Origin of the sequence: Actinokineospora terrae, from assembly GCF_900111175.1 — a bacterium.
GTDB classification, from domain to species: Bacteria; Actinomycetota; Actinomycetes; order Mycobacteriales; family Pseudonocardiaceae; genus Actinokineospora; species Actinokineospora terrae.
Genome location: NZ_FOGI01000004.1, coordinates 114,494 through 171,464, shown reverse-complemented (window position 1 = coordinate 171,464; position 56,971 = coordinate 114,494). Strand labels below are relative to the sequence as shown.

58 protein-coding genes (2 of these 58 cut by a window edge) are annotated in these 56,971 nt (G+C 71.7%); 47 read left to right on the top strand and 11 right to left on the bottom strand.

All coding sequences use genetic code 11. The features are described 5' to 3' along the window. The 6 genes from BMY07_RS09330 to BMY07_RS09305 all read left to right on the top strand — a co-directional run. Positions 1-1,336 carry the 3' portion of a glycosyltransferase family 2 protein gene (locus BMY07_RS09330; RefSeq protein WP_143073415.1) on the top strand. The gene continues 965 nt to the left of window position 1, outside the view, so the window shows 1,336 of its 2,301 coding nt (coding positions 966-2,301); its start codon lies beyond the left edge, outside the window; the stop codon is at positions 1,334-1,336. Between the two features lie 13 nt (positions 1,337-1,349). Continuing rightward, complete coding sequence (locus BMY07_RS09325; RefSeq protein ID WP_092776573.1) at positions 1,350-2,150, top strand: DUF4397 domain-containing protein; 801 nt, start codon at positions 1,350-1,352, stop codon at positions 2,148-2,150. Further along, complete coding sequence (locus tag BMY07_RS09320; RefSeq protein ID WP_092776571.1) at positions 2,147-2,755, top strand: class F sortase; 609 nt, start codon at positions 2,147-2,149, stop codon at positions 2,753-2,755. Before BMY07_RS09325 ends, BMY07_RS09320 begins: the two co-directional genes overlap by 4 nt. A gap of 142 nt (positions 2,756-2,897) precedes the next feature. After that, complete coding sequence (locus tag BMY07_RS09315; protein WP_092776569.1) at positions 2,898-3,542, top strand: sensor histidine kinase; 645 nt, start codon at positions 2,898-2,900, stop codon at positions 3,540-3,542. Beyond that, positions 3,539-4,195, top strand: a complete 657-nt coding sequence (locus BMY07_RS09310) for a response regulator (RefSeq protein ID WP_092776567.1) — start codon at positions 3,539-3,541, stop codon at positions 4,193-4,195. The genes BMY07_RS09315 and BMY07_RS09310 overlap by 4 nt, the downstream gene beginning before the upstream one ends. Before the next feature lie 55 nt (positions 4,196-4,250). Next, positions 4,251-5,291, top strand: coding sequence for a DUF6986 family protein (locus tag BMY07_RS09305; protein WP_092776565.1), 1,041 nt, complete (start codon positions 4,251-4,253; stop codon positions 5,289-5,291). Here the strand turns inward: BMY07_RS09305 and BMY07_RS09300 are convergent. After that, on the bottom strand, positions 5,249-5,911 hold the full coding sequence (locus BMY07_RS09300) for a (2Fe-2S)-binding protein (protein WP_143073414.1): 663 nt from the start codon (positions 5,909-5,911) through the stop codon (positions 5,249-5,251). The genes BMY07_RS09305 and BMY07_RS09300 overlap by 43 nt on opposite strands. Before the next feature lie 210 nt (positions 5,912-6,121). Between BMY07_RS09300 and BMY07_RS09295 the strand changes: the two genes are divergently transcribed. Genes BMY07_RS09295 through BMY07_RS09285 form a run of 3 tightly spaced genes read left to right on the top strand, consistent with a single transcriptional unit; the run spans position 6,122 to position 10,161 of the window. Next, positions 6,122-7,447 carry an ammonium transporter gene (locus BMY07_RS09295; protein ID WP_218150648.1) on the top strand — a complete coding sequence of 442 codons (1,326 nt, stop codon included), beginning with the start codon at positions 6,122-6,124 and terminating at the stop codon, positions 7,445-7,447. 5 nt (positions 7,448-7,452) lie between these two features. Further along, positions 7,453-7,791: a P-II family nitrogen regulator gene (locus BMY07_RS09290; RefSeq protein WP_092776563.1), complete on the top strand. Its 339-nt coding sequence runs from the start codon at positions 7,453-7,455 to the stop codon at positions 7,789-7,791. A gap of 3 nt (positions 7,792-7,794) precedes the next feature. Next, positions 7,795-10,161: a [protein-PII] uridylyltransferase gene (locus BMY07_RS09285; protein ID WP_092776561.1), complete on the top strand. Its 2,367-nt coding sequence runs from the start codon at positions 7,795-7,797 to the stop codon at positions 10,159-10,161. A gap of 475 nt (positions 10,162-10,636) precedes the next feature. Here the strand turns inward: BMY07_RS09285 and BMY07_RS09280 are convergent, their stop codons facing one another. Then, positions 10,637-12,502 (bottom strand): hypothetical protein, encoded by a 1,866-nt coding sequence (locus tag BMY07_RS09280; protein WP_092776559.1) that lies wholly within the window; start codon positions 12,500-12,502, stop codon positions 10,637-10,639. Between the two features lie 246 nt (positions 12,503-12,748). Between BMY07_RS09280 and ffh the strand changes: the two genes are divergently transcribed. From ffh to BMY07_RS09185, 19 genes are all read left to right on the top strand, one after another. Next, positions 12,749-14,287: a signal recognition particle protein gene (gene ffh, locus BMY07_RS09275; protein ID WP_092776557.1), complete on the top strand. Its 1,539-nt coding sequence runs from the start codon at positions 12,749-12,751 to the stop codon at positions 14,285-14,287. Beyond that, on the top strand, positions 14,284-15,357 hold the full coding sequence (locus tag BMY07_RS09270; protein WP_177215506.1) for an amidohydrolase family protein: 1,074 nt from the start codon (positions 14,284-14,286) through the stop codon (positions 15,355-15,357). The genes ffh and BMY07_RS09270 overlap by 4 nt, the downstream gene beginning before the upstream one ends. Before the next feature lie 76 nt (positions 15,358-15,433). Further along, positions 15,434-16,210: a CPBP family intramembrane glutamic endopeptidase gene (locus BMY07_RS09265; RefSeq protein WP_092776555.1), complete on the top strand. Its 777-nt coding sequence runs from the start codon at positions 15,434-15,436 to the stop codon at positions 16,208-16,210. Continuing rightward, the gene (locus tag BMY07_RS09260; RefSeq protein WP_092776553.1) at positions 16,207-16,956 is read left to right on the top strand and encodes a LamB/YcsF family protein; all 750 of its coding nucleotides are present in this window, start codon (positions 16,207-16,209) and stop codon (positions 16,954-16,956) included. The genes BMY07_RS09265 and BMY07_RS09260 overlap by 4 nt, the downstream gene beginning before the upstream one ends. 175 nt (positions 16,957-17,131) lie before the next feature. After that, positions 17,132-17,572 (top strand): 30S ribosomal protein S16, encoded by a 441-nt coding sequence (rpsP, locus tag BMY07_RS09255; protein ID WP_092776551.1) that lies wholly within the window; start codon positions 17,132-17,134, stop codon positions 17,570-17,572. Continuing rightward, a complete protein-coding gene (locus BMY07_RS09250; protein WP_092776549.1) occupies positions 17,569-17,808 on the top strand; it encodes an RNA-binding protein in 240 nt (79 codons plus the stop codon). The genes rpsP and BMY07_RS09250 overlap by 4 nt, the downstream gene beginning before the upstream one ends. 11 nt (positions 17,809-17,819) lie before the next feature. After that, on the top strand, positions 17,820-18,341 hold the full coding sequence (gene rimM, locus BMY07_RS09245; RefSeq protein WP_092777290.1) for a ribosome maturation factor RimM: 522 nt from the start codon (positions 17,820-17,822) through the stop codon (positions 18,339-18,341). Next, positions 18,341-19,111, top strand: coding sequence for a tRNA (guanosine(37)-N1)-methyltransferase TrmD (gene trmD, locus BMY07_RS09240; protein WP_092776547.1), 771 nt, complete (start codon positions 18,341-18,343; stop codon positions 19,109-19,111). The genes rimM and trmD overlap by 1 nt, the downstream gene beginning before the upstream one ends. A 124-nt stretch (positions 19,112-19,235) precedes the next feature. Beyond that, a complete protein-coding gene (rplS, locus tag BMY07_RS09235) occupies positions 19,236-19,595 on the top strand; it encodes a 50S ribosomal protein L19 (protein WP_018682038.1) in 360 nt (119 codons plus the stop codon). 1,089 nt (positions 19,596-20,684) lie between these two features. Next, positions 20,685-21,533 (top strand): signal peptidase I, encoded by an 849-nt coding sequence (gene lepB / locus BMY07_RS09230; RefSeq protein WP_245782319.1) that lies wholly within the window; start codon positions 20,685-20,687, stop codon positions 21,531-21,533. Positions 21,534-21,555: 22 nt separating this feature from the next. Continuing rightward, a complete protein-coding gene (lepB, locus tag BMY07_RS09225; RefSeq protein ID WP_425426253.1) occupies positions 21,556-22,509 on the top strand; it encodes a signal peptidase I in 954 nt (317 codons plus the stop codon). Positions 22,510-22,518: 9 nt separating this feature from the next. Continuing rightward, positions 22,519-23,391: a signal peptidase I gene (gene lepB / locus BMY07_RS09220; RefSeq protein ID WP_092776543.1), complete on the top strand. Its 873-nt coding sequence runs from the start codon at positions 22,519-22,521 to the stop codon at positions 23,389-23,391. Further along, on the top strand, positions 23,388-24,137 hold the full coding sequence (locus BMY07_RS09215; RefSeq protein ID WP_092776541.1) for a ribonuclease HII: 750 nt from the start codon (positions 23,388-23,390) through the stop codon (positions 24,135-24,137). Before lepB (BMY07_RS09220) ends, BMY07_RS09215 begins: the two co-directional genes overlap by 4 nt. A gap of 39 nt (positions 24,138-24,176) precedes the next feature. Then, the gene (locus BMY07_RS09210; protein ID WP_075976606.1) at positions 24,177-24,500 is read left to right on the top strand and encodes a DUF2469 domain-containing protein; all 324 of its coding nucleotides are present in this window, start codon (positions 24,177-24,179) and stop codon (positions 24,498-24,500) included. A 178-nt stretch (positions 24,501-24,678) separates the two neighbouring features. Beyond that, the gene (locus BMY07_RS09205; RefSeq protein ID WP_092776538.1) at positions 24,679-25,035 is read left to right on the top strand and encodes a YraN family protein; all 357 of its coding nucleotides are present in this window, start codon (positions 24,679-24,681) and stop codon (positions 25,033-25,035) included. Positions 25,036-25,384: 349 nt separating this feature from the next. After that, positions 25,385-26,899, top strand: a complete 1,515-nt coding sequence (locus tag BMY07_RS09200) for a YifB family Mg chelatase-like AAA ATPase (RefSeq protein WP_092776536.1) — start codon at positions 25,385-25,387, stop codon at positions 26,897-26,899. A 153-nt stretch (positions 26,900-27,052) separates the two neighbouring features. After that, on the top strand, positions 27,053-28,177 hold the full coding sequence (gene dprA / locus BMY07_RS09195) for a DNA-processing protein DprA (RefSeq protein ID WP_092776534.1): 1,125 nt from the start codon (positions 27,053-27,055) through the stop codon (positions 28,175-28,177). 757 nt (positions 28,178-28,934) lie between these two features. Next, complete coding sequence (locus tag BMY07_RS35290) at positions 28,935-29,993, top strand: tyrosine recombinase XerC (RefSeq protein ID WP_425426262.1); 1,059 nt, start codon at positions 28,935-28,937, stop codon at positions 29,991-29,993. A gap of 70 nt (positions 29,994-30,063) precedes the next feature. Next, positions 30,064-30,900 (top strand): FliA/WhiG family RNA polymerase sigma factor, encoded by an 837-nt coding sequence (locus tag BMY07_RS09185; RefSeq protein ID WP_092776532.1) that lies wholly within the window; start codon positions 30,064-30,066, stop codon positions 30,898-30,900. Between the two features lie 78 nt (positions 30,901-30,978). On the opposite strand, the gene BMY07_RS09180 is transcribed toward BMY07_RS09185, so the two are convergent. Beyond that, positions 30,979-31,482: a M23 family metallopeptidase gene (locus BMY07_RS09180; protein WP_092776530.1), complete on the bottom strand. Its 504-nt coding sequence runs from the start codon at positions 31,480-31,482 to the stop codon at positions 30,979-30,981. 358 nt (positions 31,483-31,840) lie between these two features. Here BMY07_RS09180 and rpsB point away from each other — a divergent pair, with 358 nt between their 5' ends. The 5 genes from rpsB to BMY07_RS09155 all read left to right on the top strand — a co-directional run bounded on the left by rpsB (position 31,841) and on the right by BMY07_RS09155 (position 35,938). Beyond that, positions 31,841-32,698, top strand: coding sequence for a 30S ribosomal protein S2 (rpsB, locus tag BMY07_RS09175; protein WP_092776528.1), 858 nt, complete (start codon positions 31,841-31,843; stop codon positions 32,696-32,698). Between the two features lie 79 nt (positions 32,699-32,777). Continuing rightward, on the top strand, positions 32,778-33,593 hold the full coding sequence (gene tsf / locus BMY07_RS09170; RefSeq protein ID WP_092776526.1) for a translation elongation factor Ts: 816 nt from the start codon (positions 32,778-32,780) through the stop codon (positions 33,591-33,593). 85 nt (positions 33,594-33,678) lie between these two features. Beyond that, entirely contained in the window at positions 33,679-34,404 is a 726-nt protein-coding gene (pyrH, locus tag BMY07_RS09165) for a UMP kinase (protein ID WP_092776524.1), read from the top strand. Between the two features lie 43 nt (positions 34,405-34,447). Then, complete coding sequence (gene frr, locus BMY07_RS09160) at positions 34,448-35,005, top strand: ribosome recycling factor (RefSeq protein WP_092776521.1); 558 nt, start codon at positions 34,448-34,450, stop codon at positions 35,003-35,005. 81 nt (positions 35,006-35,086) lie between these two features. Further along, a complete protein-coding gene (locus BMY07_RS09155) occupies positions 35,087-35,938 on the top strand; it encodes a phosphatidate cytidylyltransferase (RefSeq protein ID WP_092777284.1) in 852 nt (283 codons plus the stop codon). Between the two features lie 90 nt (positions 35,939-36,028). Here the strand turns inward: BMY07_RS09155 and BMY07_RS09150 are convergent, their stop codons facing one another. After that, positions 36,029-36,880, bottom strand: coding sequence for a VOC family protein (locus BMY07_RS09150; RefSeq protein WP_245782290.1), 852 nt, complete (start codon positions 36,878-36,880; stop codon positions 36,029-36,031). Between the two features lie 128 nt (positions 36,881-37,008). Here BMY07_RS09150 and BMY07_RS09145 point away from each other — a divergent pair, with 128 nt between their 5' ends. Both BMY07_RS09145 and BMY07_RS09140 read left to right on the top strand, forming a co-directional pair. After that, on the top strand, positions 37,009-37,776 hold the full coding sequence (locus BMY07_RS09145; RefSeq protein ID WP_092776517.1) for a class I SAM-dependent methyltransferase: 768 nt from the start codon (positions 37,009-37,011) through the stop codon (positions 37,774-37,776). Positions 37,777-38,033: 257 nt separating this feature from the next. Continuing rightward, on the top strand, positions 38,034-39,419 hold the full coding sequence (locus tag BMY07_RS09140; protein WP_177215505.1) for a S8 family serine peptidase: 1,386 nt from the start codon (positions 38,034-38,036) through the stop codon (positions 39,417-39,419). A 4-nt stretch (positions 39,420-39,423) separates the two neighbouring features. On the opposite strand, the gene BMY07_RS09135 is transcribed toward BMY07_RS09140, so the two are convergent. Further along, complete coding sequence (locus BMY07_RS09135) at positions 39,424-40,098, bottom strand: PadR family transcriptional regulator (RefSeq protein WP_092776511.1); 675 nt, start codon at positions 40,096-40,098, stop codon at positions 39,424-39,426. A 108-nt stretch (positions 40,099-40,206) separates the two neighbouring features. On the opposite strand from BMY07_RS09135, the gene BMY07_RS09130 reads away from it, so the two are divergent. Genes BMY07_RS09130 through BMY07_RS09115 form a run of 4 tightly spaced genes read left to right on the top strand, consistent with a single transcriptional unit; the run spans position 40,207 to position 42,516 of the window. Then, on the top strand, positions 40,207-40,758 hold the full coding sequence (locus BMY07_RS09130; RefSeq protein WP_092776508.1) for a hypothetical protein: 552 nt from the start codon (positions 40,207-40,209) through the stop codon (positions 40,756-40,758). A 24-nt stretch (positions 40,759-40,782) separates the two neighbouring features. Next, on the top strand, positions 40,783-41,889 hold the full coding sequence (gene rlmN, locus BMY07_RS09125; RefSeq protein WP_092776505.1) for a dual-specificity RNA methyltransferase RlmN: 1,107 nt from the start codon (positions 40,783-40,785) through the stop codon (positions 41,887-41,889). Positions 41,890-41,929: 40 nt separating this feature from the next. After that, positions 41,930-42,178 (top strand): CopG family transcriptional regulator, encoded by a 249-nt coding sequence (locus tag BMY07_RS09120; protein WP_092776502.1) that lies wholly within the window; start codon positions 41,930-41,932, stop codon positions 42,176-42,178. After that, positions 42,172-42,516, top strand: coding sequence for a type II toxin-antitoxin system PemK/MazF family toxin (locus tag BMY07_RS09115; RefSeq protein ID WP_092776499.1), 345 nt, complete (start codon positions 42,172-42,174; stop codon positions 42,514-42,516). The genes BMY07_RS09120 and BMY07_RS09115 overlap by 7 nt, the downstream gene beginning before the upstream one ends. Before the next feature lie 45 nt (positions 42,517-42,561). Here the strand turns inward: BMY07_RS09115 and BMY07_RS09110 are convergent, their stop codons facing one another. From BMY07_RS09110 to BMY07_RS09100, 3 genes are all read right to left on the bottom strand, one after another. Continuing rightward, positions 42,562-43,050 (bottom strand): beta-class carbonic anhydrase, encoded by a 489-nt coding sequence (locus BMY07_RS09110; protein WP_092777280.1) that lies wholly within the window; start codon positions 43,048-43,050, stop codon positions 42,562-42,564. Positions 43,051-43,321: 271 nt separating this feature from the next. After that, positions 43,322-43,591, bottom strand: a complete 270-nt coding sequence (locus BMY07_RS09105; RefSeq protein ID WP_092776496.1) for a DUF2631 domain-containing protein — start codon at positions 43,589-43,591, stop codon at positions 43,322-43,324. A 109-nt stretch (positions 43,592-43,700) separates the two neighbouring features. Next, complete coding sequence (locus BMY07_RS09100) at positions 43,701-43,970, bottom strand: GlsB/YeaQ/YmgE family stress response membrane protein (RefSeq protein WP_092776493.1); 270 nt, start codon at positions 43,968-43,970, stop codon at positions 43,701-43,703. Between the two features lie 211 nt (positions 43,971-44,181). Between BMY07_RS09100 and dxr the strand changes: the two genes are divergently transcribed. The 6 genes from dxr (at position 44,182) to map (ending at position 51,544) form a co-directional block, all read left to right on the top strand. Continuing rightward, positions 44,182-45,450 (top strand): 1-deoxy-D-xylulose-5-phosphate reductoisomerase, encoded by a 1,269-nt coding sequence (gene dxr, locus BMY07_RS09095; RefSeq protein WP_092776490.1) that lies wholly within the window; start codon positions 44,182-44,184, stop codon positions 45,448-45,450. A 3-nt stretch (positions 45,451-45,453) separates the two neighbouring features. Continuing rightward, positions 45,454-46,671: a M50 family metallopeptidase gene (locus BMY07_RS09090; RefSeq protein ID WP_092776487.1), complete on the top strand. Its 1,218-nt coding sequence runs from the start codon at positions 45,454-45,456 to the stop codon at positions 46,669-46,671. 39 nt (positions 46,672-46,710) lie between these two features. Beyond that, complete coding sequence (gene ispG / locus BMY07_RS09085; protein ID WP_092776484.1) at positions 46,711-47,874, top strand: flavodoxin-dependent (E)-4-hydroxy-3-methylbut-2-enyl-diphosphate synthase; 1,164 nt, start codon at positions 46,711-46,713, stop codon at positions 47,872-47,874. 49 nt (positions 47,875-47,923) lie between these two features. Further along, the gene (locus BMY07_RS09080) at positions 47,924-48,781 is read left to right on the top strand and encodes a GNAT family N-acetyltransferase (RefSeq protein ID WP_092776481.1); all 858 of its coding nucleotides are present in this window, start codon (positions 47,924-47,926) and stop codon (positions 48,779-48,781) included. Positions 48,782-48,859: 78 nt separating this feature from the next. Then, complete coding sequence (locus BMY07_RS09075) at positions 48,860-50,662, top strand: penicillin-binding transpeptidase domain-containing protein (RefSeq protein ID WP_092776478.1); 1,803 nt, start codon at positions 48,860-48,862, stop codon at positions 50,660-50,662. A gap of 24 nt (positions 50,663-50,686) precedes the next feature. Continuing rightward, positions 50,687-51,544 (top strand): type I methionyl aminopeptidase, encoded by an 858-nt coding sequence (gene map / locus BMY07_RS09070; RefSeq protein ID WP_092776475.1) that lies wholly within the window; start codon positions 50,687-50,689, stop codon positions 51,542-51,544. On the opposite strand, the gene BMY07_RS09065 is transcribed toward map, so the two are convergent. Next, complete coding sequence (locus BMY07_RS09065) at positions 51,531-52,232, bottom strand: hypothetical protein (protein WP_092776472.1); 702 nt, start codon at positions 52,230-52,232, stop codon at positions 51,531-51,533. The genes map and BMY07_RS09065 overlap by 14 nt on opposite strands. A 53-nt stretch (positions 52,233-52,285) precedes the next feature. On the opposite strand from BMY07_RS09065, the gene BMY07_RS09060 reads away from it, so the two are divergent. Continuing rightward, positions 52,286-53,803 carry a cobyric acid synthase gene (locus tag BMY07_RS09060; RefSeq protein ID WP_092777278.1) on the top strand — a complete coding sequence of 506 codons (1,518 nt, stop codon included), beginning with the start codon at positions 52,286-52,288 and terminating at the stop codon, positions 53,801-53,803. Between the two features lie 233 nt (positions 53,804-54,036). Here BMY07_RS09060 and BMY07_RS09055 read toward each other — a convergent pair whose 3' ends face one another. Further along, positions 54,037-54,711, bottom strand: a complete 675-nt coding sequence (locus tag BMY07_RS09055) for a FadR/GntR family transcriptional regulator (RefSeq protein WP_177215504.1) — start codon at positions 54,709-54,711, stop codon at positions 54,037-54,039. Positions 54,712-54,758: 47 nt separating this feature from the next. Here BMY07_RS09055 and BMY07_RS09050 point away from each other — a divergent pair, with 47 nt between their 5' ends. Next, a complete protein-coding gene (locus tag BMY07_RS09050) occupies positions 54,759-56,030 on the top strand; it encodes a CynX/NimT family MFS transporter (RefSeq protein WP_092776469.1) in 1,272 nt (423 codons plus the stop codon). Positions 56,031-56,434: 404 nt separating this feature from the next. On the opposite strand, the gene BMY07_RS09045 is transcribed toward BMY07_RS09050, so the two are convergent. Next, a protein-coding gene (locus tag BMY07_RS09045) for a mycothione reductase (protein ID WP_092777274.1) crosses the window boundary here: on the bottom strand, positions 56,435-56,971 show its 3' end. It continues 861 nt past the right edge of the window; 537 of the gene's 1,398 nt are visible here — the last part of the coding sequence; the start codon falls outside the window, past its right edge; the stop codon is at positions 56,435-56,437.

Sequence of the window (56,971 nt, the reverse complement as noted above, 5' to 3'; positions counted from 1 at the left end):
CGTGTTCCTCGCGCTCTTGCCGCGCCGCTCGGTGGCCGTGGCCGGTTGGCTGGTCGCGGTCGCCTCCGCTGTGGTGTTCGTGTTCCGCGTGCACGTCATGGCCGCTCGACTGCCCGTCACGTCACTCGAACCAGGCCTGGTGGACGCGGCCTACTCGCGCGTGGCGGGACTACAGGGCATCCCGGTCGCCTTCGACATGTGGGCGACCACCCTCCAACTCGTGCTCTACGGCGGAGTCAGCGGATCCTTCAACCGTTACGACACAGTCCTGACCGGTGCCCGTGAGGCCTCTGTCGCTGCCGCCGCGGTAATGGCCCTCTGTGCGTTGCTCACCGCGGCCGTTCTTCGTCTACACCCGTTGTTGGTGTCTGCGGTGCTGGTTGTCTGCTGCGCTACCGCCCCACTGTTCGCCACCGCGGGCCCGCGCACGTTTGCCGCCGCGTGGCTCGGTATCGGCGCGCTCGCTCTTGCTGGGGCTATCACCCGGCGTACCGCCAAGCTCATCCCAGCCGTCATCATCGCGGCGATCGCGGTAGTCCTCACTGTCCTCCCGAGCCCTCTTGCGGTTGTCGTGCCGGGCTTGTTCGTGGCCGCGTTGTTCGGCGTGGCGATCTTGTTGGACAGGCTTCCGCGCGCTGCCCGTCCCGCGTTCGCGGTAGCGACACTGGCCGCCGTAGCCGCTGTCGCCTTGAGCGTCCCCGCGGTCCGTCCGGTAGCGCCAACGGTCGACCACCGCGCCATCGCCGACTGGCTTGACTCGAACGCGACCGGCGATCTCGACCTCTCCGCACCGCCGCTGTTGTGGTCCGACCTCACCCGGGACCTCGCCGACACCGACGGCCGCGTCCGCCGCGGGGGATCGGCCGCGCTCGCTGTCGACGGTCCCGGGCTGCCCGTGGCGACCTTCCCCGGCGCCACCGTCAGCCTCACCGCGGGCGGCGCGGGGTTCGTGGGGGACGGCAACCGGGCGGTCGCGGGCGCTGACCTGGCCGCGAACACCAAGATCACCGCGCCCGACCAGGTGCGGGTCGCCTTCGGCACCGGCCGGGTCGACTTCCGCGCCATGGCCGTGCTCGCCGAGATCAGCGCCCAGTTCCCCATCACCATCGCCGAGGTGGCCAACCCGGCGCCGGAGATGGGCTCAGAGCTGCCGCTGCGCACCGTCGTGCTGTCCGCTGTGGACGGCCGCCCGGTCACCGACCCCGCGGTCGCCGCCGAACTCCGCGCCTGGTTCACCGCGCAGCTGCCGCCCTACGCCCCCGACGACTTCCGCCTCACCGACCGGGGGTTCGCCGTGTCCTGGCGCCTCTCCGGTAACCCCGTGCCGAACCGATAGAAGGACCCGTCCAATGCGCCCCACACTGATCCTGCTCGTAGCGGCGATCCTGACCGCTCTCGGTGTCACGCCCGCACACGCCGCTAGCGGTACCTATCTCCGGCTGGCTCACCTTTCCCCCGACACGCCGAACGTCGATGTCACGGTCACGAACTTCGCCAGACCCGACTGGTCGGTGAAGCTCGACGGTGTCGGGTACGGCGCTGTCTCCGGGTACCAGCGGGTGGAGCCGGGCACCTACACGATCGCGATGCGCGCGGCGGGTGCCGACCCGAAGTCCCCGCCGGTCATCTCCGCGACCCTCCAGGCCACCGAGGGCCGCGCCTACACCGTGGCCGGGCTGGGCAAGTTCACCTCGCTCGCGCTCAAGGTCCTCGACGACGACATCACCCTCCCGCCGAGCGGGCAGGCGCGGATGCGTGTCGTCAACGCCGCCCCCAAGACCGGTGAGCTCGACATCGACCGGGCAGGCGTACCGGTGATCGAGCGCGCTGTCTTCGGCCAGGCGACCAACTACACCCTTGTCCCGGCCGGTGCCTCCGTGCTGAAGGTCGTCCCGAGGGATGCCACGCCCACCGACCTCCCGGTGAACCTCGACCCCGGTGGCGTCTACACGGTTCTGGTCCTGGAGAAGAACGGCACGCTCACCACCGAGGTCACCGCTGACGCCAAGGGCGCCGAGGTAGTCCCGACCGGCGGCGTTGAAACCGGCGAAGGTGGGACCAGCCCCACCGTGTTGCTCACCCTCGGGCTGCTAGTGGTCGCGGGCGCGGCAGGCGCGCTGTTCACCATGATGGTGCGCAGGCGCGGATGATCGGTCGGGTCGCTGTCGGCGCGTTGGGCGCGATCGTCGTGCTGTTCTGCTTCGCCGTGACCGGCGAGGCGGAACACCCGCACGCGATCAGCCCCGCCGCCGTCACGCCCACCGTGCCGACGTGGTCGGTAGCGACAACGGCGACCGCTACCACCGTCGACCCCAGGCCGGTCCGACTGCGCATCCCCGCGATCGGCGTCGACACCCCGCTAGTCGACATCGGCACAGACAACACGGGCGCGCTCATCCCACCCGTGGCCGCGGACATCGCGGGCTGGTTCACCGCCGGCCCGGTACCCGGCGCCGTGGGCCCGGCCCTGCTCGCCGGGCACGTCGACTCCCACGCCGGACCGGGCGTGTTCTTCCGGTTGGTCGACCTGCGGCCGGGCGACCGCGTCGAGGTCGACCGCGCTGACGGCACCCGCGTCACCTTCGCCGTCGCGGCCACCACCCGGGCCCCGAAGACGGCGTTCCCCACCGACCTCGCCTACGCGCCCGTGCCCGGCCCCGAACTGCGCCTGGTCACCTGCGGCGGCGCCTTCGACCGCGCCGCGCGCAGCTACCGGGACAACATCATCGTCGAGGCCTACCAGACCCTCGGGTGACCGGATCGTCACTCCACGTCAGACAACTCGCCGGAAAAAGTAAGCCATACGGGTGAACCGTTGCGCCGTCCGCACCGAATACAGCGAAACGCGCGACACCTGCGCGCCGATCTCGCAAGTGGACTCTCGCAGGGGGTGCCGGATGGACTGGCCCGTGGACCGCCGGACCGGCCCCGGGCGGCGCGGCACCGACCAGGTGCGCCCGTTCGGGGCCGACCAGGACGTCCTGCACGACATCGGCCACGAGTTGGCCACCCTCGCGCTGCTGGCGGAGTCCGTGCTCGGCGGCCCCGGGCTGTCCGAGGAGGCCAGGACCAGGGTCGCGCTGATCGAGTCCCAGGTGGCCAGGCTCGTCGACCTCGTGCGCGGCACCCCGGTGACCACCCCCGTCGACGTGCGCGCCCTGCTCGGGCAGGTGGTCGCGGTCGCCGCCGCCGCGGGCGCGCCGGTCGGGCTCGCGCCGGGGGAGCCCGTCACCGCCGACCTGGACCCGGCCGTGCTGTGGCGGGTGGTGTCCAACCTGGTCGCGAACGCGGTCCGCGCGGGTGGCGAGGTGACCGTGGCGGTCGTCGGGACCGAGCCGCTCGTGGTCGAGGTCGTCGACACCGGTCCCGGGTTCGGGGCCGGTCCACCGGGTCGGTCCGGCCGCGGCCTGGGCATCGTGGACGCTCTGGCGCGCTCGGTCGGCGGAGTCGTCCGGATCACCCCGCGGCTACCGACCGGTACGCGCATCCGGGTGGCCTTCGGCGTCGTTGAGCCAACCGACGGCACCCCGGAGGCGACATGACGGACCTGCTGCTCTGCGACGACCACACCGTCTTCGCCGACGCGTTGAGCACTGTGCTCACCCAGCACGGGTTCACCGTGCGCGGGGTCGCCGCCACCGTCTCGGGTGCCGTCGCGGCTCTGCGCGGCCTCAAGCCGGACCTGTGCCTGCTCGACCGCACGCTCGCCGATGGCGATGGCATCGACGCGCTCGGTGAGCTCATCAAGGCCAGCACCCACACGAAGATCCTTGTGCTGACCGCCGACGACAACCCTGACACGGTCGCCCGCGCGTTAGAGGCAGGCGCGGTCGGTTACCTGCACAAGACCGGCAGCGTCACCGCCCTCGCTCAGGCCCTGCGGCGCGCGTTGAACGGCGAGGTCGTAGTCGAACTGCCGAACCGCGTCAGCCGTTCGCGCTCACCGGAGATCGGCGACGCCCAACGCCTCGCCGCGCACCTCACCCCGCGCGAACGGCAGTGCCTGGCGCTGTTGGTCGAAGGGGCCAGCACCGTGGCCATGCAGCGCCGGATGGGCATCTCCTCGACCACCGTGCGCACCCACATCCAGGCCCTGCTCACCAAGCTGGGTGTCCACTCGCGCCTGGAGGCGGCCTCGTTCGCCGTCCGCAACCGGCTCCTGGTCGACCCCCCGCACCGGGCCACCGGGACGTGAACGCCGGAGGGTGATCCAACTGTCTGAATCGGCCCGGCGGGGTCACTATGGACACATGCGGACGACCCTCGACGGCGCCCTGATCGCCGGTCTCGTCGCCACCCTGGCCGAGACCGCGCCGGAGGCGTCCCCCGTGGACAGCCGGGCCGTCGCCAGACAACCCGCGCACACCTGCCTGGTCCCGGTCCAGGACGCCACCGACGACCTCCCGGCCCGCTGGGGCGCCCTGGCCGCCGCCGCGCTCGCCGAGCACGCGCCCGACCCGGCCGCGCTGGCCGGGATCGTCGGCATCCCCGCCGCGCTCGCCGCCACCGTGTACGAGCGCGTGCGCGGCAAACTCGCCGCCGACCCGGTCGAGGACGTCCGCATCGATCTGGCCCGCCGCGAACACGACACCGGCGACGCCGACGCCGCCAGGGCCGCCGACCTGCTCGGCCGCTGGTGCCTGGCCGAGTCCGGCCTCCGGGTCCGCTCGTTCGGCACCGCCGAGTCGTTCCGCCGCGCGGTCCGCTCGCTCGACCTGTCGATCACCGCGCTCGGCAGGCCCGTCACGCTGACGCTGCCCGAGGTCACCTGGACCGAGCAGGTCAGGGTGATGGTGGGCCTGCTGGAGGTCCTGGAGCGCAGGCTCGGCCTGCCGGACGGCGCGCTGCGCTTCGAGATCGGCGTCGACACCGCGCGCGCCGTGCTCGACCACAGCGGCCGGTGCGCGGTGCCCGCCCTGATCGCGGCGGGCCAGGGCCGGGTGTCCGGGCTCGTGTTCGGCGCCGACACCTACGCCGCGACCTGCGGGCTGACCGACGCCGACGTCGACCACCCGGTCTGCGACCTCGCCCGGCACGCGATCCTCATCGGCGCCGCCGGTAGCGGTGTCCGGCTCTGCGACAGCCCCACCACCCTCTTGCCGGTAGGAGACGCCGTCGTCGAAGGCTGGCGTAGGCACTACAAGCAGGTGCGGCGCTCTCTAGCGCTGGGGTTCCCGCAGGGAGTCGACATCCACCCGGCGCAACTCGTCTCGCGCTACGCCGCCGTGTTCTCCCACCGGCTGGAGACTCACAGCGCGGAGAGCCTCGCCAACCTCTCCTCGGGAAGCTGACGGGGACAAGAGACGCACTTAGGTCCGCCGGTCGCCTCATAGATCAGGCAACAAGATCCGCGACGGACGTAATCGCGACCGTTGACGTTGACAAAGCGCGGAGTAGCCAACTCCGGGACATCTTCCGCCAGCGATAGCGCTATCTCCTTGGTTCCCCCCGACCACAACACGCGGTTCGCCAACGAGTCCGTCGCCACCGCCCACAGCGTGGGGACCCTCGCCCCGGTCACCTCGGCCACCGCCTCGATCACCGACTCGAACACCGCGCCCACCGCGACACCGGGGGAGGGGCACAGGGAGTCCGAGGTGGCCGCCAGGATCCGCCCGTCGTCGTGCAGGTGCAGGGTCACCGCCGCCGGGTCCAACGCCAGCCCGGTCACCACCAGCGACTCGACCGTCGGCGCGGGCAGCATCATGCTCGCCGAGTACCACCAGAGCACGCCCAGCACCGGCAGGTCCCCGCACCGGTACATCCGCCCCGCCGCGCGGACCTGCTCGGCGACCCACCCGACGTCGGTCGCCAGCGCCACCGGCGTCGGCGTGAGCCCGGAGGTCTCGGCGCCGACGTGATAGGGCAGCCGCGTGGCCACGGCGACGTAGACCTCGATCACCCCGCTCATCGCCGACCACGTTACCCGTTACCGACCGCTCACCACTCGTGAGAGAAACCTGGCCGTAACACCCGCGAGTAGGTAGTTCACCCGCGCGAAACGCGCGGCGTCACTCCGCGAAACAGCACCCCCCGATGCTTCCCGGCAATCAACAGTTCACGGGAGGACGATGTGAACGCAGGAGACACAGCCTGGGTACTGGTCAGTGCCGCGCTCGTCATGCTCATGACCCCCGGACTCGCCTTCTTCTACGGCGGCATGGTGCGGGCCAAGAGCGTGCTCAACATGATGATGATGAGCTTCATCGCCCTGGCGGTGGTGACCGTGCTGTGGGTGCTCTACGGCTACAGCCTCGCCTTCGGCGACGACCTGGGCGGCGGGCTGCTCGGCGGGTTCGACTTCGCGGGCCTCAAGGGCGTCGTCAGCACCGTCGTCGGCACCGCGCCCACCGACCCCAACGCCCCCTGGGTCGACGGCCACCAGATCCCGCACCTGGTCTTCGTCGTCTTCCAGCTCATGTTCGCCGTCATCACCGCGGCGCTCATCTCGGGCGCGATCGCCGACCGGGCGAGGTTCTGGGCGTGGACGCTGTTCATCGCCGTGTGGGTCACCATCGTGTACTTCCCGGTGGCGCACTGGGTGTTCGACTTCAACGGCTTCACCGGGGTCGACTTCGTCGGCGGCTGGATCGCCACCAAGCTCGGCGCGCTCGACTTCGCGGGCGGCACCGCCGTCCACATCAACGCGGGCGCCGCCGGTCTCGCCCTGGCCATCGTGCTCGGCAAGCGCAAGGGCTGGCCGCGCGAGCCCATGCGGCCGCACAACCTCCCGTTCGTCCTGCTCGGCGCGGGCCTGCTCTGGTTCGGCTGGTACGGCTTCAACGCCGGGTCCGCCCTCGGCGCGAGCGACCTGGCGGGCGTCGCGTTCGTCACCACCTCCGCGGCCACCGCCGCCGCGGTCCTCGGCTGGCTGCTGGTCGAGCAGTTCCGCGACGGCAAGCCCACCACCCTGGGCGCGGCATCGGGCGCGGTGGCCGGTCTGGTCGCCGTCACCCCGGCCGCCGGGTTCGTCAGCCCGCTCGGCGCGCTGCTGATCGGCCTCGTCGCGGGCGTCCTGTGCGCACTCGCGGTCAGCCTCAAGTACCGGTTCGGGTTCGACGACTCCCTGGACGTGGTCGGCGTTCACCTGGTCGGCGGGCTCGTCGGCACCCTGATGATCGGCTTGCTCGCCACCACCGGTGTGAACCCGGCGGGCAAGGACGGCCTGCTCTACGGTGGCGGCCTGGACCTGCTCGGCAAGCAGGCGATCGCCGCGGTCGCGGTGCTCGGCTACTCGTTCGTGCTGACCCTCGGCATCGGGTTCCTGATCCAGAAGACCATCGGCTTCCGGGTCGCCACCGACGCCGAGCGGGCGGGCATCGACGAGGCCGAGCACGCCGAGAGCGGCTACGAGTTCTCCAGCCTGCGCGGCGGCGGGTCGTCGCTGAGCAGGACGGCGGACGTGCTGGCGAGCAAGGTCCCCACGACCGCGGGCAAGGAAGGCTGAGGACCATGAAGCTGGTCACCGCGATCATCAAGCCGTTCACCCTCGACGAGGTGAAGGCGGCACTCGAACAGCTCGGCGTGCTCGGCATGACCGTCAGCGAGGTGCAGGGCTACGGCAGGCAGAAGGGCCACACCGAGGTCTACCGCGGCGCCGAGTACTCGGTGGACTTCGTGCCCAAGGTGCGCGTCGAGGTGCTCACCGACGACGCCACCAGCGACAAGGTCGTCGACGCCGTCGTCGAGGCCGCCCGCACCGGCAAGATCGGCGACGGCAAGGTCTGGGTGACGCCGGTGGAGACCGTGGTCCGGGTCCGCACCGGTGAGCGCGGGACGGACGCGATCTAGCGGATGGCACCCGGCCACCCAGCCACCCCGGCGGCGGCGGACCTGCTGCTCGCCCGCGACCGGCTGCTCGCCGCCGCGGGTCCCCGGTCCGCCGCCGGGCACCGGCTCACCCCCGCCGCGCTCCGCGAGGCGCTGGCCGACCTGCACGAGTTCTGGCTCACCGCGCACGCGGACCGGGCCGGGATCGGCGGCAGGGGCGGCGGCGTCGCCCTGTTCGCGGTCGGCGGCCTCGGCAGGCGTGAGCCGGTGCCCTACTCCGATCTCGACCTCGTCCTCGCCCACGACGGCCGCACCAGGGTCGACGACCTGGCCGAGCGGCTCTGGTACCCGCTGTGGAACTCCGGCATCGGCCTCGACCACTCGGTGCGCACGGTCGGCGAGGCCCTGGAGGTCGCCTCCGGTGACCTGCGGACCGCGCTGGGCCTGCTCGACGCCAGGCACCTGGCTGGCGACGCCGAGATCACCGCCCGGCTCGCCGCCTCCGCCCGCGACCGGTGGCGCTCCGGCGCCCGCACACGGCTCGGCGAGCTGGTCGAGTCGGTGCGGGCCAGGTGGTCGCGCGCGGGCGAGGTGGCGCACTGGGTGGAGCCCGACCTCAAGCACGGCCGCGGCGGCCTGCGCGACGTCGACGTCCTGCGGGCCCTGGCCCTCGCCCAACTCGTCGACCGCCCCGACGCCGACGTCACCGCCGCGCACACCCTGCTGCTCGACACCCGCACCGAACTGCGCCGCATCGCCCGGCGGCCCCGCGACGTGCTGCGCCCCCAGGACGGCGACGAGGTCGCCTCGGCGCTGGGCCTCACCGACCGGTTCGCGCTGGCCAGGGCCCTGTCCGGCGCCGGTCGCGCGGTCGCCTACGCGCTCGACGTCGCGCTCCGCTCCACCGGCGCCGACTCGTCCCCACGCCGCGTCCTCGGCGTCCTGCTCCGCGCCCCGGCCCGCAGCCCGCTCGACGAGGGTGTCGTCCTGCACGGCACCGAGGTCGCCCTGGCCAGGGACGCCGACCCCGCCAAGGACCCGGGCCTGCTGCTGCGGGTCGCCGCCGCCTCGGGCCGCACCGGACACCCCATCGCCCCCGCCGCCCTGGCCCGGCTCAGCGAGTCCGCGCCGGAGCCGCGTGCGCCGTGGCCCGCCGACGTGCGCCAAGACCTCGTGGCGCTGCTGGGCGCGGGGGAGGGGCTGACCGATGTCGTCGAGGCCCTCGACCGCGCCGGACTGTGGGCGCGGCTGTTCCCCGAGTGGGGCGCGGTCCGCGACCTGCCACCCCGCGACGCCGCGCACGTGTGGACCGTCGACCGGCACCTGGTGCGGACCACGGTCACCGCGGCCCGCCTGGTCACCTCCGTGTCGCGGCCCGACCTGCTGCTGCTCGGCGCGCTACTGCACGACATCGGCAAGGGCAGGGACCGCGACCACTCGGTGGTCGGCGCCGCGCTGGCCGCCCAGGTCGGCACCAGGCTGGGGCTGCCCAAGTCCGATGTGGACATCGTGGCCGCCGTGGTCCGCCACCACCTGCTGCTCCCGCACACCGCCACCCGCCGCGACATCGACGACGAGACCACCATCCACCGGGTCGTCGACACCCTCGGCGGCGACCCGGTGCTGCTGGAGCTGCTGCACGCCCTGGCCGAGGCCGATTCCCTGGCCACCGGCCCCGGTGTGTGGACCGAGTGGAAGGCCAGGCTGGTCGCCGACCTGGTCGCGCACTGCCGGACCGCGATGGCGGGCGGCACCCTGCCGCAACCGGACCCGCTCGACGACGCCCAGCGCGCCCTCGCCGAGTCGGTCGCCACCACCGGCCGCCCGGACGTCCTGTTCGAGGGCGCGGGCCAGGCCGCCACCGTCACCCTGGCCACGGTGGACCGCCCCGGCGTCCTCTCCCGCGCGGCGGGCGTCCTCGCGCTCAACTCCCTGCAGGTCCACGCGGCCACGGTCGCCACCCACGCGGGCATCGCCGTCGGCGTGTTCGCGGTGACCCCCCGCTTCGGTTCCCTGCCCGACCCCTCCCTCCTGCGCGAGCAGTTCACCCGCGCCATCTCCGGTTCCCTGCCCCTGGCGGAAAAACTCGCCGCCAAGGAACACGACTACGGCGGCCGCGCCACCGATGCCCCAGCCCCCAAGGTCCTCTGGTTCGACCACGAGGCAGGCGGCCCCGACCCGCGCGCGGTCGTCCTCGAACTCCGCGCCACCGACCGCATAGGCCTACTCCACAGCGTCGCCACCGCCCTGGAGTCTGAGGGTGTGGACGTCAAGTGGACCCGAGCCACCACCCTGGGCACCGCCGCCGTCGACGCCTTCGGCTTCACCCCACCCGCGACCCCCCACTGGCGAACCCACATCGAACACCGAGTCCTCGACGCCGCCCGCTGACCCCACCTCCTCGACTCCGCTGGTTCCTGGACCCGGCTGGTTCTCGATCCCGCTGTCCTCGACCCTGCTGTTTCTCCAGTCCGTAGTTCTCCAACCCCTGTCCTCGACTCCGGCCGTTCCTGGAACCGGTGGTTCTCGATCCCGCCGTTCCTTGACCCGGCTGTTCCTCCAGCCCGCTGGTTCTCGACCCGGCGGTTTCTCGTCGCCGCTGTTCGTTGATCCGCTGTCGTGCGACCGCCGCGCTTCGGCGCTGCTGACCTGCCCAGGGGCGGCTGAGTAGTCCTACCCACCCTCACCCGGGTGCCCTCACGCTGTGCCGGAACCGCCCGCGCCCGCGAGACTTCACCCGTCGCGCCGAGCACGACGGGTCACGCCGTCGGGGTTGATGCCGGGGAGGGCGTCCACCCACCCCCACTCGGTGCGGCAGCCCCCGGGTGGGGCCCGTTCGAGGGGTCGGGCCTCATTCCCGGGGGTCTCACGGTTGCTGCCGCCGCGGGGACCTGATGGCGACGACCGTCGCGGAGCCCAGGGCCGTTCCGGCGATGGCGAACCCCATCACCAGGTCGGCCAGGGCCGTGCCGCCGATCCTGGACGCGGTCACCAGTGCGACCTCGGCGGTGAAGAGCCCGGCCAGGACCACACCGGCCGTGACTGCCGCGCTGGGCCTGCGCACGGTCGTCAGCGCCGCCGCCACCACGAGCAGGAGAGCCGCGACGGCACCCCAGAGCGCCCAGGGGGACTCCTCGTCGATCATCCGGGAGGCGCCCCAGGTGTCCGTGGGGGTCAACGGGGCCAACCCGCGCAGCGCGTCGCGCGACTCGACGCGCCCGAAGGCCCCGCCGAGCGTGGCCAGCATGCTGAACCCGATCACCCCCAACGCCACCGCCAGCACGGCCTGCCCGTGGGCGAGCGCGCCCCGCTGCACGAGCACGAGCCCGACGACCCCCGCGAGCACCACCGGCGCCAACAGGACCAGCACCGGTGTCGCGCCGGTGATCGGCACGCCAGGCCCGAACCCGGCGGGCATGTGCGCCCACCACAGCACGAACGCCACCTGCCCCACCAGCAGGTAGGTCGCCGCCGCGACCACCCCCGGCCGCCGGTGCGCGCGCACCAGCGCCCACGCGGCGCCCGCCGCCACGACCAGCCCCACTGCCGCCGCCAGGCTCAGCGGCGACAGACCCGACCGCTCGTTCAGCAGGAACAGTTGGCTGACCGGCTTGGTCAACGCCAACCCCACCAGCACGACACCGGCGAGCACCGCCCCGGGCACGCCGGGTAATCGGATCGCGAGAACCGTGGCGCCCGCGCACACCACGAGCGTGACCGACCCCTGCACCCAGTACGACCACCCCAGCACCGGCAGCGCCTGGGTCGTGAACGAGACCGCCGCCGTCCCCGCGACGGCGGCCAGCGCCCCCGGCGTCGTCCCACCGCCCGGGCGCAACCACCCCGCCAGCCAACTCGCCGCGGCCAACGCGGGTCGCAGCAAGATCCCCAGTACCGCGAGGACCACGACCGCCGCGGGCACCAGGGCCAGCACCACCTCGACCCCGCCGCGCGGCGGCCGGATGAGCAGCGCCAGCGGCGGCACCGCGACCGCGCACCCCACCACGAGCCCGCCCGCCGCGTCGCGCCGCAGCATCGCGATCACGCCGAACAGCGCGGCCAACCCCAGCCCGGCCACGAGGGTCACGATCAGCACCCCGGGCGGCAGGTGCCGGTTGGCGCCACGCCCGAGTCCCGACCCGGTGATGAGCCCCAGCGGCATGAGCCCGGTGCCGACCGCCGCCGTCGCGGCCAGGGCACCTGCCGTGATCCCCACCGTGCTCCACGGCGAGTCCGGCCCCGACCGCACCACGACGCCGACCGCGAGCAGCGCCAGAACCAGCATCGTCAGCGCCACCGCGAGTCTGCTGGCCTCGGCCGCGACCATCGCGGTCACGATCGCGGTAGGGACAACGATCCCGACACCGACAACAGCCGCCCGCATGCCCTGTGCCGCGAAGTTGAGCAAGAACGCGAGCACGGGCAAGAAGGTCAACACCACGACCACCATCGGGGACAGCGGCGTCGCGCCCGTGTCGGACTGGTCGGGCTTCGCGCTGGAGACCAGCACCGGTCCGAGCAGGTACGCGCCGAGCAGCACGAGCGATGTCCCGACCCCGCGCGCCACCTCGGCGCCCGCGGTGGCCGCGATCCGCCCGGAGCGCAGCACGCCGAACCCGATCGCGATCGCCACCGCGAGCACCAGATATCTCGGCACCGGCGGGACCGCCGCGAACACCGCGACGCAGGCGACGCCGAGCAGGACACCGGTGGTGACGAGCAGTCTTGACACGAGCGTTCCCGGCACGCGCGCCGCCGTGTTTCCCTTTCCCACCATGGCTTTCCCCCAGTCGCGGTTGATGTCCGGGCGGCAAGTTAGCACCGGTTCGGCGGCGGCCGCGCGGAGTTGTCCACAGGCCACCCGATGGTCAGAACGAGGACGTCCGGGCGGTACCACCCCCGGGCCGACTACCCTCGGGGTGTGGCCGTGCCGAGCACGGCCGACCGACCCGACCCGCAAGGCTGGAGTGCCGCACCCGTGTTCGACACCCTCTCCGACCGGCTCACCTCGGTCCTGCAGAACCTGCGGGGCAAGGGGCGGCTGAGCGAAACCGACATCGACACCACCGCGCGCGAGATCCGCATCGCGCTGCTGGAGGCCGACGTCGCGCTGACCGTCGTGCGGTCCTTCATCGCCAAGGTCAAGGAACGGGCCAAGGGCGCGGAGGTCTCCGGGGCGCTGAACCCGGCCCAGCAGGTCGTCAAGATCGTCAACGACGAGCTCGTCGCCATCCTCGGCGGCGAGACCCGGCGGTTGAACCTGGCCAAGACCCCGCCGACGGTGATCATGCTCGCCGGTCTGCAGGGTGCCGGTAAGACGACCCTGGCAGGCAAGCTCGCGCGCTACCTCAAGAACCAGGGCCACGCGCCGCTGCTGGTGGCCTGCGACCTGCAGCGCCCCAACGCGGTCACCCAGCTCCAGGTCGTCGCCGAGCGCGCCGGGGTCGCGGTGTTCGCCCCCGAGCCGGGCAACGGCGTCGGCGACCCGGTCGACGTGGCCAGGCGCGGTATCGACGAGGCCCGCCGCAGCCAGCACGACATCGTCGTCGTGGACACCGCCGGTCGGCTCGGTGTCGACGAGGAGCTGATGCGCCAGGCGGCCGACATCAAGGCCGCGGTGGCCGCCGACGAGGTCCTCTTCGTCGTCGACGCCATGATCGGCCAGGACGCGGTGACCACCGCGGAGGCCTTCCGCGACGGCGTCGGCTTCACCGGCGTCGTGCTGACCAAGCTCGACGGCGACGCCCGCGGTGGTGCCGCGCTCTCGGTCCGCGAGGTCACCGGCGCGCCGATCATGTTCGCCTCCAACGGTGAGAAGCTCGAGGACTTCGACGCCTTCCACCCCGACCGGATGGCCTCGCGCATCCTCGGCATGGGCGACGTGCTCACCCTCATCGAGCAGGCCGAGCAGCACTTCGACCAGGAGCAGGCCGAGAAGGCCGCCGCCAAGATCGGCACCGGCGAGCTGACCCTGGAGGACTTCCTCGAGCAGATGCTCGCGGTGCGCAAGATGGGCCCGATCGCCAACCTGCTCGGCATGCTGCCCGGCGCGGGCCAGATGAAGGACGCGCTGGCCCAGGTCGACGAGAAGCACATCGACCGGTTGCAGGCGATCATCCGCGGCATGACCCCGGCCGAGCGCCAGGACCCGAAGATGATCAACGCGTCCCGCAGGCTGCGCATCGCCAACGGCTCCGGCGTGCAGGTCCGCGACGTCAACGACCTGGTCAACCGGTTCTTCGAGGCCAAGAAGGTCATGCAGCAGATGGCGGGCCGCTTCGGCATGCCCGGCGGCCGGGCCAACCAGCGCAAGCAGAAGGGCAAGAAGGGGAAGAAGGGCAAGGGCCCGACGCCGCCGCGCAACCGCGGCGGGTTGCCCGGTGGGCTGCCCGGCGGTTTCCCCGACGTGTCCGGGATGCCGCCCGGCCTCAACCAGCTCCCGCCCGGCCTCGGCGGTCTCGACGGGCTGCCTCCCGGCTTCGACCCGTCGCGGCTGAAGTTCCCCAAGAAGCCGTGACCGCGCTGCACCTGCGCGGGGTCGTCCTCCCCGGCCACGACGAACGCGACCTGTGGATCGTCAACGGCCGGGTCCGGACCACACCGGTCCCGGGAGCGGAGACCGTCGTCGACGGGGGCTACCTGCTGCCCGGCCTCGTCGACGCGCACTGCCACATCGGCATCGGCCCCGAGGGGCCGGTGGACCTGGACACGGCCGCCGCGCAAGCGGAGGTCGACCGCGACTCCGGCGCGCTGCTGCTGCGGGACTGCGGTTCCCCTATCGACACCAGTTCGCTTCAGACGCGCCTGGACCTACCGAGGATCGTGCGCGCGGGCAGGCACATCTCCCGCCCTAAGCGCTACATCCCGCACCTGGGCGCCGATGTCGGTGACCCGGAGCAGTTGCCCGCGGCCGTGGCCGAGCAGGCCGCGAACGGCGACGGTTGGGTCAAACTCGTCGGCGACTGGATCGACCGCGATCGCGGCGACCTGGCCCCGTTGTGGTCGGACGAGATCCTCGTCGAGGCGATCGCGGTAGCCCACGCCGCGGGCGCCAGGGTCACCGCGCACGTCTTCGGCGAAGAGGCGCTGCCCGGCCTGGTCAACGCGGGTATCGACTGCATCGAGCACGGCACGGGCCTCACCGAGGACGTCATCGCCGAGATGGCCCGCCGCGGCACCGCGCTCGTGCCCACGCTCATCAACATCGAGAACTTCCCCGGCATCGCGGCGAAGGCGACGAAGTACCCCGCCTACGCCGGCCACATGGTCGACCTGCACGCCCGCGCGGGTGCGATGGTCGCCGCCGCGGTCGAGGCCGGGGTGCCCGTCTACGCGGGCACGGACGCGGGCGGCGGCATCGCCCACGGCCGGGTCGTCGACGAGATCGCCGCGCTGCACCGGGCCGGGATGTCCGCCGAGGACGCCATCGCGGCGGGCTCGTGGGGCGCCAGGTCGTGGCTGGGGTGGTCTGCTCTGGACGAGGGGTCCGCCGCCGATGTCCTCGCCTTCGACGCCGACCCGCGCAAGGATCTGGAAGTGCTGCGAAGCCCGAAGAGGATCATCCTGAGAGGCAGGATCGTCGGGTGATCCGGCCTGGCGGCCCGGATCGCTCCGACTAGTCTCTGCGAACCGCAGGAATCGGACGTACTGACGGGGGAACGCGATGGCACCACCTCCGCCCGGTGACCCCACCGCCGCGACAGCGGCGGAGTCACCACCTGAACCCGCTACCGACCCCGGCCGCGACCACAAGTGGGGCTTCGGCGCTTTCTTGTTCGTCTTCGCCGTGTTCGTGCTCTCCGCCGTGGTCATCAACGCGCTCATCGGCCTGGCGGGCCCGGACTCCACCGACTCGATCGCGGTGATCCTGGTCGGCACCATGGTCCCCACCGCGCTGGCGACCCTGGCGACGCTGCTGGTCACCCGGATCCGCGGCAACGGCCCCAAGATCGACCTGCGCTGGTCCTACAACCGCGACGACCTGCGCGTCGGCCTGAAGTTCGGCCTCATCGGGCTGGTGTGCACCACCGTCGCCGCCGCGATCTGGACCCGCGTCGTCGGCGAGCAGGACGCCACCTCGTCGCTGGGCAGGCTGGTCGACAACCAGACCATGCCGGTCGCCGCCGCGATCACCCTGTTCCTCTATGTCTGGCTGGTCGGCCCGCTGTTCGAGGAGATCATCTACCGCGGTCTGCTGTGGGGCGCGCTCGAACGCCTGCAATGGGGCCGCTGGGCGGTGTTCGCGCTGACCACGGCCATCTTCGCGGTCAGCCACCTGGAGCCGCTGCGCACCTCGCTGCTGCTGGTCATCGGCGTGCCGATCGGGCTGGCCAGGCTCTGCAGCGGCCGCCTCGGCGCCAGCATCGTCGCCCACCAGGTCAACAACTTCACCCCGGCGCTCGCGGTCCTGCTGATCAGCCTCGGCGTGATGCACTCGTGAGCGCGCTCGACCTCAACAGCGACCTCGGCGAGGGCTTCGGCGTCTGGCGGCTCGGCGACGACGACGCCCTGCTCGACGTGGTGACCTCCGCCAACGTCGCCTGCGGGTTCCACGCGGGGGACGCCCCGACCATGCGCGCGGTCTGCGTCGCCGCGGCGGCCAGGGGAGTGGCGGTCGGCGCCCAGGTGTCCTACCGTGACCTCGCCGGGTTCGGCCGCCGCTTCATCGACGTCGAACCCGACCGCCTCGCCGACGAGGTGCTCTACCAGATCGGGGCTCTAGAGGCGTTCGCCCGAGCCGCAGGTACCCGTGTCTCTTACGTCAAACCGCACGGCGCCCTCTACAACGCCACCGTGCACCACGACGCCCAGGCCAAGGCCGTCGTCGCGGGCGTCCGCGCCTTCGGGGACCTACCGGTGCTCGGCCTGCCAGGGTCACGCCTACTTGCCGCCGCGGGATCCTCGGGCGTTGAGGAAGCCTTCGCCGACCGGGGCTACACCCCCGAAGGGACTCTCGTCCCGCGCGGCACCCCAGAGGCGCTGCTCACTGACACCGCCGCTGTCGTCGAACGCGCTGTCCGCCTTGCACAGACCGGGGAGATCGTGGCGGTCGACGGCACGGTGTTGGCCCTACCGGCGCGGTCGCTGTGCCTGCACGGGGACACCCCTGGCGCTGTCCACCACGCGCGCGCGGTCCGCCAGGCCCTGGCGGAAGCGGGCGTCACACTCGCCCCGTTCACGCCCTAGACCCCCGCGAGTTCTCGTTCCGGCACCCCGTCTGGCAGAATTGGCGGCTGTCCGTCGTGGCCGGACCCTCTCACCGTGCCGTGACACCCGAAACCTTCGGGCGCGTTCCCGAGCCCCACACGGGACCGCCGCGCCCGGCACCGCATTACGAGAGCTTTGAGGAGCACCCCTACCCGTGGCCGTCAAGATCAAGCTGCAGCGCCTCGGAAAGATCCGCGCGCCGTACTACCGCATCATCGTCTCCGACGCCCGTACCCGCCGCGACGGCAAGGCGATCGAGACGATCGGCCGGTACAGCCCCAAGGAGGAGCCGAGCCTCATCGAGGTCGACTCCGAGCGGGCCCAGTACTGGCTCGGTGTCGGCGCCACGCCGACCGACCCGGTGAAGCACCTGCTCGAGGTCACCGGTGACTGGCAGAAGTTCAAGGGCCTGCCGGGCACCGAGGGCACCCTGCGGGTCAAGGAGCCGAAGCCGAGCAAGCAGGAGCTGTTCGAGGCCGCGCTCAAGGCCGCGGGCGACGACCCGGGCACCGAGGCGACGACCCCGAAGAAGAAGTCCGCGCCGCGCAAGGCCGCCGAGGACACCCCCGCCGAGGCGGAGGCCGCGGCCGAGTGAGTGCCCTCGCGGACGCCCTCGAGCACCTGGTGCGCGGCATCGTCGACAACCCGGACGACGTGCAGGTCGAGCTGGTCACCACCCGGCGCGGCCGCACCCTCGAGGTGCACGTCAACCCCGAGGACCTTGGCAAGGTGATCGGCCGGGGCGGCCGCACCGCGACCGCCCTGCGGACCGTGATGGCCGGGGTCGGCGGTCGCGGGATCCGGGTGGACGTGGTGGACACCGACCACTGACGGTGTCGACCATGGACAAGCCCGACCTCGTCGTCGTCGGCCGGGTGGCCAAGGCGCACGGCATCCTCGGCGAGCTCGCCGTGGACGTGCGCACGGACACCCCGCGGCTGCGGTTCGCCCTCGAGGCGACCGTGACCGCGCGGCTGCGCGACGGCACGCACCACCAGCTGACGGTGTCAGCCGCCCGGCAGCACGCCGGGCGGCTGCTCGTCCGCTTCACCGAGGTCCCCGACCGCGACGCCGCCGAGGCGATGCGGGGCGCGCTGTTGCTGGCCTCCACGGCCGACCTGCCGCCCATCGACGACCCGGACGAGTTCTACGACCACCAGCTCGAGGGCCTCACCGCCGAGCTGCTCGACGGCACCGTCGTCGGGGTCGTCCGCGAGATCAGCCACGGCGCGGGCGGCGAGACCCTGGTCATCGACCGCGACAGCGACGAGGTCCTGGTCCCGTTCGTGCGCGAGATCGTGCCGACCGTCGACATCGCGGGCGGCCGGGTCGTGCTCGACCCGCCGGAAGGCCTGATCGAGTAGTGCGCGTCGACGTCGTCACGATCTTCCCCGAGTACCTGGAGCCGCTGCGCGCGGCGCTGCTCGGGCGCGCCATCGACCGCGGGCTGATCAGCATCGGCGTCCACGACCTGCGCAAGTGGACCTACGACGTGCACAAGGCGGTCGACGACAGCCCGTACGGCGGCGGCCCCGGCATGGTCATGAAGCCCCAGGTCTGGGGCGAGGCGCTCGACGAGGTCGCCGCGGGCTCCACGCCGCGCCTGATCGTCCCCACGCCCGCGGGACGGCCGTTCACCCAGGCCATGGCGCACGAGTACGCCGCCGAGGAGCACCTGGTGTTCGCCTGCGGCCGCTACGAGGGCATCGACCAGCGGGTCGTCGACGACGCCGCCACCAGGATGCGCGTCGACGAGGTCTCCCTCGGCGACTACGTGCTCGTCGGCGGCGAGGTCGCGGTCATGGTCATCGTCGAAGCGGTGGCCAGGCTGCTGCCCGGCGTGCTGGGCAACCCGGTCTCCGCGCAGCAGGACTCCTTCTCCGACGGCCTGCTCGAAGGGCCCAGCTACACCCGGCCCGAGGTGTGGCGCGACCGCGCCGTGCCGGACGTGCTGCGCTCGGGCAACCACGCCGCGATCGCCAGGTGGCGGCGCGACCGGTCGCTGGAGCGGACCGTCGAGCGCAGGCCCGACCTGCTCGCCGCGCTGCCCCCCGGCAGCCTGGACAAACACGATCGGGCACTCCTCGACACCCTGCGTGCGGGGGCCGATTTCGGGTCCGGCGACCCCGTCTGACATACTTTCCGGGTTGACGCGCCCCCGGCGCGGCTCACAAGCCCACCCGAGCCAGGTAGATCGGCACGATGCCGCCCTGGCCGGGACGTACGAGCATCGTGACGAAGACGAGGACGGACTACCGATGAACACCCTGGATGCCCTGGACGCCAAGTCGCTGCGTTCCGACATCCCGGACTTCCGCCCGGGTGACACGCTGAAGGTCCACGTTCGCGTCATCGAGGGTTCTCGCTCGCGCGTCCAGGTCTTCCAGGGCGTCGTCATCCGTCGTCAGGGTGGCGGGATCCGCGAGACCTTCACCGTCCGCAAGGTCTCCTTCGGTGTCGGGGTCGAGCGCACCTTCCCGGTGCACACCCCCAACATCGCCGAGATCGAGGTCGCCCGCCGAGGTGACGTTCGCCGCGCGAAGCTGTACTACCTGCGTGAGCTGCGCGGCAAGGCCGCCAAGATCAAGGAGAAGCGGGAGCCGCAGACCGCTTCCTGACGCGGTCAGCACACCCGCTCACGTACGCTCGACTGCGTGGTCGACCGCCCTCCTCACCGTGTGCCACCGGACGCCGTGGCAGAGTCGGAGCACTCCCGTCGGGAGGCGGTCGACCGTACCCGTGAGCCGGTGCGCCCCCCTGAGCCTGACCAGGGCATCCAGCACACGGAGCCGATCAGCAAGCGCGGGGTGAACGGGCACCGGGTCAACGGCGCCCCCGCCAACGCGCCGCTGGTGAACGGCACGCCCGTCACCTCTCCCGCGGCCAAGCAGGCACCGGGCGGTCAGGCACCTGGCAAGCCCGCGAAGGTCAACGGGACGCCGGTCAACGGGTCCCGGGTGAACGGCAAGCCGGTTCCCCGGGACAACCGCACCGAGCCGATCCGGCGCAAGCCGCCGGTCCCCGAGGTCCCGGCGCTGCCCGAGGTGGCCCCGGCCGACCCGGAGTTCTGGTTCGGCGCCCCGCTGGCCGAGGAGCCCCCGCCGTGGGTCCCGGAGGCCCCGGCCGCCGAGCACCGCGCCCCGGGGTACACCCGTCCGGGCGGCAGCCAGCCGCCACCCCGTGTTGGTGATGTGCCGCGCGGCCCGGGCGAGCATCATTCGGGGATGGTGCCGATCGACGACACCGACGAGACGATCCCGGTTTCGCGGCCCACCCACTCGCCCACGCGGACAGATCCGCCCCCGCCCCGCCTGCCCGGTGGCTCAAGGTCGGATCTCCCCGTCGTCGGCCCCCAGCGTCGACCGGACTCACAGTCACGGTCAGACCTACCTGTCGCCGGTCAGTCCTCTCGGCACGACATGCCCCCGGTGACCCCCCAGCCGCGTCCGGAGATGCCGTCGCGGTCCGATTTGCCCTCCCTTCCCGCGGTAGTGCCCACGCCGCCTCCGCGCACCAAGGCGCCTGTCGGGCCGTCCGTGCAGATCTCGGAGCTGGTGGAGCCGCCGGACTGGGAAGTCGAAGAGGCCGAGGAAGCCGCCAAGGCCAAGCCCGCGGCAGACGTACCCGATGTCGACCTGACCGCGCTCATCCCGCGTGTACGTGCTCGCGCGCAAGAGATCCCGGTCAAGGGCTCCAGGCGCAGGCGGGTGAAGACCGACGAGCGCCCCAAGGGGGGCCGTCACCGCCGTCCGCCGCGTAGGCAGCCGCTGTGGCGCGAGATCCTGACCCTGGTCGGCGTCGCGTTGCTGCTGACCTTCCTGATCCAGCACTTCATCGGCCGCGTCTACTCGATCCCGTCCGGGTCGATGGAGCAGACGCTGCACGGGTGCCCCGGGTGCAGCGGCGACCGCGTGTTCGTCGACAAGGTCGTCTACGTCTTCCGCGACCCGACCCCCGGCGACGTCGTCGTGTTCAAGGGCCCCAACACCTGGACCGAGCACGACGCCGCCACCGAGGACACCGGCAACGCGTTCACCCGCGCGTTCCGCTACGCCGGGTCGTTCATCGGCATCGCCCCACCGGACGAGCGCGACTTCGTCAAGCGGGTCATCGCCGTGGGCGGGCAGACCGTCGAGTGCTGCGACGAGCAGAACCGGGTGCTGGTGGACGGCAAGCCGCTCGACGAGCCCTACATCTACTGGGAGAACGGCAACCCCAACTCGCAGAAGGACTTCGCCCGGGTTACCGTGCCCGAGGGCACGCTGTGGGTGATGGGCGACAACCGGAACAACTCCAGCGACTCGCGGTTCCAGGGTGGGGGCGGCGTGCGCGGGGTGGTGCCGCTGGGCAAGGTCATCGGCAAGGCCCGCTACATCGTGCTCCCGCCGTCGCGCTGGCGCGGGATCGGCGACCACAACCCGCAGGCAGGCCCGCAGCTGTCCGCCACGGGCTGGCAGCAGGGGGTCCCGCTCGGGGTCGGTCTGGCGGTGGCCTGGCCGGTGCTGTGGCTGAGCCGCCGCGTGAAGGACGCACTCACACCAAGGAAGGCTGAGTAGCTTGTCGGACGCACACGGTGTCGTGCCAGGGGACGGACGCGGCACCGAGGACCTCGACGTCGCGCAACCGGACGCCAGGGCCGAATCCAGCACATCCCAGGCGACACCGGACAGTTCGACACCAGCGGGCGAGGCGGCGGTGACCGGGGCGGTGGCCACCGATACCGGGCCGGAGCCGAAGAAGAAGCGCCCGTTCTGGGTGGAGCTGCCGATCCTGATCGGTGTGGCGCTGGTGTTGACGATCATCATCCAGTCGTTCATCGCGCGGGTGTTCGTGATCCCGTCCGAGTCGATGGAGCAGACCCTGCACGGCTGCACCGGCTGCGAGGGCGACCGGATCCTGGTCGACCGGGTCGTCTACTACTTCCGCGACCCCGCGCCGGGTGACGTGGTGGTGTTCAAGCGCCCGGACACCTGGGACGCCGACGGGCCCGCCACCCGCTCGGGCAACGCGGTCGTGGCCTGGCTGCAGGACTTCGGCTCCCAGTTCGGCCTCGCCGAGCCGAGCAACGAGGACGTCGTCAAGCGGGTCATCGCGGTCGGCGGGCAGACCGTGGAGTGCTGCGACTCCCAGCAGCACGTGCTGGTGGACGGCAAGCCGCTCGACGAGCCGTACATCAACAGCAGCTACGGCGCCGAGGAGCAGCGCAAGTTCGACAAGATCACCATCCCGGCCGGGATGCTGTGGGTCATGGGCGACAACCGCAACGCCTCCGCCGACTCGCGCATCCAGGGCGGCGGTGGCAGCAACGGGTTCGTCCCGGTCGACAACGTCATCGGCAAGGCCCGCTACATCATCCTGCCGCCGTCGCGGTGGCAGGGCGTTGGCGACCACAACCCCCAGGCGCTCTCTGCCCCTGCGTGGCAGTCAGGCCTACCCGCGGGGATCGGGATCGCGGCCGCGTGGCCGACGTTGTGGCTCGGTAGGCGGTTGCGTGCGGCGTTGACGCGCGGCACTGACAAGAGCGCTGGGTAGGCCCCGCCGGTGTCCGACAGCCCCAAGACGCCTGAAGACGAAGAGAACCTCGAAGGCGAGGAGCGCCCGAAACCCAAGCGGGAGCGCAAGAAGCGCCCGTTCTGGATAGAGCTGCCGATCCTGATCGGTGTGGCGCTGGTGTTGACGATCATCATCCAGTCGTTCATCGCGCGGGTGTTCGTGATCCCCTCCGAGTCGATGGAGCAGACGCTCCACGGTTGCCCTGGCTGCTACGGCGACCGCGTTGTCGTCGACAAGCTCGTCTACGCGTTCGGTGAACCCGAGCCGGGTGAGGTTGTCGTGTTCGGCAGGCCCGACACGTGGAACCGCTCGGAGTTCGTGACCGCCCGCTCCGACAACGGTTTCGTCCGGTGGCTGCAAGGGGTGGGGGCGAAGTTCGGCTTCGCGGCGCCCGACGAGGACGACGTGGTGAAGCGCGTCATCGCGGTCGGCGGCCAGACCGTGGAGTGCTGCGACGACGCCAACCACGTCCTCGTGGACGGCAAGCCGCTCGACGAGCCCTACATCTACTGGGACCCGGAACGCAACCAGCAGCAGGACGAGTTCAAGCCGGTGACGGTGCCGCAGGGCAAGCTGTTCGTCATGGGGGACAACCGCGGCAACTCCGCCGACTCCCGCGTTCAGGGTGGGGGCGGTCAGAACGGGTTGGTGCCCGTGGACAATGTCATCGGCAAGGTGCGCGCGATCATCCTGCCGCCCTCGCGGTGGCAGGGGGTTGGTGACCACAACCCCCAGGCCCTGTCAGCCCCGGCGTGGCAGGCAGGCCTACCCGCGGGAGTGGGGATAGCCGCTGCTTGGCCGACGTTGTGGCTGATCAGGCGGTCGCGTGGGCTCTTACCGCGACGGAAGGGGAACGGGTGACGGGGGTGCTGGAGGGGGCGCTGCGGCCACCGCGCGCGGTGCTGCGCCGCGACACCGGCACCTGGGGTCTGGAGACCGCCCTGCACCGGCGCGGACTCGGCCCGGTCGCCGGGGTCGACGAGGCCGGTCGCGGAGCCTGTGCCGGACCGCTGGTCATCGCCTCGTGCGTCTTACGACCCGGTGACGCCTCCCGGCTCGACGGGCTCACCGACTCCAAGCTGATGACCGCCGCGGCCCGCGACCGGATGTACGACCTGGTCCGCGCCCGCGCCGTCGACCACGCCGTGGTGGTCGTCCCCGCCGCCGAGGTGGACTCGACCGGCGTGCACTTCGCCAACATCGAGGGCATGCGCCGCGCGGTGGCCCGGCTCTCCACCCACCCCGGCTACGTCCTGGTCGACGGGTTCCGGGTGCCCGGCCTCACCGCGCCGAGCACACCGGTCCTCAAGGGCGACCAGGCCGCCGCCTGCGTCGCGGCCGCGTCCGTGCTGGCCAAGGTCACCAGGGACCGGATCATGGCCGCGATGCACGACGAGTTGCCGCAGTACGCGTTCGACGTGCACAAGGGGTACTGCACGGGCCTGCACACGCGCGCGCTGCGCGAGCACGGGCCGAGCCACGAGCACCGCTGGTCCTACGCCAACGTCGCCGCAGCGGGGGTCGCCCACGGCTTGCGCGCGCCACACCGGGTGGCGCTGAGTGTGGCGGCGACCGCCGTGGTCCAGAATGGTGGACCCCCGCAGTAGCGGGCGGGACAGGTCACGACCAGGAGGGGCGCGCGGCAGATGAGCGCGGAGGATCTCGAGAAGTACGAGACCGAGATGGAGCTGCAGCTCTACCGGGAGTACCGCGACATCGTGGGGCAGTTCGCCTACGTGGTCGAGACCGAACGGCGGTTCTACCTGGCCAACGGCGTCGATGTGCAGGTCCGCGACGCCGACGGCGAGGTCTACTTCGAGGTGCGGATGTCCGACGCCTGGGTGTGGGACATGTACCGGCCCGCCCGGTTCGTCAAGAACGTCCGGGTGATCACCTTCAAGGACGTCAACGTCGAGGAGTTGGACAAGCCCGACCTGCGGCTGCCGGAGGACGGCCCGTTCGGCGGCTGAGCCGACCACCACCACCCCGGTGACCAGGGCCTGGTCGCCGGGGTGAGTTGTCCCCAACCCCCCGAGTTGTCCACCGCCGCGGATCCACCCTGGCCACGTCCCACTCCCAGCCCGCACCGTCGATGGTGACACGGCACTCCCGCCGTGCTCGTCCACCGCACGGACTCGGAGCTCCCGCATGGCCACCCACCTGCGCCTAGGCGCCCACGGCGAGGACATCGCCGCCCACCACCTCGAACGCGACGGCGCCACCATCCTGGCCCGCAACTGGCGCTGCGAACTCGGCGAACTCGACATCATCTGCGACCACCAGGGCCGCATCGTGATCTGCGAGGTCAAGACCCGCACCACCACCCACCACGGCACCCCCGCCGAGTCCGTCACCGAGTCCAAGGCCCGCCGCCTGCGCACCCTCGCCCACCGCTGGCGCCTCGACAACGGCCTCCCCCCGACCCCCCTCCGCTTCGACATCATCTCCGTCCTCGTCCCCCGCCAGGGCCCGCCGACGATCCACCACCTGCGCGGAGTCCTCTGATGGCGCTCACCCACGCACGGCATGCCGCCCCGGCCCGTGTGCCCGGTCCCGCCAGGTCCCTCGGACGGTCGGCTTCACCGCCGTCGACCGGCTATGCCCGTCGTCGGACACGAGCGCCGATACCCGGCGGTGTTCGGTCGATGTCGACGTCGAGTGGGGTCAAGCCATCCGTTTCGCGGTCCGGTGTCGATCTAGCACCGTTGCTCGGCGGTGCGCGGGTGTCCGGCCGCGTTCGGCCGACGCCCGTTCCCGGTGGCGCCCTGTCCGCCGCCTCGGGCCCTGGACTCCCGTCGAACTCGGCCCGTCGCGTTGACGGCTCAGCCGCCCGGCGCCGCTGCGGGGTGCGGTGATGGTGCTCGCTCGGGTGTGGTCGGTGGCGCTGGCCGGTGTCGACGGGGTGCCCGTCGAGATCGAGGCGGACATCGGCGGGGGTCGGCCCCGGACGCAGATCGTCGGGCTTCCGGACGCCGCGTTGAACGAGGCGAAGGACCGGGTTCGGGCGGCCATCCGCAACAGCGGCCTGGAGTGGCCGGACCAGCTGGTCACCTTCGCGCTGTCGCCCGCCGCGCTCCCCAAGGGCGGATCGGGCTACGACCTCGCGCTCTCCGTCGCCATGCTCGTCGCCGACCACAAGATCCCCGGCGACGCCTTCGCGGACACGGCGCTGCTCGGCGAGCTCGCCCTGGACGGCCGTCTCCGCGCCGTCAAGGGTGTCCTGCCGTGCCTGCTGGCCGCTCGGCGCGCAGGCTTGCGCCGAGCTGTCGTGCCCACGCCTGCCCTTCCGGAAGCCTCCCTGGTCAGCGACCTGGAGGTCCTCGGCGCCGACACCCTCACCGAGGTCGTCGCCTGGGCCCGCGGCGAGCAGGTCGAGCTGCGCCACCCCGGCCCTCTCGTCGCGTCTCCACCCATCGACCAACCGGACCTGACCGATGTCGTCGGCCAGCCGGAGGGCCGTTGGGCGCTGGAGGTCGCCGCCGCCGGTGGCCACCACGTCCTGCTGGCAGGGCCGCCCGGCACCGGCAAGACCATGCTCGCCCGACGCCTCCCCGGTCTGCTCCCGGTGCTGTCCTCGGACCAAGCCCTTGAGGTCACCGCGATCCACTCGGTGGCGGGCTCACTCACCGCCGACTCGCCACTGGTCACCGCGCCCCCCTTCTTCGCTCCCCACCACACCGCCTCCATAGCCGCACTCGTCGGCGGCGGCCTGGGTATCGCGAAACCCGGTGGGATCAGCAAAGCCCACTTCGGCGTCCTTTTCCTGGATGAGGCTGCCGAGTTCGCCTCTGATCGACTTGAGGCGTTGCGGACGGCGTTGGAAGAGGGGGAGATCCGGCTCGCGCGTCGCGATGGGATTGTGGTTTATCCGGCGCGGTTCCAGCTTGTCCTGGCGACGAATCTCTGCCCGTGCGCGCCGCCGCGGGATCTGGATTGTGTTTGTCCGCCCCAGGTTCGGCGGCGCTACATCTCGCGGTTGTCCGGGCCGTTGCTCGACCGGGTGGACATCCGGGTGCGGATGCGGCCGGTCACCGCGATGTCGCTCAGCCTGGACTCGGCGCCGGAGGACACCGCGACCGTGCGGGCGAGGGTGGGGGAGGCGCGGGCCAGGGCCGGTCGGCGCTGGGCGGCGCACGGGTGGCGGACCAACGCGGAGGTGCCCGGCCCGGATCTCCGCCGTGAGTTCGCGTTACCGAAAGACGTCACCGCGCTCTTGGACAGATCGCTTTCCACGGGTGCGATCACCGCTCGCGGCGCGGACCGGTGCCTGCGGGTTTCCTGGACGCTCGCCGATCTGGCGGGTGCGGCGGAACCGTCCCGCGACCACGTCGTCGCCGCGTTGAACTTCCGTGAACGCAAGGTTGCCTGAGTTTGTCTCCCCCTATCAAAGGACTTCTCATGAGTTGTGTGTTGTCGCCGTCGATCCCCTTCGCGGGCGAGTGGCGTGTGGTGCGGACCCGTTCCGGGGTGCTGCGGGTGGCGTTGGTGCTCTCCCGGCGTCGGGTGAGGCGGGGGAGGGGCCGTGGATGACATCCGGTTGGCTCGGGCGTACCTGTCCCGGGTGGCCGAGCCGCCCGCGGTGGCCCTGGGGTTGCTGGTCGGCGAAGTCGGGCCGGTCCGGGCGGCGGAGTTGGTGCGCGCGGGCGATGTCCCCGACGCCATCCGGGACGAGACGTCCGCGCGGGCGGGCCACGACCTCGCGGCCGAGGACCTCGCCAGGGCGGGGCAGGCCGGGATCCGGCTGGTGGTCCCCGAGGACGACGAGTGGCCTGCCTGGCCGCTGCTGTCGCTGGACAACGCCCGCGCGCGGGGCATGCGGTGGGCCGCGCCGCCGTTGGCCCTGTGGGTCCGGGGTCCGGCGAGCCTCGATGAGGTCATGCAGCGGTCCGTGGCGATCGTGGGTGCCAGAGCGGCCACCCCGTACGGCGAGCACACGGCCTCGGAGTTCGCCTACGACCTCGCCCAGCAGTCCGTCACGGTAGTGTCCGGAGCCGCCTTCGGCATCGACGGCGCCGCCCACCGCGGCGCGCTCGCCGCGGAGGGTCTCACGGTCGCGGTGCTCGCCTGCGGCGCCGACGTCGGCTACCCAGTCGCCCACACGGCGCTTCTGAGCCGGATAGCCCGCGCCGGGGCGATCGTCAGCGAGTACCCGCCGGGCACCACGCCCGCCAAGTACCGGTTCCTGGTCCGCAATCGGCTCATCGCGGCTCTGGCCGTCGGCACGGTGGTCGTGGAGGCCGGGCGCCGCAGCGGTGCCCGCAACACGGCCAGTTCCGCCGCCGCGCTCGGCAAGCCGGTCCTCGCCGTCCCCGGCTCGGTCAGCTCGCCCATGTCCCAGGGCTGCCACGACCTCATCCGGGCCGCCACCGCCACCGTCGCCACCTCGGTCCCGGACATCCTCGAGGCGATCGGCACGATCGGCGAACTGGCCGAGCGGGAGTCCCCGCCACCGCGTCCGACCGATGGCCTGGGCCCGCAGGCCATCCAGGTCCACGACGCCCTGCACCGCAGGACCCCGCACACCCCGCAACACCTGTCCCACCAGTCCGGCGTGCCCCTCGACCGGGTCCGGGCGCTGCTGCCCGAACTCGAACTCACCGGCCTGGCCACCCAAACCGAGGAAGGGTGGTTGAGCACGACCGCGTGAGCCCGCAGCACAGGCTCCGAGGTCGGTTCGCGAGCGCCCACACCCAGGATCCACGTACTGACGACAGGCGGAAGGAGTTGATGTTCGGGCCGGAAAGGCGTGGCGATGCTTGACCCGGTCGGGGGTATGCCTCAGCGTGGCGGGGGTGGCGCGCGCTCCTCGTCGAGGTACCCGGGTGGACCTGCTCGCGGTCCGGGATCGGCTGCCCGGGCCGGTGCGGGTCGCGCTGGTCGAGTACGAGCGCCACCTGACCCACGAGCGGGGGCACTCCCCCCACACGGTCCGCGCCTACTTGGGGGACGCGGTGTCCCTCCTGGGCTTCCTGGCCGGAATCGGCCCCACCGGTGGCGCACGATCGGGTGAATTCAATCCACCGTCGGGCGACGCGATCCTGGCCGGGGCCCCGGCGGAACCGGTGGTCAACGGCGGTGCCCCGGGGCCCACCACAGCAAGTCGCACTCTGCAACTCGCGGCCGACGTGGGAAACGGCGACTCCGTTCCGTACGACCATGACTACCGTGGCGACACGAACCCGACCCCCCACCGATCCCCCGGGGAATCAGACCGACCCCACCCCACGTTGGACGACGACGTGCCCGTAACCCGCACACCCCCCGCCCCGCCCCGCCCCGACGGCACGTCCGCCACGGCGCCCGACGAGGCCATGGGTGAGCCTGCCGACGCCGCCAGTCGTGCCGACGCCGCCCGTCGCGGCAGCGGCACGGGCGGGTCCGACGGCGTCGGGGCGGGTAGTGGCGTGGCTGGGCAGGGCACCGACGCCGAGGTTGGGCGCGGTGAACGCCCAGCAGGCCGCACCGCCGAGTCGGTGGGCGCGGTCGGTCGCGACGCCAGCGCTGGACACGGCGGTGACGCCGCGCTCAAGGGTGATGTCGTTGGCGCCGCCGGGCGCGGCGACAGCACCGAGGTCGACCGCGTTGCCGTCGATCTTGATGGCGACGGGGTCCGGCGCGAAGCGGCAGCCGGGCGGGAAAGCCGTGCCGGAGGCCGTGGGGGCGCCGGGGTCGGGCTCGATGTCGGGCTTGATGAGGTCGAGGTGGAGTTGCCGGGGCTGCGGGCGTGGTTGGCGGCGCAGCGGGACGCGGGGGTGGGGCGGACCACGTTGGCGCGGCGGGCGGCTGGGGCTCGGGGGTTCACGGCCTGGGCGCACCGTGAGGGGTATCTGGGGGCGGACGCGGGGGCTCGGTTGGTGGCGCCGCGGCGGCAGCGGAAGTTGCCCTCGGTGTTGCGGCAGGAGCAGGCGAGCGAGGTCATGCAGGTCTCGGCTGCCGGGGCGCGGGAGCTCGACCCGGTTGCTTTGCGTGATCACGCGGTGGTCGAGCTGCTGTACGCGACCGGGGTCCGGGTGTCCGAGCTGTGCGGACTCGACGTGACCGACCTCGATCTGGGGTCCCGGGTCGCGCGGGTGCTCGGCAAGGGCAACCGGGAACGCGTCGTCCCGTTCGGGGCGCCTGCCGCCTCGGCGGTGACGACCTGGCTCGACCAGGGCCGTCCGTCACTTGTCCGAGCCGATTCCCCGCCGGCACTGTTGCTGGGAACTCGCGGCGGACGGCTCCACCCGACGGCCGTACGGCGTATCGTGCAGGGTGTGACGACTGCCGTCCCGGGTACCGCGGGCCTGAGCCCGCACGGCCTTCGTCACTCAGCGGCGACACACCTGCTCGAAGGAGGTGCTGACCTTCGTAGCGTCCAGGAGTTACTCGGTCACGCTACGCTCTCAACGACGCAGCTCTACACCCACGTGACAGTCGAACGGCTGAAGGCGATCCATGACCGTACCCACCCCCGTTCCCGATGACCGCGGGAATGGCGCCCGGGCATCGGCGCGGCCATCGCGGGCAGGCGGGTCCGCTGGACCGGCGGACCAGGTGAGCACCCCCGCCGCCCCGTACGGCCAGGGCCAGTCATCCGGGGTGCTGCCCGGCGACCACCGCACCGCCGACGACGTCGAGGCGGGCATCGTCGCGCTCTGGCGCCGCTTCGGCGAGGCCCGCGAGCAGCTCCTGCGCGACCGGCTCGTGCTGCACTACGCCCCGCTGGTCAAGTACGTCGCGGGCCGGGTCGGCACCGGCCTGCCCGCCCACGTCGACGTCTCCGACCTCATCCAGTCCGGCATCTTCGGCCTGGTCGACGCCATCGAGAAGTTCGAGCCCGAGCGCGGCCTGAAGTTCGAGACCTACGCCATGCAGCGCATCCGCGGCGCCATCCTCGACGACCTGCGCGCCCAGGACTGGGTGCCCAGGACCGTCCGCGGCCGGGCGCGCGAGGTCGAGCGCGGCATCGAGCGGCTCGGCGCCAAGCTGCAGCGCACCCCCAACGACACCGAGCTCGCCGACGAACTCGGCCTCTCGGTCGGCGAGCTGCGCGACGTCTACGCCCAGCTCCAGCTGACCAGCGTCGTCGCGCTCGACGAACTGGCCGCCGCGGGCCGGGGCATCAACTCCCTCGCCGACGTGCTGGAGGACGAGGCGGCCGAGGACCCGGTCGCCCTGCTGGTCGATCAGGACAACCGCCGCCAGCTCGCCGAGGCCATCGGCCTGCTGGTCGAACGCGACCGGGTGGTGGTGACCCTCTACTACTTCGAGAACCTCACCCTCGCCGAGATCGGCCGCGTCCTCGGCGTCACCGAGTCCCGCGTCTGCCAGCTGCACACCAGGGCCGTCCTGCGCCTGCGCGCCAAGCTGATGGAAACCGCCGACGCCTGACCACCTCCCTTCCGTGGATCTTGTGAACTCGGACCTGGCGGACCGCGACAACCCTTCAAGGCCAGCCGAAACGCACTACTAGTCGAGGGGAAGCAGTCGGACCCGAGGTCGGTGCACCGCCACCATCGGGTCCAGGTACTCCCGCCCACGCCGCAGCCCCCAATGCAGGCAAGCCGCCACCGCGCACCCGGGATGCCCCGCGCCGAGCCGCCCGAGGACGTCCCCCCGACGCACCCGCGTCCCGCCCGCGACCTCCGGCACCACCGGTTCGTAAGTCGTCCGCAGTCCGCCGCGGTGCTGGATCGACACCACCGACCGGTCCACGACGACCCCCGCGAACACCACCACGCCGTCGGCGGCCGCGTGGACCGGCTCGCCCACGGCGCCGGGTAAGTCGACCCCCCGGTGCCCGGCCCCGTACGGGTGCGCGGGTGCCGTGAACGGCCGGGACACCGGCCGCGCCGGTACCAGGGGCAGCGAGAACAACGGGGCCTGCGCCGCGACGACAGGGTCGACCCAGGCGAACGGCAACAGCAGCACGCAGAGGATCGGCGAGACGAGTTTCCGCAGGTAAGAGTGCATGTAGCCACCATGCGGCCGGATGGCGTGCCAACGCCATGTCCCGTTCTGGCCTGGGGACAATTCGGGGTGATGGGGATGGGAGCGATCCGAGTCCGACACCCGCCCGCCCCGGGCGTACACTTTCCCCGCGTCCTGTGGTCACCACTGGGCGACTTCGCGTGCCAGTGCGCGTCCGCGTTTCCCCCGGGCAACGCGGTCAACGACGCCCGGCGGTCTCGATGGTGTCGCTTTCACCACCGAGTCCGGGCGTCCGCACGGCACCAGGGCAGTGGACCCACCGGGTCCGCAGCGACAACCGCGACCGCGTGTTCGGCCCAACCAGCCGGGCGCGCCCGAACGAAGAGGTGCGTAACCGGCCATGGCCGTCGTCACCATGAAGCAGTTGCTGGATTCCGGCGTGCACTTCGGGCACCAGACCCGCCGCTGGAACCCGAAGATGAAGCGCTACATCCTGACCGACCGCAACGGTATCTACATCATCGACCTGCGGCAGACGCTGACCTACATCGACAGCGCGTACGAGTTCGTCAAGGAGACCGTCGCGCACGGTGGGTCGATCCTGTTCGTCGGCACGAAGAAGCAGGCGCAGGAGGCCATCGCCAACGAGGCCAAGCGCGTCGGGATGCCGTTCGTGAACCAGCGCTGGCTGGGCGGCATGCTCACCAACTTCTCGACCGTCCACAAGCGCCTGCAGCGCCTCAAGGAGCTCGAGGCGATGGAGCAGACGGGCGGGTTCCAGGGTCTCACCAAGAAGGAGATCCTGATGCTCACCCGTGAGAAGGACAAGCTCGACCGCACCCTCGGCGGTATCCGCGACATGGCGAAGGTCCCCTCCGCCATCTGGATCGTGGACACCAAGAAGGAGCACATCGCCGTCGGCGAGGCGCGCAAGCTGCACATCCCGATCGTGGCGATCCTCGACACCAACTGCGACCCGGACGAGGTCGACTACCCGATCCCGGGCAACGACGACGCGATCCGCTCCGCCGCGCTGCTGACCAAGGTCGTCGCCGAGGCCGCCGCCGCCGGTCTGATCGCCCGCTCCGGCGCGCGCAACGGCTCCGACAAGCCCGAGGCCGCCGCCGAGCCGCTGGCCGAGTGGGAGCAGGAGCTGCTGGCTGGTGCCGAGACCGCCGCCGCCGACGGTGAGCAGGCCGCCACCGCGGTCGCGGAGGCCACCGAGGCCCCCGCCGCCGAGGCACCGGCCGAGTCCTGATCAGCACACCCCGGCGGGTGCCGCTCGCCCGCCGGGGCTCCACCCACGCGCGTACCCGAAGAAGGACGGAAAACGCACGATGTCGAACTTCACCGCGGCCGACGTCAAGAGGCTCCGGGACCTGACCGGCGCCGGGATGATGGACTGCAAGAAGGCGCTCACCGAGACCGACGGCGACTTCGAGAAGGCCATCGAGATCCTGCGCATCAAGGGCGCCAAGGATGTCGGCAAGCGCGCCGAGCGCGCCACCGCGCAGGGCCTGGTGGCCGCTGACGCAGGCGTGCTGGTCGAGCTGAACTGCGAGACCGACTTCGTGGCCAAGAACGAGGAGTTCCAGGAGCTGGCCGACAAGGTCGTCGCCGCTGCGAAGTCCTCCGGCGCCACCGACGTCGACGCCCTCAAGTCGGCCCCGCTCGACGGGGGCACCGTGGAGGAGGCCGTCCAGGCCCTCTCCGCCAAGATCGGCGAGAAGCTGGAGCTGCGCCGCGCGGTGAACTTCACCGGCACCGTCAGCACCTACCTGCACCGGCGCTCCTCCGACCTGCCCCCGGCGGTCGGCGTGCTGGTCGAGTACAGCGGCGGTGGCGAGGAAGTGGCCAAGCAGACCGCCCAGCAGATCGCGGCGATGAAGCCCGCCTACGTCACCCGTGACCAGGTCCCGGCCGATGTCGTCGCCAACGAGAAGCGCATCGCCGAGGAGACCGCCCGCGAGGAGGGCAAGCCGGAAGCGGCGCTGCCCAGGATCGTCGAGGGTCGCGTCAACGGCTTCTACAAGGACGTCGTGCTCCTGGAGCAGTCCTCGGTGTTCGACTCGAAGAAGACCGTGAAGGCGCTGCTGGACGAGGCGGGCGTCACCGTGACCCGGTTCGCCCGGTTCGAGGTCGGCCAGTCCTGACCCGCCCGCGGCACCTGGAGTGATTAGGGTTGTGCCCCGCCCTCGGATCCCCGAGGGCGGGGCATAGTCACGAGGAGGGGTCTACGTGACTCAGAACGGCAGTTTCCGCCGCGTGCTGCTCAAGCTCGGCGGCGAGATGTTCGGCGGCGGCCGCATCGGCGTCGACCCCGACGTGGTGCTGACCGTGGCCAGGCAGGTCGCCGACGTGGTGCGGGGCGGCGTGCAGACCTCGATCGTGATCGGTGGCGGCAACTTCTTCCGCGGCGCCGAGCTCAGCCAGCGCGGCATGGACCGCGACCGGGCCGACTACATGGCGATGCTCGGCACCGTGATGAACTGCCTCGCGCTCCAGGACTTCCTGGAGAAGGAGGGCATCGACACCAGGGTGCAGACCGCGATCACCATGGGCCAGGTGGCCGAGCCCTACATCCCGCGCCGAGCCGAGCGGCACCTGGAGAAGGGCCGCGTGGTCATCTTCGGCTGCGGGGTGGGCATGCCCTACTTCTCCACCGACACCGCGGCCGCCCAGCGCGCGCTGGAGATCGGCTGCGACGTGGTGCTGATGGCCAAGGCGGTCGACGGTGTCTACGACGCCGACCCGAAGACCACCCCGGACGCGAAGATGTTCACCGACATCACCCACCGCGAGGTCCTCGAGCGCGACCTGAAGGTGGCCGACGCGACCGCGTTCAGCCTGTGCATGGACAACAACATGCCGATCATCGTGTTCAACCTCCTGACGGAGGGGAACATCGCCCGCGCAGTGCGTGGTGAGAGGATCGGCACGCTGGTCAGTACGCCGACCGCGTGACCCCGCCGTAGCCGGTTCGCCGGGAGATGGACAAGGAGCCCCCTTGATCGACGAGACACTCCTCGACGCCGAGGAAAAGATGGAAAAAGCGGTGTCGGTGGCCAAGGACGACCTCGGTGCGGTCCGCACCGGCCGGGCGTCGCCCTCGATGTTTTCCCGGATCACCGCCGAGTACTACGGCTCGTACACCCCCCTCAACCAGCTCGCCAGCGTCGCCATCCCGGAGCCCCGGCTCGCGGTGATCAAGCCCTACGACGTGAGCTCGCTCAACACCATCGAGAAGGCCATCCGCGACTCGGACCTGGGCGTCAACCCCAGCAACGACGGCACGGTCATCCGGGTGGTCATCCCGCAGCTCTCGGAGGAGCGCCGCCGGGAGATGGTCAAGGTCGCCAAGACCAAGGGCGAGGACGCCAAGATCTCCATCCGCAGCGTGCGCCGCAAGGCCAAGGAGGAGCTCGACCGCCTGGTCAAGGACGGCGAGTCCGGCGAGGACGACGTGGCCCGGGCGGAGAAGGAGCTGCAGAACCTGACCGACAAGTACGTCCACCAGGTCGACGAGCTGGTCAAGCACAAGGAGACCGAGCTGCTGGAGGTCTGACCTCCACGGCACGGCAGAGGGATCGCGATGGTGGCCGGACCCGTTGGGGAGCTGGAGCATGACTCGGTCGGGGACCGGCGGGTGAGCGCCGAGGGCGCGGGTGGCCCGGCGCAGGCGCGGACTCCCCGCGCCGGGCGTGACCTGCCCGCCGCCATCGGGGTCGGGGTGGCGCTCGGCGCGGTCATCCTGACCTCGTTGTTGACGGTGCGGCACACCTTCGTGGCGGTGGTGGCCGTCGCGGTCGCGGTGGCGACCTGGGAGCTGGCCGGTGCGCTGCGCCGGGGCGCCGGGGTCGGGGTCGCGGTGTGGCCGGTGCTGCTCGGCGGGCAGGCCATGGTGTGGCTGTCCTGGCCGTTCGGGCGCGACGGGGTGCTCGCGGCGTTCGTGGTGACGATCCTGGCGTGCCTGCTGTGGCGGCTGCGCGGTGGCGTGACCGGGTACCTGCGGGACGCGTCGGCGTCGGTGTTCACCGCCGCGTACGTGCCCCTGTTCGCGTCGTTCGCGGCGATGCTCGTCCTGCCCGCGGACGGCACCTACCGGGTGCTGTGCTTCCTGATCCTGGTGGTCAGCTCCGACACCGGCGGCTACATCGCCGGTGTGCTGTTCGGCAAGCACCCGATGGCGCCGACGATCAGCCCGAAGAAGTCCTGGGAGGGCTTCGCCGGGTCGCTGGTCGCCGGTGTCGTCGCGGGGGCGCTCACGGTCACCCTGATGCTCGAGGGCCAGTGGTGGCAGGGCGTGGTGTTCGGCGCCGCGCTGGTGGCGACCGCGACCCTGGGTGATCTGGTCGAGTCGGTCATCAAGCGGGACCTGGGCGTCAAGGACATGGGCACGCTGCTGCCCGGCCACGGCGGCCTGATGGACCGGATGGACTCGCTGCTGCCCTCGGCCGTCGTGTCCTGGCTGCTCCTGCGCCTGTTCATCCCCAGCTGACGGTCCCTCCGCAGCTGACGGTCCTTCCGCACCCAAGTCGGGAACGATGCCGGGCGGGGACGTGGGGGCGGGTGGCGGGAGGGAGTGACACTAATCGTCGTAGGGGTCGTCGACTTCTGCGCCGATCTCGTCCTCGGGGATCACGGTCAGCGCCAACGAGCGGTCGAGCACGGTGAACTCCGCGCCGGTGACATCTCTCAGCACCGCCGCGCGCCCGTACGGCGAATCGAACGGTGGCACGGTGATCCGACCGCCCAACCTGGCCGCGAGCGCGGCGGTAGCGTCGGTGCCGACCTCTGGGTCTACCTCGAAGTAGACCATCCAGTACGGCCGCTGCTCCGCCGGGAACTCCGGGCCCATCTTGAGCCTGCCGAGCAGTTCGTCGCCGTTGAGGCGCCAGCTGGTGTAGTCGAAGGTCTCGCCGTCGCCGATCTGGGTCTGCTCGAAACCGAACAACGAGCGGTAGAACTCGTCCGCGGCGGCGCCGTCCCAGGTGTTGAGCTCGGCCCAGGTGAACGCGCCGGGGAACCCGGTGCCCAGGTCCCAACCGTGGTCCTGGCGCCAGAAACCGATCGGACCACCGCTGGGGTCGGCGGCGATGAGAAGCCCACCCTGGCCCGGGATCTCCCTAGGCGCGGTAAGAACCTGCCCGCCTAGGTGGAGAACGCGCTCGGCGGTGTTACCCGTGTCGTGGATCGTCAGGTACAACGTCCAGAGGCTGGGTTGTCCGCCTTGGGGTGTGTAGAGGCCCGCGACGGAGATGTCGTCCATATAGGCCATCACATAGCCGTCGTCGCCGACGCGGTAGGTCCAACCGAACAGACCTCGGTAGAACTCACTGCTGGCGGCCGGGTCAGGAGTGGCGACCTCGACCCAGCAGGGCCTGCCCGGGGTACCGTCCGGCACTTCCTCAAGGGCGCTGATCGCGTCGGTTGGCATCATGGCGACCTCCTCCCGCGTCCCCTGGACACTAACCCGATCGGGTGGCTTCGTCAGCCACCGCCGGGTGGTGATCTTCTCCGCGTTTGACCAGGCGGCACGCGGGGCAGCGGATGTGCTTTCCTTGCCGCATGGGCCTGGCGGGCAGGGGGTTGGTGGCGCGGGCGCGCGAGCGGCTGACCACCTCGCTGCGTTCGGTCCAGGTGCTGCCCAGCCCGAACATCTGGCACTGGCCCGCGGTGTACGAGGCGGAGAACCGCGCCCAGGACGCCGATGGCGCGGTGTGGGCGCTGCTCGACGGCCTCGCGGACTGGACCGGCGACGTGGTCGACGTGGGCTGCGGCGACGGTTTCCACCTGCCGCGCTTCGCCGAGCGCGCGCGGACGGTGCTCGGCGTCGAGCCGCACCCGCCGCTGGTCGAGCGCGCGAACGCCAGGGTCGACGGTGTTCCCGGGGTGACGGTGGTGCTCGGCTCCGCCCAGGACATCCCCGTGGTGGACGCCTGCGCCGATGTCGTGCACGCCAGGACGGCCTACTTCTTCGGTCCGGGATGCGAGCCGGGCCTGCGCGAGGCCGACCGCGTGCTGCGCCCGGGCGGCGCGCTGGTGGTCGTCGACCTCGACGCCGCCCGCCCGCCCTACGGCCGCTGGATGCGCGCCGATCTTCCCGGCTACGACGCGACCGAGGTCGACCGGTTCTTCGAGATCTCCGGTTTCGATCGCCACCGGGTCACGACCCGCTGGTGCTTCCCCGACCGGGAGACCCTGGAATCGGTGCTGCGCATCGAGTTCTCCGCCCCCGTTGCCGCCCGTGCGATCGCCGACACCCCGGGCCTGGAGTTCACCGTCGGCTACCGGGTCCTTGTCCGCCGCAAGCCCCGCGGGCTGATCGTCGGCTGAGGCGGGAAAGATCAGGACCCTGGATCTTTCCCACGCGATTGTTCACACCCCCCGGTGCACGACATCGTCTCTCCTGCACGTCGGGGCACCCTGCCCGCGCCGTGCCCATACCGGTTGGAGAGCAGATGCGCCCCCTGTTCCGATGTCTTCTCCTCTTATGTCTTGTCGCCATACCGCTGAGTGGCACCGTCGTGGCACAAGCGGCACTAGGTCCCGTAGTCGCCGCAGCCAAGCCAATCCCAGGCTCTTACATCGTCGTGCTGGCGCCTTCGACAGCCTCACCTGAGCACACGGCCACGGCGCTGTCCCGCCGCTACGGCGGTGTACCGCAGTCCTACTACCGCAGCAGTCTCTATGGCTACGCGGTGCGTGGGCTCAGCGCGACCCAAGCGACCAGGCTTGCCGCGGACCCGTGGGTGCGCACCGTCTACCAGGACGGCACCACCCGCGCGGCCCAGTCCGTTGTCCCCTGGGGCTTGGACCGGATCGACCAACGCCAGTTGCCCTTGGACAACCGCCCCTTCACCTCCCGCGGTGGTGCCGGGGCCACTGTCTACCTCATCGACTCGGGGATCACCCCCAACCAAGCCGAGTTCGGTGCCCGTGCCCGCGTCGGCGCCGACTTCCTCGGCGGCTCGGGGGTCGACTGCAACGGTCACGGCACACACGTGTCGGGCACCGTGGGCGGCAAGACCCACGGTGTGGCCAAGGAGACCGCTCTTGTCGCGTTGCGGGTACTCGGGTGCGACGGTCTCGGCCGCGACTCGCACGTGCTCGACGCGGTCGAGTGGGTCACCCGCAACGGCACCCTCCCCGGCGTGGTGTCCCTGGGTTTGACCATGGACCAGGCCGGGGTGGGTGCCGAGGCGGTGCGGCGCCTGGTCGACGCCGAGTTCACCACCGTGGTCGCCGCGGGCAACGACGGTGCGGACGCCTGCGGGTCCGGCCCCGGCCAGGTGGCCGAGGCGATCACGGTGGCGGCGGTCGACCGCGCGGACACGCGGTTGCCGTCGTCGAACTACGGCAGGTGTGTCGACTTCTTCGCGCCGGGTGGTGACATCCCCTCACTCGGGCGCAATGGCCAGGAGGTGAGGATGTCCGGTACTTCTATGGCTACCGCGCACGTGGCCGGGATCGTTGCCGGTTACATCGCACGCAACCAGTTCGCGATGCCGTCCGATGTGCGTGACGCGCTGAGCAGGGCAGCGGTGGGGGGCGCCGTCCGGGTTCCCGGGGACGGCAGCCCGAACCAGATGGCCAACGTGGCCTACCCCATGGATCCCGAGGTCCCCACCTGTCGCGGTGGCGCGAACACCAACGACGTGGCGATCCCCGACAACGGCACGACGGTGACCTCGACGATCCAGGTGGGTGGTTGCCCGCCCACCGGTGCCCCCGGTCGCGTCCGCGTCTACCTCGACCACCCGGACGTCGGCGACCTGAAGATCGACCTGGTCGACCCGTTCGGCCGGGTGTACGAGCTGGAGCAGGTCGGCGGGAACGACGGCTCTGGCACTGTCCGCCGGATCTACTCGGTGTCACCGGCAGGTGGCGACCGCAACGGCTCGTGGACGTTGCGGATCACCGACCTGACCCGCGGTGACGTAGGGCGGCTCGACCAGTGGGTCGTGTCGTTCGGATAAGCGACTACTCGGCGTCTTCCTCGGCGGGGGTGTCCTCGCCGAGGAGGGCGTAGAGCTCGCGGCGGGCGTTGTTGAGGATGTCCGCCGCGCGGGTCTTCTGGCTGGAGCTCGCGGCCTGCGAGACGGTCATCGCGGCGGCGGCGAGCTGGCCCAGCGCCTCGCGCAGGGAGACCTCGGTGCGGTCGACACCGGCGGCGACCTGCTCCCACGGCGGGGTGTCGAGCTTGGCCGCCGCGGCGGTCCCCTCCTCGGTGAGCTGGAACATCCGCTTGCCGCCGTCGCCCTCGGTCGCGGCGACCAGGCCCTCGTCGGCCAGCAGTTGCAGGGTCGGGTAGACCGAGCCGGGGCTGGGCTTCCAGAACCCGCCGCTGCGCTCGGCGATCTCCCTGATCATCTCGTAGCCGTGCATCGGCCGTTCGGTGAGCAGCGCGAGCAGCGCGGCGCGCACGTCGCCCCGCCTGCCCCTGCCGCGCCCGTGGCCCCTGCCGTGGCCGAACCCGTGACCCCGGCCGAAGCCGCCGAACGGGGCGCCGGGCGGGAACGGGGGCAGCGGCGGGAAGGGCGGGGTCATCTCATCCTCCGGTCCGAGGTCCGCGCCGAAGTCGGGTCGGCCGCGGAACGGGTGTCGGCGCCATGGTCCGCGCCGGTGCTGGTGGTCGTGTTCGTGGGTGGTGCGCATTCTTCTCTCCCCTGGGGTGGTGGTCGCGAGCCGGTCGCTCGCGATAGCTCAACGATATATCGGAACATGTCGCGATGCAACGACCAATTTCTGTGCCATGATCGACGTGTGCGACTGCTGCTCCTCGGATGCCTGATCGCCCTGTCCGCGTGCGCCACCCCCGTCACCGGGGTGCCGGTCGCCGCGGAGCTCGCCCCGACCACGTCGGTCGCCGCGGACAGCCCGGAGGCCAGGTGGATGAACCGGTTCTGCGGCATGGGGAAGCTGATGGTCACCGCGGGGGAGACGGCGCAGGAGCCGATGACCTCGGGTGACCCGGCGGTGCTCAAGAAGCAGTTCCTCGACCTCACCGGCCGCCTCATCGGCGTGCTCGACGCGGTGCTGGCCGACCTGCGCGCGCTGCGCCCGGCCCCGGCCCGCGAGGTCGACCCGCTGATCCGGCAGCTCACCGACGCGTTCACCGAGTCCCGCAGGTCCATCGCGGTGGCCCGTGACGACGTCCGCGCGGTCGAGCCGCTCACCGCCGAGGCCTTCTCCGCCGCCGCGCAGCGGCTCACCACCGCGCTCGGTGGGCTCGAGCGGGCGCTGAAGCTGATGCAGGCCGCCACGCTGCCACCGCGGCTGACCGACGCCGCCGACGCCGCGCCCAACTGCCGCTAGCGGACGTGGGACACTGGGGTCGCCATGACCTCACTCCCGCTCGTCTTCGACGCACCCAAGCGCGGCCTGCCGCCCAGGCACCTCGCCGACCTCACCGCGCAGCAGCGCCGCGAGGCGGTGGCCGAGCTCGGCGAGCAGCCGTTCCGCGCCAACCAGCTCTCCACGCACTACTTCGCCAGGCTGACCGCCGACCGCGCGGCGATGACCGACATCCCCGCCGCCACCCGCGACCGCCTCGCCGACTCCCTGCTCCCGCCGCTGTTCACCGAACTGCGCGCGGTGACCTGCGACGACGGCAACACCCGCAAGGCGCTGCTCAAGGCGCACGACGGCACGCTCATCGAGAGCGTCCTCATGCGCTACCCCGACCGCGCCACGCTGTGCATCTCCAGCCAGGCGGGCTGCGGCATGGCCTGCCCGTTCTGCGCCACCGGCCAGGGCGGCCTGCAGCGCAACCTCTCCACCGCCGAGATCGTCGAACAGGTCCGCCTCGGCGCCGCCGCCATGCGCGACGGCGTCCTGCCCGGCGGCCCCGGTCGGCTGTCCAACATCGTCTTCATGGGCATGGGCGAGCCGCTGGCGAACTTCACCCGGGTGCTCGCCGCCGTCCACCGCATCTGCGACCCCGCGCCCGGCGGCTTCGGCATCTCCCAGCGCTCGGTGACGGTGTCGACGGTGGGCCTGGTGCCCGCGATCCGGAAGCTGACCGAGGAGGGCATGCAGGTCCGCCTCGCGGTCTCACTGCACACCCCGGACGACGAACTGCGCGACACCCTCGTCCCGGTGAACAACCGCTGGAAGGTCGCCGAGGTCCTGGAGGCGGCCCGCGGCTACGCCGACAAGACCGGGCGCCGGGTGTCGATCGAGTACGCCCTCATCCGCGACATCAACGACCACCCGTGGCGCGCGGACATGCTCGGCAAGCTCCTGCGCAGGTACCTCGGCCAGCTGGTCCACGTGAACGTCATCCCCCTCAACCCCACCCCGGGCTCCAAGTGGGACGCCTCCCCGAAGCCGGTGGAGCGCGAGTTCGTCCGCCGGGTCAAGTCCCAAGGCGTCGAGTGCACCGTCCGAGACACCCGAGGCCAGGAAATCGCCGCCGCCTGCGGCCAACTCGCCGCCGAGGGCTGACCCGCTTGAAGCGGATGTAATACCCGGTTATACTCGGCTTGTGAAAACCGCGATCTCCGTACCGGATGAGACGTTCGCGCAGGTGGACCGGGGTGCGAAGTGCCTCGGTGTCACGAGGTCGGAGTTCTACGTCCGCGCGGCTCAGTACTACCTGAGTCACCTGGAGCAGGAGTCCCTGACCAACGACATCAACGCCGCCCTCGACGTCATCGGTGCCGACGACGACTCCGGTGCCGCGGCTGTCACCGCGGGTCGGGGTGTCCTCGCCCAGGCTGACGACGAGTGGTGATCGAACGGGGCGGCATCCACTGGGCCGAACTCGGTGAGCCCGATGGCTCCCGTCCCGCCAAGCGGCGCCCGGTGCTCGTCATCCAGGCCGATCCCTACAACACGAGCCGCTTGGCGACTGTCCTCGTTGCAGTTCTCACGTCGAACACGAACCTGGCGGCAGCACCCGGGAACGTGTTCCTGCCCGCCTCGGCCACAGCGTTGCCGCGGGACTCGGTGGTCAACGTGACAGCGTTGGTGACGCTGAACAAGAGCGACCTCACGGGTCAGGTGGGAGCCGTTCCGCTGGTCCTGATGCGGGACGTGGACGCGGGTTTGCGCAAGGTCCTCGCCCTCTGAGGCCTGCCGGGGACGCGACCGGGTGGTCGCGTCCCTCGGCGGTGGTTACTTGACCTCGTGCAGCTTCCCCGTCGCCACGTCGAAGACGAAGCCGCGGACGGAGTCGGTGCGGGGGATGAAGGGGCTGGACCTGATGCGGGCGATGGACTGGCGGACGTCGGTGTCGAGGTCGCCGAAGGCCTCGGAGGACCAGGCGGGGCGGATGCCGGTCTCGTCGCGGATGCCGTCGCGGAAGTCCTGGTCGGAGAAGGTGAGCATGCCGCAGTCGGTGTGGTGGATGAGGATGATCTCCTGGGTGCCCAGCAGGCGCTGGCTGATGGCCAGGGAGCGGATCTCGTCCTCGGTGACCACGCCACCGGCGTTGCGGATCACGTGGGCGTCGCCCTCGGCCAGGCCGAGGACCCCGTAGACGTTGATCCTGGCGTCCATGCAGGCCACGACCGCGACCTGCTTGGCGGGCGGCAGCGGCAGCGGGCCGGTGAAGGTCTCGGCGTAGGTGGCGTTGTTGGCGAGCAGTTCGTCCGTGACGGACATGGTGGTCTCTCCGGGGGTGCGTCGGATGTGGACCATCCCGGGGTGGCCGTCCGGGATGGTGTGGACGGCACGGCCACGCGGGTCAGTGCTCCCGCGCGGCCCCCGGACATGCCTCGTCGTACAGCCGCGGCCGCCGAGAGGGCCAGAACGGCTCCAGGTGGTTGGGGCGCATGGCCCACAGCCAACTGCTCTTATGCGCACACCTGCAACGGATGACCACTGGCTGGGCGGTGGCGTAACCACCAATCCGCCCGCTCGTTTGCCCCGAACGCTAGCGCCGCCAGGACGTCCGGTTCTTGTGGATCTTCCACGCCACCCCGGCGAGCACCACGACGCCGATGCCGCCGAGCCACAGGTCCTCGGTGTGCCCGGTGTGGTTGCCGATCAGCATGAAGAACATCGCCAGCCCGGTGAACACCCCGGCGATCAGCGTCCCCTTGGGGAACGACCCGTGCCAGCCCCACTCCGCGGACGGCTCCTCGGCGGGGGTCACGGTGCCCGCCGCGGTGGTCTTCCGCTTCTCCAGCTCCGTGTTCGCCACTGTTCCTCCTGGCCCGTAGTGCGCTGACGCGGGAATCCTCCCACACCCCGAACAGCCCGAGGGCGCCGTGGTGACCACGGCGCCCTCGGGTGTGACAGGTCTCGCTCGGCTACACCCTGGCCCGGCCACGACCGGTGACCGCCCGGTAGATCGCGAGGAGAATGATCGCGCCGAGAATCGACAGCAGCCAGGTGCGCAGGTCGAAGAAATTGCCCAGCCCGCCACCGAAGATCGCGTTTCCGATGAACCCGCCGAGAATGGCGCCGACGATGCCGATGAGGATCGTGATGATGATCCCGCCCGGGTCCTTACCAGGCATGATGGCCTTGGCGATGAGTCCGGCGACCAAACCGAGGACGATCCAGCCGAGAATGCCCATCGAAGCTCCTTCCACATGACCGCCGGTCATTTTCCCGGCGATCTTTCCGTGCTGCCGGTGAAGTGCCCGGCCCGCGCGAAGTTCACTCCTTCGGAGCGGAACTTTTTTCGGATTGCGCCGTTCGGCCTAATCTCTACCCAGGGTGGGTGTGACCACGATCGGAGGACATCACCCCGTGCTGGTTGCCGTCCGTGTCCAGTCATCGGGAACAATGGCGGTGATGACTGCATCCTTCGCGTCCGGCGGTCCCCGGCGCTCACTGCTCGTGCTCGGGTCGACCGGGTCGGTCGGCACCCAGGCGCTCGACCTCGTCGCGGCCAACCCCGACCGGTTCACCGTCGCGGGGATCGCCGCGGGCGGCTCCGACCCGGCGCTGCTGGCCGCCCAGGCCCTGCGCCACCGGGTCGCCGCGGTGGCCGTGACCAGGGCGACCGCCGCGTCCGACCTGCAGCTCGCGCTCTACGCCGCGGCGCAGGAGGCGGGCTACGACCGGGGCGGCTTCGCGCTGCCCAGGATCTTCGCCGGACCGGACGCGGTCACCGAGCTGATCGAGGCCGTGCCCGCCGACATCGTGCTCAACGCGATCACCGGCTCCCAGGGCCTCGCGCCGACCCTCAAGGCGCTGGCCTCCGGTGCCACCCTGGCCCTGGCCAACAAGGAGTCCCTGGTCGCGGGCGGCGACCTGGTGCTGGCCGCGGCCAGGCCCGGCCAGATCGTCCCGGTCGACTCCGAGCACTCCGCGATGGCCCAGGCCCTGCGCGGCGGCCGCGCCGAGGAGGTCGACCGGCTGGTCCTCACCGCCTCCGGTGGTCCGTTCCGCGGCCGCACCCGCGCGGAGCTGGCCGACGTCACCGCCGAGCAGGCCATGGCGCACCCGACCTGGTCGATGGGCCCGGTCATCACCATCAACTCCGCCACGCTGGTGAACAAGGCGCTGGAGCTGATCGAGGCGCACCTGCTCTTCGGCATCCCATACGACCGGGTCGACGTCGTGGTCCACCCGCAGTCGGTCGTGCACTCCATGGTCACCTTCACCGACGGCTCCACCCTGGCCCAGGCCAGCCCGCCGGACATGCGGCTGCCGATCGGCCTGGCGCTGGCCTGGCCGGACCGGCTGCCCGGCGCCGCGCGCGCCTGCGACTGGTCCACCGCCGCCCAGTGGACCTTCGAGCCGCTCGACGACGACACCTTCCCGGCAGTGCGGCTGGCCCGCGCCGCCGGTGCGATCGGGGGCTGCCTGCCCGCGGTCTTCAACGCCGCGAACGAGGAGGCCGTCGCCGCCTTCACGCGGGGCGACACCACCTTCACAGCGATCGTGGACACTGTGAGTCGGGTACTCGACGACGCCACCGCCTGGCACGGCGCGCCGCGCGAGGTCGAGGAGGTGCTCGCCGCCGAGCACTGGGCCCGCGCCCGCGCGCGAGAGCTGCTCGCGGTGACTGCTGCCCCGCGCGCCGCCGCGGGGTCGGGAAGGGACTGACACGTGTTCGTTTGGCTGCTGGGGCTCGTGCTGTTCGCGCTGGGGATCTGCCTGTCGGTCGCGTTGCACGAGGCCGGGCACATGCTCACCGCCAAGGCGTTCGGCATGCGGGTCCGCCGCTACTTCATCGGTTTCGGCCCCACCGTGTTCTCCTTCCGCAGGGGGGAGACCGAGTACGGCCTCAAGGCCATCCCGGCGGGTGGTTTCTGCGAGATCGCGGGCATGACCGCCCTCGACCCGGTGACCCCGGAGGAGGCGCCGCGCGCGATGTGGCGGTACGCCACCTGGAAGCGCGTCGTGGTGCTGTCCGCCGGGTCCATCACGCACTTCCTCCTCGGTTTCATCATCCTGTACCTGATGGCCGTCACCATGGGCCTGCCCAACACCGCCGACCGCGCGCTGGTCGGCACCACCTCGTGCGCCGCCCCCAGCCAGGACCCGGTGACCCTCAAGTACGCCGAGTGCGCCCCCGGCTCGGTCTCGCCCGCGGCCGCCGCGGGCATCCAGGCCGGTGACGAGATCATCAGCCTCAACGGGCAGCCGGTCGAGAGCTGGACCCAGCTGATCGGCAAGATCCGCGGCCTGAGCGGGCAGAACACGTTCGTGGTCGAGCGCGACGGCGAGCAGCGCACCCTCTCCGTCGACGTGGCCACCGTGCAGCGGGTCGCGCTCGACTCCAAGCCGGGCAGCACCGACAACAAGCTCGCCGACGTCGGCGCGATCGGCGTCTCCAGGGGCTCGTACTTCCAGTACGGCGCGGCGTCCGGGTTCACCGGCGCGGTGGTGTTCACCGGCGAGATGTTCGCCGCCACCTGGGAGGGCCTGATGCGCTTCCCGGAGAAGATCCCGGCGGTCATCAGGGCCATCGGCGGCGAGGACGACCCGGAGCGCCCGGTCAGCGTGGTCGGCGCCAGCATCATCGGCGCGGACGCCGCCGAGAAGGGCATCTGGGAGATCTTCGTCCTGATGCTGGCGATGCTGAACTTCTTCGTCGGCGTGTTCAACCTGCTGCCGCTGCTGCCCCTCGACGGCGGCCACATCGCCATCAGCCTCTACGAACGGGTCCGCGACGCCCTGCGCAAGCTGCGCGGCAAGGCCCCCGCGGGTCCCGTGGACTACAACCGGCTGGCCGGGGTGACGATGGTCCTGGTCATCATCGGCGGCGCGATCGTGCTGCTCACCGTCACCGCCGACATCGTCAACCCCATCCGGCTGCAATGACCGCAGTGCCAGACCAGTGAAGACAGCAGAGAGGTCCACATGCCCGACGTGATGCTCGGCATGCCCGCCACCCCACCGCCGGTGCTCGGGGAGCGCCGCAAGACCCGTCAGCTCCAGGTGGGGTCGGTCGGGGTGGGCAGCGAACACCCGATCTCCGTGCAGTCGATGACCACCACGGTCACCGCGGACGTCAACGCGACCCTGCAGCAGATCGCGGAGCTGACCGCGGCGGGCTGCGACATCGTCCGGGTGGCCTGCCCGTCGCAGGACGACGCCGAGGCGCTGGCCGCGATCGCGGCGAAGTCGCAGATCCCGGTCATCGCCGACATCCACTTCCAGCCCAAGTACGTCTTCGCCGCGATCGAGGCCGGCTGCGCCGCGGTCCGGGTCAACCCGGGCAACATCCGCAAGTTCGACGACCAGGTCAAGGAGATCGCGCACGCCGCGCGGGACCGGGGCACCCCGATCCGCATCGGCGTCAACGCGGGCTCGCTGGACCCGAGGCTGCTGGCCAAGTACGGCAAGGCGACCCCGGAGGCGCTGGCGGAGTCGGCGCTGTGGGAGGCGTCGCTGTTCGCCGAGCACGACTTCCACGACATCAAGATCTCGGTCAAGCACAACGACCCGGTCGTGATGGTGCGCGCCTACGAGCTGCTCGCCGAGCAGTGCGACTACCCGCTGCACCTCGGGGTCACCGAGGCCGGTCCGGCGTTCCAGGGCACCATCAAGTCCGCGGTGGCCTTCGGCGCGCTGCTGCGCCAGGGCATCGGCGACACGATCCGGGTGTCGCTCTCGGCCCCGCCGGTCGAGGAGGTCAAGGTCGGCGCGCAGATCCTGCAGTCGCTGAACCTGCGCCCGCGCAAGCTGGAGATCGTGTCCTGCCCGTCGTGCGGTCGCGCGCAGGTGGACGTCTACAAGCTGGCCGACCAGGTCACCGCCGGTCTGGAGGGCATGTCGGTGCCGCTGCGGGTCGCGGTGATGGGCTGTGTCGTCAACGGACCCGGCGAGGCCCGCGAGGCCGACCTGGGGGTGGCCTCCGGCAACGGCAAGGGCCAGATCTTCGTCCGCGGCCAGGTGATCAAGACCGTGCCCGAGGCGCAAATCGTGGAGACGCTGATCGAGGAGGCCATGCGGCTGGCCGAGGAGATGGGCGAGCCGGTGGACGGCGAGGCCGGGGCGCCGACCGTCGTCGCGGTCGGCTGAGCGGGTGCGTGCGTTTTCCCGCGCGGCCGCTTTCTGGCACGCTTGAGTGGTGTTGCGGCTAGCGGGAGCGCGACTGCTCGATGAGCGGGACGGTCAGGCGGTGCGCGCGGTGCTCACCGCCGACCCGGTCGCGTCCTGCATGGTCGCCGCGCGGGTGGAGACGGCCGGGCTCGACCCGTGGCGGCTCGGCGGCGAGATGTGGGGCTGCGACGTGCGCGGTCTGCGCGGCCCCGGGCGGTTGGAGGCGCTGTGCTTCGCCGGTCCGAACCTGATCCCGTTGCGCGGCAAGCGGTCCGCGTTGCGCGCCTTCGCCGACCGGGCGTTGCGGCGCAGGCGGATGTGCTCGTCGATGGTGGGTCCCGCCGAGCAGGTGCTCGGGCTGTGGGCCGAGCTGGAGGCGGAGTGGGGTCCCGCGCGTGAGGTGCGCGCCGACCAGCCGCTGATGTCGATCAGCACCGCGCCGCTGGTCGCCCCCGATCCCGGGGTGCGGCAGGTGCGGCCGGACGAGCTGGACCGCTACCTGCCCGCCGCGGTGCGCATGTTCATCGAGGAGGTCGGCATCGACCCCCGGATCGGTGACGGCGGCGCGGGCTACCGGGCCAGGGTGGCCGAGTTGATCGCCGCGGGCCGCGCGTTCGCCCGGTTCGAGGGCGGCGACGTGGTGTTCAAGGCCGAGATCGGCGCGATGTCCGGCTCGGTCGGGCAGATCCAGGGCGTCTGGGTGCACCCGGACCGGCGCGGGCACGGCCTGGGCGCGACCGGGACGGCCGCGGTCGTCCGGCGGTTGGTCAGTGGCATGGGTCGCACCGCGAGCCTGTACGTCAACGGCTACAACGCGCCCGCCCGCGCCGTGTACGACCGGATCGGGTTCGCGCAGGTGGGGCAGTACGCGACTGTGCTCTTCTGAACGCCGCTGCGTTGTTTCCGAGCCTGCCTTGTGGATGGTTCCCGCCGCCGGGTCCGCCGGATTGGGCATACTGCGGCCGTGCGTGCCTCACTCCGTCGCCCCGCCGCGTTGCTCGTGGCGCTGGTGACCGTGCTCCCGCTCTCCGCCTGCGGCCTGTTCGGTTCCGACCCGGAGCCGCAGGACGCGGCGAACCAGTTCGTCGCGGCGTTCGCGGGCGGTGACACCGCCACGGCCGCCGGTCAGACCGACTCCCCGGAGTCGGCGCGGGCGCTGATGGACAAGGTGCGCGGCGCGCTCAAGCCGTCCACGGTGATGGCGCAGGTGAGCAGGGTGGACGTCGCCGAGGGCAGCACGAAGGCGACCTACCAGCTCACCTGGGACCTCGGCCGGGGCCGGTTGTGGACCTACGAGTCTTCCTTCGAGCTGCGCAGGCAGGACGACGCGTGGAAGGTGCACTGGGAGCCGACGGTGCTGCACCCGAAGCTCGCCGCGCAGCAGACCCTGGCCGTGGAGGACGCCGACGCGCAGCTGGCGCCGGTGCTCGACCGCGACGGCGAGCCGGTGCTGCAACCGGAGCGGGTGGTCTCGGTGCTGTTCGAGCCCGCGAAGGCGGGCGACGCCAACGCGATCGCGGGGGAGTTGGCCAAGGCGCTGTCGGGCATCGACGCCTCGATCACCGCGCAGAGCATCCTCGACGGCGCGGCCAAGGCGAACGGGCAGCCCTACCAGGTGGTGGCGCTGCGCGACGCGGACTACCAGAAGGTCCGGTCGCTGATCTACGAGCTGCAGGGCGTCCGGTTCACCTCGTCGGCGCGGCTGCTGCCGGTCGACCGCAAGTTCGCCCCGACGCTGCTGCCGAACGTGCGCAAGGTCGTCGAGGAGCAGGTGCAGGGCAAGTCCGGGTGGCGGGTGCTCACCGTCGACAGCGCGGGCTCCGAGGGGGAGGAGCTGTTCGCGAAGGCGGCGGAACCGGCCAAGGCGGTGCAGTTGGCGCTGAGCAGGAAGGCGCAGAACGCGGCGCAGGCCGCGATCGCCGGTGAGGCGACGCCGTCGATGATCGTGGCGATCCAGCCCTCCACCGGCGAGGTGCTGGCCGTGGCGCAGAACGACCCCGCGGACAAGGAGGGCGCGCTGGCGCTCACCGGCCGCTACCCGCCCGGGTCCACCTTCAAGATCGTGACGGCGGCCGAGGCGATCTCCTCGGGCAAGGCCACCGCGGAGACCCCGCTCGGCTGTCCCGGCACGACGGTCATCGACGGCCGCGAGATCCCCAACAGCGGCAAGTTCGACAAGGGCGTCATCCCGCTGCGCAGCGCGTTCGCGTTCTCCTGCAACACGACCTTCGCCGAGCTCGCCCTGGCCATGGGGCCCGACGACCTGACCCAGATGGCCAAGCGGCTCGGTCTCGGTGTCGACTTCGTGGTGCCGGGGGTGACCACGATCACCGGGTCGGTGCCCGCCGCGACCGGCAAGACCGAGCGCGCCGAGGACGGCTTCGGCCAGGGCAAGGTGGTGGCCAGCCCGTTCGGCATGGCCGTGGTCGCCGCGAGCGTCGCGTCGGGGTCGGTGCCCAAGCCGGTGCTGGTGCGCGGCGTGGAGACCAAGTCCGACGCCGCGGGCGAGCCGGTGCCCAGCGCGACGCTGGAGTCGGTGCGCGCCATGATGGCCGAGGTCGTGGCGAGCGGGACGGCGACCGCGCTCAAGCCTTACGGCGACGTGCGCGGCAAGACCGGTACCGCCCAGTTCGGCGACGGCACCCACTCACACGGGTGGTTCGTCGGCTACCGCGGCGATGTGGCCTTCGCGGTGCTGCTGACCGATGTGGGGCAGTCCGGTACGGCCGTCCAGGCGGCGGGCCGGTTCCTGGCCGCCCTGGGCTGATCGGGGGGTCGTAGGGTGGAGGGCATGTCCGTTCGTGCCCCGTTGACGCCCGGCGTGCAGACGCCCCGCCGGGTCGTGCCGTCCACCATCGTCCGGCCCGAGTACGTCGACCGACCCGCGCCCGCGCGCAACACCGACCCGTGGGTGCAGCCGCCGGAAATCATCGAGGCGATGCGGGTGGCGGGCAGGGTCGCCGCCCAGGCGCTGCAGGAGGGCGGCAAGGCCGTCAAGCCGGGCGCCACCACCGACGACGTCGACGCCGTGGTGCACGAGTTCCTGCTCGACCACCGCGCCTACCCCTCGACCCTGGGCTACCGCGGCTTCCCGAAGTCGTGCTGCGTGTCGCTCAACGAGGTCATCTGCCACGGCATCCCCGACTCGACGGTGATCGAGGACGGCGACATCGTCAACATCGATGTGACGGCCTACCTCGGCGGCGTGCACGGCGACACGAACGCGACGTTCCTGGCAGGCGAGGTCAGCGAAGAGGCCAGGCTGCTGGTCGAGCGCACCCACGAGGCCACCATGCGCGCCATCGCCGCGGTGCGGCCCGGCCGGGAGTTCAACGTGATCGGCCGGGTCATCGAGAAGTACGCCAAGCGGTTCGACTACGGCGTGGTGCGCGCCTTCACCGGGCACGGCATCGCCCGGTCGTTCCACAGTGGACTCGTGGTGCTGCACTACGAGGACCTCTCCGACCGCACCGTGATCGAGCCGGGGATGACCTTCACCATCGAGCCGATGATCACCCTCGGCGGTATCGACTACGACATGTGGGCCGACGACTGGACAGCCACGACCAAGGACAAGTCGTGGACCGCGCAGTTCGAGCACACGCTCGTCGTCACCGACACCGGCTCGGAGATCCTCACGCTCCCGTAGGACCGAGCAGCGCCTCCAGCACCAGCCGCGCGACCGGCTCGGGGTCGGTCGCGACGGCCAGGTGGTGCAGATCGGCCTGCGTCACCGGCCAGCCGAGTGCCCGCGCGGCGTCGGCGTCACCCTGGTGGTCGGTCGAGAGCTGGACGTACGCGGTGGGTCCGGTCCACTCCACGGTGGGCCGGGCTTCCTTGAGGAACACCAGCGGCACCTCGGGCGCCTCGTCGGTGATCTCGGTGCGCAGCGCCTCGTCGGCGATCTGGGCCAGCAGGTCGCGGTCGGACCACTGGGGCCAGCGCGGCAGCAGTCCGTCGCGGCTGCGCCCGCGCAGGGCCGCGTAGTCCTCGGGGCGCTCGTCGCGCCAACCGCGGCCGGGCGTGGGCAGGTCGGCGTCGAGGTAGAGCAGGCACCGCACGTCGTCCTCCAGCGCCTCGGCGAACGCGGGCAGCAGGGGACCGGCCGCGCCGTGCCCGACGAGCGCCACGGGCCCGCTGAGGGCCTCGTCGGACAATGCGTCGGCGAACGCGCCGATCAACCGCTGGTGCACCGGGGCGGCGGCGACGCTGGGCTGCAGGTCGAGCAGGACGGTCGGGTGGCCGAGGGCGGCGAGGCCGTCGGCGAGCGGGCGGAGGCTGGCAGGCCCCAGGTACGGGCTGTGCACCAGGACTGCGGTGACCGCGACGACGGGCATAACCGAAGATGATGGCAGCCGGTCGGAGGTTGTGGGGAGGGGACGCGCGGATGGTGGGAGCGCTGCTGGTGGCTGGTACCACCTCGGACGCGGGCAAGAGCGTCCTGGTCGCGGGCCTGTGCCGGTGGCTGGCCAGGCGCGGTGCGCGGGTCGCGCCGTTCAAGGCGCAGAACATGTCCAACAACTCCATGGTCACGTTCGACGGCGGTGAGATCGGTCGGGCGCAGGCAGTGCAAGCGGCCGCGTGCGGCCTGGAGCCGAGCGTCAGGTTCAACCCGGTGCTGCTCAAGCCCGGATCCGACCGCACCTCTCAGGTCGTTGTGCTCGGTAAGCCCGCCGGTTTCGCGTCGGCGATGTCCTATCGGGACCGCAAAGCCGAACTCATGCAGACAGTCCTGACGACGTTGGAAGGGCTTCGCGCGGACTACGAAGTCGTCGTGTGTGAGGGCGCGGGTTCTCCTACCGAGATCAACCTGCGCGCCAACGACATCGCCAACATGGGCCTAGCGCGTGCGGCAGGTCTGCCTGTGCTCGTTGTGGGGGACATCGACCGAGGTGGCGTCTTCGCGCACCTGTTCGGCACGCTCGCGCTGCTCGACGCCGCCGACCAGTCCCTGATCGCCGGTTTCGTGATCAACAAGTTCCGGGGTGACCCCGCGCTCCTGGCACCGGGGTTGACCCAGCTGCACGACCTGACCGGGCGGCGCGTGCTCGGCGTGCTCCCGTGGCGCGAGGAGCTGTGGCTGGACGCGGAGGACTCGCTGTCCTACGCGGCGGATGGCGTCGTGGGACGGCCCGCGCCGCCGTTGGGGTCGCAGTGGCTGCGCGTCGCCGTAGTGCGGTTGCCGCGCATCTCGAACGCGACCGATGTGGAGGCGCTGGCCTGCGAGCCGGGGGTCTCGGTGCGGTTCGTGACCGAGCCGTCGCGCTTGGCGGACGCGGACGTGGTGGTGCTACCGGGGTCGAAGTCGACGGTGGACGACCTGGCCTGGTTGCGGCGCACGGGGTTGGCGGACGCCGTAGTGGCGCACGCCGAACGTGGGCTGCCCGTGCTCGGTGTGTGTGGTGGCTTCCAGATGCTGGCGCGGCGGATCGAGGACCGGGTCGAGTCCGGGGCCGGCGTGGTCGACGGACTGGGGCTGGTGGACGTCGACGTGGAGTTCGCGCCGGAGAAGACCCTCGCGCGGCCGACCGGGGTTGTGTTCGGTGAGCCCGCAATGGGGTACGAGATCCACCACGGCCGGGTCGTGCGCCGCGGTGACGTCCCCGCGCTGGTGGCAGTGGACGACGGTGCCGCCGAGGGGGCGGTCGTCGGCTCCGTGCTGGGCACGCACTGGCACGGCTTGCTGGAGAACGACGCCGCGCGCCGCGCGTTCCTCCGGTGGGCGGCCGAACGTGCTGGTCGGGACGGTTTCCGCCCGGCCGACGACGTCGACTTCGCCGCGGCCAGGCAGGGTCAGCTCGACCTGCTCGGCGACCTGGTCGCCGAGCACCTGGACACCGAGGCCGTCCTGCGGCTCATCGATGCGGGAGCGCCGCCCGGGCTGCGCACGCTGCCGCCGGGTGCCTAGCCCCTGGCGGTCCGGTTGTCCACAACGTCCACGATCATCCACAGGTCCGACCCGGGGACTGGCGGCCGTGCTCGCGCTCCTCGACTCTGGACCGTGTCAGGTGTCCAGCGCTCGCCGGGGGAAGGTCCACCGGGGACCGTTCGTCCGCGAGCAGTCTCGGCAAGCAGTCGGAGCAGGTCGGGGAAGGGGAGTCGGGGGAGATGCGTGGGGTTCGGGAGTTCGCCCGGGACCGGTCAGTCGGTGTCCAGGTCGGCGATCAGCTCGTCGAGGAAGCCCGCCGCCTCGGCCGCGGCGCGGTCGGTGTCCTGGTCGCGGATCGCCGAGAGCAGCCGCTGGTGGTCGACGGTGGCCAGGCTGGGCTTGGTGCTCACCGTGCTGGCGACCGAGGCGCGGACGACCTCGGTGAGGCCCTGGTACAGCTCGGCGAGCAGCGGGTTGTGCGAGCACCGGACGACCGCGAGGTGGAAGGCGGCGTCCTGGTCGATGCCGACCTCGTAGTCCTTGGCCGTCATCGAGTGGTCGCGGGCGTCGAGCAGCTCGGTGAGCTCGGTCAGCTCGTCCTCGGTCCGGTTGCCCGCGGCGAGCCGCGCGCCCTCGACCTCGAGCGTCCGCCGGACCTGGAGCACGTCGCGCAGCTCGGTGCCTGCCAGCCTGCGCACCGCGCCGGAGAACTCGCTGGTGGCGCGGACGAAGGTGCCGTCACCCTGGCGCACCTCCAGCAGGCCCGCGTGCGAGAGCGCGCGCACCGCCTCGCGGACGGTGTTGCGACCGACGCCGAGGGCGGTGACCAGCTCTGGCTCGGTCGGGATGCGCTCGCCGACCTTCCACTCCGCGCTGGTGATCGCCGCGCGCATCTGCTCGATCACCTGGTCGACGAGGCCGGAACGCCGGGTAGTGGCCAACGGCACAGCGCCATCCTTTCAGCCAAACATCCTATGTTTGTGATACTCGGCCCATGACGCTCCACCGCAGGCGCAACGCCAGGGACGTCAAGATTGCCACGCCGACCCCGCCGCGTGGTGCCTGGTCGGCCCACCCGGCCGGAAACAGTGCCCTCGCGTCCAGCCGAGGGACGGCCCTGGTCGGTACCTCGCTGCTCGTCCTCGGGGTCGCCCTCGCCGCGGCGAACCTGCGACCCGCTGTCACCAGTCTCGCATCCGTGCTGGAACAGGTGCGCGGGTCCGTCGGCGCGAGCCACGCCTGGGCCAGCGCGCTGACCGCCCTCCCGGCACTGTGCTTCGGCGCCGCCGGGGTGCTCGCACCCCGGCTGAACAGGCGGTTCGGCCTGGCCAGGGCGGTCGGCTGGGCGCTGGCGCTGCTCACCGCCGGCCTCGGCCTGCGGGTGCTCGACGGCGCCCCGGCCGTGCTCGGCGGCACGCTGCTGGCCTGCGCGGGCATCGCCCTGGGCAACGTCCTGCTGCCCGTGGTGATCAAGCAGTCGTTCCCGCACCGGTTGGGCGTGGTGACGGGCATCTACATGGGGGCGCTGGCCGGTGGTGGGGCGCTGGGCGCGGCGGTGACGCCGTCGCTGGCCGACGCCACGGGGAGCTGGCGGTTCGCCCTGGGCGTGTGGGCGCTGCTCGGGGTCGCGGCCGTCCTGCTGTGGTCGGTGGGCGCCCGGCACACCGAGGTGGTCGCCGACCAGCCGCCGCAGCCGAGGCGGTCGCTGCTGGGCAACCGGCTGGCCTGGACGGTGACGGTGTTCTTCGGGCTCCAGGCCCTGGTCGCGTACGTGATCATGGGCTGGCTGCCGGAGGTCCTCATCGACGCCGGGGTCGACCGCACCACCGCGGGCCTCTACCTGGCGATCTGCACCCTGTTCGGCGTCCCGACCGGGCTGCTCTTCCCGCCTTTGGCGGTGCGGATGCGCTCCCAGTCCCTGCTGATCGCGGTGCTGACCCTGATCGGCGGCCTCGGCATCGTCGGCCTACTGGTGGCCCCCAGCGCCGCCCCCCTCGCCTGGACCGTTCTCGCTGGCTTCGGCATGGGCGTCTTCCCCCTGGTCATCACCGTCATCGCCCTGCGCACCGACGACCCGGCCGACACCGCGTCCCTGTCCGCGATGGCCCAATCCCTCGGCTACCTGATCGCCGCCTGCGGCCCCTTCCTCTTCGGCCTCCTCCGAGGCCTCACCGGCGGCTGGACAACCTCCCTGGTCCTCGTCCTACTCGTCACCGCCCTCCAAGCCATCGTCGGCTACGCGGCAGGCCGCCCCCGCACGGTCTAGATCGGGCCACTAGATCAAGGCGTGCTCTACGACGTCGGCCATGGCCGATGGATATCGCGGGTGCTGGTGCCGTGGTGGTGGCACCGAAGACCGGCGGACGGCGGACGGCCTGGCCCAGGCCTGCGCGGGCGCGCTGGAAGCCAAGGGTGCGTCTGGCCGTGAGTGCCCAGTGGTCTCGTGGGCGCCAATCGGTCTCGGGCGCCGCGTGTCTCCCGGCGCCGCGTTGATCATGGCGTCCGGGCTGTCCAGGTCGTCGGCCATGCGGTGGGCTGTCCGCGTCGTGTCTCGGGCAGCGGTGCGTGCGGGTCGGCTACGCGGCAGGCCGCCCCCGCACGGTCTAGACCCCCGCACGGTCTAGACCCCCGCACGATCTAGGCCGCGGGCGGTGTTGGGCAGAGGTTCGTCTACTGCGGGAAGGGGAGGTTGAGCAGGGCGTTCTCCACGACCTCGGGCATGCCGGGGTGGATCCAGTACTGGCCGGTGGCCATGGTCCTGGCGTCGAGGTCGAAGCTCATGGCCTGGATGATCGGCTGGATCAGGGTCGGGGCCTGGGGGCCGATGATGTGCGCGCCGAGGATCTGGGCGGTGTCGGGGTCGGCGATGACCTTGGCGAAGCCGGTCTCGTCTTCCATGGCCCAGCCGTAGGCGATGCCGCCGAAGGTCTGGGTGGCGGCGATCCAGGGGATGCCGCGGCTCTCCGCTTCCTGCTCGGTGATGCCCACCGCGGCGATCTGCGGGGAGGTGAACACCGCGTGCGGGACGAAGCGGTGGTCGGCGGCCTTCGGCTGGTCGGGGTGCAGCAGGTTGTGCTGCACGATCCTGGCCTCGTGGTTGGCGACGTGCTTGAGCTCGTACGGGGAGCTGATGTCGCCGAGTGCCCACACGCCCTCGGCCGAGGTGCGCTGGTACTCGTCGACGACCACGTGCCCGCTCGGCGCGGT

Coding starts and splice junctions, on each gene's coding strand:
- BMY07_RS09315 (WP_092776569.1), top strand. CDS start 2,898: ATGGACTGGCCCGTGGACCGCCGGACCGGCCCCGGGCGGCGCGGCACC.
- ispG (WP_092776484.1), top strand. CDS start 46,711: ATGCCCGACGTGATGCTCGGCATGCCCGCCACCCCACCGCCGGTGCTC.
- BMY07_RS09145 (WP_092776517.1), top strand. CDS start 37,009: ATGGGCCTGGCGGGCAGGGGGTTGGTGGCGCGGGCGCGCGAGCGGCTG.
- BMY07_RS09265 (WP_092776555.1), top strand. CDS start 15,434: ATGGCACCACCTCCGCCCGGTGACCCCACCGCCGCGACAGCGGCGGAG.
- BMY07_RS09110 (WP_092777280.1), bottom strand. CDS start 43,050: ATGTCCGTCACGGACGAACTGCTCGCCAACAACGCCACCTACGCCGAG.
- BMY07_RS09200 (WP_092776536.1), top strand. CDS start 25,385: ATGGTGCTCGCTCGGGTGTGGTCGGTGGCGCTGGCCGGTGTCGACGGG.
- BMY07_RS09205 (WP_092776538.1), top strand. CDS start 24,679: ATGGCCACCCACCTGCGCCTAGGCGCCCACGGCGAGGACATCGCCGCC.
- map (WP_092776475.1), top strand. CDS start 50,687: ATGTCCGTTCGTGCCCCGTTGACGCCCGGCGTGCAGACGCCCCGCCGG.
- BMY07_RS09150 (WP_245782290.1), bottom strand. CDS start 36,880: ATGATGCCAACCGACGCGATCAGCGCCCTTGAGGAAGTGCCGGACGGT.
- BMY07_RS09300 (WP_143073414.1), bottom strand. CDS start 5,911: ATGAGCGGGGTGATCGAGGTCTACGTCGCCGTGGCCACGCGGCTGCCC.
- BMY07_RS09310 (WP_092776567.1), top strand. CDS start 3,539: ATGACGGACCTGCTGCTCTGCGACGACCACACCGTCTTCGCCGACGCG.
- tsf (WP_092776526.1), top strand. CDS start 32,778: ATGTCGAACTTCACCGCGGCCGACGTCAAGAGGCTCCGGGACCTGACC.
- dxr (WP_092776490.1), top strand. CDS start 44,182: ATGGCGGTGATGACTGCATCCTTCGCGTCCGGCGGTCCCCGGCGCTCA.
- rlmN (WP_092776505.1), top strand. CDS start 40,783: ATGACCTCACTCCCGCTCGTCTTCGACGCACCCAAGCGCGGCCTGCCG.
- BMY07_RS09180 (WP_092776530.1), bottom strand. CDS start 31,482: ATGCACTCTTACCTGCGGAAACTCGTCTCGCCGATCCTCTGCGTGCTG.
- rimM (WP_092777290.1), top strand. CDS start 17,820: ATGGACAAGCCCGACCTCGTCGTCGTCGGCCGGGTGGCCAAGGCGCAC.
- BMY07_RS09305 (WP_092776565.1), top strand. CDS start 4,251: ATGCGGACGACCCTCGACGGCGCCCTGATCGCCGGTCTCGTCGCCACC.
- BMY07_RS09285 (WP_092776561.1), top strand. CDS start 7,795: ATGGCACCCGGCCACCCAGCCACCCCGGCGGCGGCGGACCTGCTGCTC.
- BMY07_RS09210 (WP_075976606.1), top strand. CDS start 24,177: ATGAGCGCGGAGGATCTCGAGAAGTACGAGACCGAGATGGAGCTGCAG.
- BMY07_RS09290 (WP_092776563.1), top strand. CDS start 7,453: ATGAAGCTGGTCACCGCGATCATCAAGCCGTTCACCCTCGACGAGGTG.
- BMY07_RS09320 (WP_092776571.1), top strand. CDS start 2,147: ATGATCGGTCGGGTCGCTGTCGGCGCGTTGGGCGCGATCGTCGTGCTG.
- BMY07_RS09325 (WP_092776573.1), top strand. CDS start 1,350: ATGCGCCCCACACTGATCCTGCTCGTAGCGGCGATCCTGACCGCTCTC.
- rplS (WP_018682038.1), top strand. CDS start 19,236: ATGAACACCCTGGATGCCCTGGACGCCAAGTCGCTGCGTTCCGACATC.
- BMY07_RS09050 (WP_092776469.1), top strand. CDS start 54,759: ATGACGCTCCACCGCAGGCGCAACGCCAGGGACGTCAAGATTGCCACG.
- BMY07_RS09295 (WP_218150648.1), top strand. CDS start 6,122: ATGCTCATGACCCCCGGACTCGCCTTCTTCTACGGCGGCATGGTGCGG.
- BMY07_RS09135 (WP_092776511.1), bottom strand. CDS start 40,098: ATGCGCACCACCCACGAACACGACCACCAGCACCGGCGCGGACCATGG.
- rpsB (WP_092776528.1), top strand. CDS start 31,841: ATGGCCGTCGTCACCATGAAGCAGTTGCTGGATTCCGGCGTGCACTTC.
- BMY07_RS09100 (WP_092776493.1), bottom strand. CDS start 43,970: ATGGGCATTCTCGGCTGGATCGTCCTCGGTTTGGTCGCCGGACTCATC.
- BMY07_RS09065 (WP_092776472.1), bottom strand. CDS start 52,232: ATGCCCGTCGTCGCGGTCACCGCAGTCCTGGTGCACAGCCCGTACCTG.